This window comes from Cryobacterium sp. TMT1-2-1, assembly GCF_004403955.1.
Taxonomy (GTDB): Bacteria; Actinomycetota; Actinomycetes; order Actinomycetales; family Microbacteriaceae; genus Cryobacterium; species Cryobacterium psychrotolerans.
The window spans coordinates 56,484-113,478 of the sequence record NZ_SOHC01000030.1; the positions used below are offsets into that span (position 1 = coordinate 56,484).

A 56,995-nucleotide genomic window follows, 5' to 3' on the forward strand; every position below is an offset into this window, starting at 1 on the left:
CCGTGGACGTCGGGGGCACGACCGGGGTCTCGTTCCCCTGGGTGAAGAGGGCGATCAGCGTTCCGGTGAGCACGATCGCGAGCAGGGCGATCAGGGCGATCAGCGGCCAGGTCCAGGGGCTGCGCTTGTTCTTCTTCGTCGCGGCCTCGGCGGCGGCCGCCTCGGCGCGCGTCCCGGGCGCCGAGGCAGTCGGGAGCACGGTCGTGGCCTGGTCATACCCGGCGCCGGGCATCAGCATTGTTGCGGAGGTCGGGGTGATCCCGGCCATGACCGCGGGCACGGATGCCGCTGCGGCCGCGACATCCCCTCGGCGCAGCGCCGTCGCGGCGCGGGCCAGGTGCGCGGCGGAGGCCGGGCGGTCGGCGGGGTTCTTGGCCAGGCAGGAAATGACGAGGTTGCGCACCGGCTCGGAGACCGTGGTCGGCAGGTCGGGCGCGGTTTCGTTGATCTGCGCCATGGCGATGGCCACCTGGGACTCGCCCGTGAACGGGCGTCGGCCGGCCAGGCTTTCATACGCCACGATGCCGAGCGAGTAGATGTCCGTGGTGGGCGAGGCGGACTTGCCGCTGGCCTGCTCCGGCGAGAGGTACTGCACGGTGCCCATGACCTGGCCGGTCGCGGTGAGCGGAACCTGGTCGGCGATGCGGGCGATTCCGAAGTCGGTGATCTTGACGCGGCCGTCGGGGGTGATCAGCAGGTTGCCCGGCTTGATGTCGCGGTGGACCAGCCCGGCTGCGTGCGCGGCGTGCAGCGCTGCTGCCGTCTGCGCGACGATGTCGAGCACCTTGTCGGTCGACAGCACATGCTCGCGCTCGAGGATGGTGGAGAGTGCCTCACCGGGCACGAGCTCCATGACCAGGAAGGCGCTGCCTTCTTCTTCTCCGTAGTCGAAGACGTTGGCGATGCCCTCGTGGTTCACCAGGGCGGCGTGGCGGGCCTCAGCGCGGAAACGCTCGAGGAATCCCGGGTCGCCGAGGTATTCGTCCTTGAGGATCTTGATGGCGACCGTGCGGCCGATGACGAGGTCGGTGGATTGCCACACCTCGCCCATGCCGCCAATGGCGATCCTGGACTGCAGCTCGTATCGTCCCCCGAAGGTGAGCCCTGCTGTGGGTCTCATTTATCCAACACCGCCTCTAGTACCTCTTGTGCAACCGGTGCGGCAAGAAGATTGCCGTACCCCTCCTGGCCGAGCCCCCCGCCGTCCTCAATCAGGACAGTGATGGCAAACTGCGGGTCCTGCGCGGGTGCAAATCCAGTGAACCACAGGGTGTACGGCAGATCCTTTCCGTTCTGTGCGGTTCCCGTCTTTCCGGCCACGTCAACCCCGTCTATTCTTGCATTGCTCGCGGCGCCGTCCTTGACTCCGTTGACCATCATTTGGGTCATGGTCGCGGCCGTTTCGGGGCTGATCACCGTGGCCATCTCCTTCGCCTGGAAACTCTCCAGCGGGCTGAGGTTCGGGGCGAGGATCTCGTCGACGAGATTGGGTTCCATGGCGATGCCGCCGTTGGCGATGGTGGCGGACACGATGGCCATCTGCATCGGCGTCGCGCGCACGTCGTACTGGCCGAAGGCGGAGAGGGCGGTCTGCGCCTTGTCGAGGTCTCTCGGGTAGACGCTCTCCGCGACGGACAGCGGGACACCATACGTGGAGTTGAAGCCGAACTTCTCGGCCTGCTCGCGAATCGCCGCGTCCCCCAGCTGCAGTCCCAGCTCGGCGAACGGGATGTTGCAGGAGAGCCGCAGCGCCGTGGCCAGGGTGACGGTGGCGCCGCCGCCGCAGGTGCCCCGGCTCGAGTTCGTGACCACGGCCGTGGAGCCGGGCAGGGTGAGCGTGGCGGGGTTGGGGAACGTGCTTTCGGGGGTGAACTCGCCGGACTCGAGCGCCGCGGCCGTCACGACCAGCTTGAACACGGAACCCGGAGGGTTGAGGTCGCCGCGGATCGCCCGGTTGATCAGGGGGTCGTCGGGGTTGTCGAGCAGTGCCTGGTAGGCGTCGGTGACCTTCTTGTTGTCGTGCACGGTGAGCGTGTTGGGGTCGTAGCCGGGCTTCGAGACCATGGCGAGGATGCGACCGGTCTTCGGTTCGGTCACGATCACGGCGCCCTTGAGATCGCCGAGTGCGTCCCAGGCGGCCTGCTGCGTCACCGGGTCGATCGTGGTGCCCACGGCCGCCCCGCGGGGCTTCTGCCCGGTGATGATCGAGCTGAGCTTGTCGAAGAACTGCGAGTTCGACGTTCCGGTGAGTTCCGCGTTGAGGGCGTGCTCCAGGCCCGTGGGGGCGCCGTTGATCGGGATGAACCCGGTCACCGGCGCGTACAGCGGACCGTTGCTGTACGTGCGCAGGAACTTGTAGTCGTCGTCGGCCGGCACCGACTCGGCGATCGGCTTGCCGTCGGCGAGGATGGCGCCGCGTTCGACCTGGAAGCTGTCATAGAGGGTGCGGGTGTTGCGGGCATCCGCGGCCAGGTTGTCCGCCTGGAACGCCTGCACCACCGTGGTCGACGTGAGGAGTGCGACGAACATGAGCAGCACGACCATGCTCACGCGCTTGAGTTCTCGATTCATCAGACCACCAGCCTGGGTTGGTTGCGCACCGTGTCGGACAGGCGGAGCAGGAGCGCCGCGATGATCCAGTTGGCGACGAGGGAGGATCCGCCGGCGGCCAGGAACGGGGTCGTCAGGCCGGTGAGCGGGATGATGCGGGTGACGCCGCCGATGACGATGAAGCACTGCAGGGCGACGACGAAGGCGAGGCCGACGCCGAGCAGCTTGCCGAAGTCGTCCTGGCCGGCGAAGCCGATACGGAATCCGCGGGCGACGAAAAGCAGGTACAGGGCGAGGATCGCGAAGATGCCGGCCAGTCCGAGCTCTTCGCCGAGGCTGGCGATGATGTAGTCGCTCTGGGGCACCGGGGTGATGTCGGGGCGACCCTGGCCGAGACCGGTGCCGATGAGGCCGCCCTTGGCGAGGCCGAACAGACCCTGCACGAGCTGGTAGCTGCCGCCGGGCGCATTGTAGACATCCGGGTTCATCGCATCGAGCCAGTTGGTGAAGCGGCCGTTGACGTAGCTGAGGGTCTGGCTTGCGATGACCGCACCGCCGATGAACAGGCCCATGCCGAGGACCACCCAGCTGAGGCGTGCGGTGGCGAGGTAGAGCATGACCAGGAAGAGGCCGAAGTAGAGCAGCGCAGTACCGAGGTCGTGCTGGAAGATGATGACCGACATCGACAGTGCCCAGAGCACGAGGATCGGGCCGAGGTCCCGCAGCCGGGGGAAGTGCATGCCGAGGAATCGCTTACCGACCATGGAGAGGCTGTCGCGGTTTCGTACGAGGTAGCCGGCGAAGAAGATGGCGAGGGCGATTTTGGCTATTTCGCCCGGCTGGAAGGTGGCGAAGGAGCCGATGCCGATCCAGACGCGGGCGCCGCTGACCTCCCGGCCGAGGCCGGGCACGAGCGGCAGCAGCAGCAGGATCACGGCGGCGAACCCGGCGATGTAGGTGTATTTGAAGAGCACCCGGTGGTTGCGGATCACCAGGAGGACCACGATCGCCATGGCGATGGCCAGCGCACTCCAGATGGTCTGCCGCACCGAGGCACTGCCGATGCCGCCTTCGTTGTTGGCCACGTCGATGCGGTAGATCATGGCGATGCCGATGCCATTGAGCAGGGTGACGATCGGGAGGATGAACGGGTCGGCCTCGCTCGCGACGATGCGCAGCACGATGTGCAGGGCGAAGACCAGGACGGACAGGCCGGCGCCGAACAGCACGAGCGTGGTGTCGATGCGGCCGAGCGCGCCGAGCTGCACGAGCACCACGGCGGCGGCGTTGATCGCGCAGGCGATGGCGAGCAGGAAGAGCTCGAGGTTGCGCAGCTTCTGCGGAAGGTGCAGGCGCTTGAAGACGCCCGTCCGCGGTTGCGCCCGGCGCGCAGACGTGTCCGCCGCGCCCGCCGGATTACTTGTTGCTGGCATTTTGGAGCCGTTCGACGATGAGTTTCGCGTCTTCCAGGGAGGACGCGCTGATGGTTTCCTCGACCTGATCCCGGTCATAGACCCGGAGTTCGGAGATTTCGAGGTTGGTGTCTTCGTAGACGCTCGAGAGCTGGATCGGTCCGAGGTCCTGGTTGACGCCGCGATAGATCGCCACGGTGCTGCCCTCGACGCCGACGAAATACCGGGTTTGGGTCCACTGGTAGCCGAGAAGGGCCGCTCCGGCGATCGCGAGAACGAGCAGGATGATCGCGGTCAGCCAGGTGAGCTTGCGCCGGCGGGCGCGCCGTTCGTCTTCTTCGATCAGTTCGGACAGGTAATCCTGCGAGTCCGGTTCGAAGTGGGTCTCGCGCACGGGGTGCAGCCGCAGGGCCGGCAGCCGCAGCGCCCGGTTCCTGGCCGGTTCCTCACCGAAGGCGAGCTGCCCGGCCGCCGAGCCCACCAGCAGCGGGGCGCCGTCGCGCTCGTCCTCTGGCCCGATGTCGACAATGACGATCGTGACGTTGTCGGGGGCGCCGCCCTCGAGGGTTTCCTTCACCAGGCGGTCGGCGACGGTCTGGGCATCCGCGCCGGTGGACAGGGCGGCGGTGATCGACGCGTGGGACACGACACCGGTCAGCCCGTCGGAGCAGAGCAACCAGCGGTCGCCGGTTCGCGTGGCGAGGATGGAGGTGTCGACCTCCGGCGCGGACTCGACGTCGCCGAGCACCCGCATCAGCACCGAGCGGCGCGGATGCACCATGGCCTCCTGCTCGGTGATGCGGCCGCTGTCGACCAGGCGCTGCACGAACGTGTGGTCGATGGTGATCTGCGACAGTTCGCCGTCACGCAGCAGGTAGATGCGGGAATCGCCGATGTGCGCGATCGCGACCTGGTCGTCGAGCACGACCAGGGCGCTGACGGTCGTGCCCATCCCGGTGAGTTCGGCGTGCTCGAACACCGATTCAGCGATCTGTGAATTAGCCGCGATCAGCGCCGCCTGCAGTGCGAATTCCGCCTCCGCCGCGGATTGGTAGGGCTGGTCGGCTTCCATGACGCGTTTCGTCGCGATCGCGGAGGCGACGTCGCCGCCGGCGTGACCGCCCATGCCGTCGGCGACGATGAAGAGCGCGCTGCCTGCGTAGCCGGAGTCCTGGTTGTTGGACCGGATCTTGCCAACATGGGACGCGGCTGCGCTGTGGCTAACTGTCGCCATGCACTTACCGCCGAAGCTCGAAGCTGGTGGCACCAATCTTGACTGCGGTGTTCAGGGGAACGGGGGTGGGCACCGCGATCCGGCTCCCAGCCAGGAAGGTGCCATTGGTCGAGTCGAGGTCCTGGATCATCCAGTCGTCATGCCACAGCATCAGCCTGGCGTGGTGGGTGGAGGTGTAGTCGTCCCGGATGACGAGGCTGGAGTCGCTGGAGCGCCCGATCGTGATCGGCTCGGCGCCGAGCGGGAACTCGGTGCCCGCCTTCGGTCCGGAGGTGATGACCAGGCGGGAGGCGCTCTGCGCGGTCGCCTTCTCGGTTCCGCCGCTGCCGGGCGACACAACGGGCCGGGAGACGGCCTCGGTGGGCGCGCTCGCGGATGCGGCGAAGACCGGGGACGGCGCGGGGGTCGCTGCCGCGGCATCCGACGCCATCTTGCGCACCCGCTGGCCGAACAGGTCGCTGCGGAGCGCGTAGACGATGCCGAAGATGAAGAGCCAGAGCAGCAGCAGGAAGCCCAGGCGCAGCACGAGCAGGGTGAGTTCGCTGACGCTCATTTGCCGGGCCCCCAGAAGCCGGCGGCCTGGTCGGCCGCCCCGGCCTGCGCGACGACGCGGAAGACAATGCGGGTGCGCCCAATGGTGACGACCGAGTCGGGTTCGAGGGCGGCCGTTGTGACCCGCTCGCCGTTGAGCTGCGAACCGTTGGTGGAATCGAGGTCGTGCACCTTGGCCCGTGAACCGTCCCACAGGATTTCGACGTGGCGGCGCGAGGTGCCGCTGTCGTCGACGGTGATGTCGGCGTCGCTGCCGCGGCCGATGACGGTGCGGGGCTTGACGATCGGGTGGCGCTTGCCGTTGATCTCGAGCACCGGCGTCCAGGCCACCTTGCCCGTGAGGTTGGTGGAGTCGATCTGCACCATGCCTTCGCTCAGGCTGGGGTCTTCGGCGAGGGTGATCTCCACCGCGCCGGCGAACTGGTAGCGCTGCTCGCGGGCGTGCTGCTCCACCAACTGGGTGAGTTCGTCGATCAGCGTTCGGCCGAGCCCGGTCATCCGCGAGAAGTCGGCCCGCGCCAGGCGCACCGTGAAGCGGTTGGGCGCGAGGATGCGGTCGCGCGAAACGACGGCCGCCTGGGTGTCGAGCTCGCGCCGAAGCGCCGAGGTGATCTCCACCGGCTGCACGCCCGACTTGAAGGTCTTCGCGAAAGCGCCGTTGACGGCACGTTCCAAGCCCTTTTCAAAATTGTCCAGTATGCCCACAGGTCTCCCGATCCGATCCGTTTGGCTATGAGCATGTTACTTGGCTCACTTGTTAACTCGCCGAAACGGCGGTTGAGCGCACGAAAGGTCATCATATGGGCGCGGTCGATGCCGCGCCTAACTCCCGGGCGCCCCGGGCGCCCCGCGCCGCGCCGCCGGGAAGGACACGAATCACCGCGCAACGCGCCCCGCTTATCGACCCTGGGCGCGCCCGACGGGGGCTCGAATGGCGAAGGGGCAGCTGAAAGTGCTAGCATTTCCAAGTTCGCGCGAGTGGCGGAATTGGCAGACGCGCTGGCTTCAGGTGCCAGTGTTCGAAAGGACGTGGGGGTTCAAGTCCCCCCTCGCGCACACAGGGTTTGGTGCAGAACAAGAGGTTTTTGTTTGCAAAACCCAGGCGGACAAGAAAGGCCCCCGAGAAATCGGGGGCCTTTCGTCGTTTGCCGGGTGTCCCGCTTACCTATCTGTTAGGCGGGTGCGTCGGCGACGCTCGACAATTCGGGCGTCTTGCGCAGGAGCCGAGCCAGTAGGGCCTTCAGCTCGGTGACCTCATCGGTGGTGAGGTCGCTGAGAATGATTTCCTCCCCCTTGAGCGAGATGGGCTTCATCAGGTCGTGCATCTCCGCGCCCGCGCGCGTCAGGTACAGCGGCCGTGAACCGCGGGGGCCTGCCGCGGGGACAATCAACTCCCGTTTGATCAGCGTGTTTGTGGCCTTGGACACAACGGCCTTGTTCATTCCAACGAAGTCCGCGATCTCCGTCGATGCGGCCCCGGGCCGGATCGCGAGGGCGGAGATCACGCGCCAGTCATTCGTTCCGAGGTTGAACTCGCGCCGCAGCAGCAATGATTCACGCCAGACCAGGGCGTTCGAGACAAGAGCGAGCAGACGCGGAGTGAAGCTCTCGCTATCGATGACATCGCTCAACGGCTCCAGGATGGTCACGTCCTCCGTCGGCGCGGGCGATACCCCGGCGACCGGGCTGGGCCCTGTGCGCGTGGTTTTGTGGTTGGGGACGTTCTTCATGTCGATGGGCCGATCACGAGGGGTCCGGACAGTGGGCCGTGGCCGACAGGCTCGATTGAATCAGCCGAGCGCGCCGGCCACAGCCCTCCATCAGTGCGCCTGCGCGGCGAGTGCTGCTGCGTCTATCGTGGCGATGGCACGGGTGTCCTGGAAGGCTCGAATGCCCTCGATTCCTTGTTCCCGTCCGAAACCGGACTGCTTCATACCGCCGAACGGAGCGCGGAGGTCGAGGCGGGTGGCGCCGTGGTCGTTGACCCAGACGTATCCGCAGGCCAGTTGCGAGCCGACGCGGCTTGCCGATTCGGGACTCGCCGTCCAGACGGAACCGCCGAGCCCGGCCCACGTGTCGTTCGCGGAGGCGACAGCGTCGGCTTCCGTCGTGAACGGGATGATCGGGATGACGGGGCCGAACTGTTCCAGAGTCACGACACGCAGCATCGGATCGGGGTTGATCACCAGGGCGGGGCGGACGAAGTTGCCGCCGGCGAGGTCACCGGTGGGAAGCTGCCCGAACTCGCGCACCTCGGCACCCGAGTCCTTGGCGTCCTGGATGATTTCGTCGACGAAGGCCTTCTGTACGGGAGAGTGCAGCGGACCCATGGTCGTGTCGGCATCCAGGCCATAGCCGAGCTGCACCTTCTCCAGGCGGGCCGTCAGACCCTGGACGAGTTCGTCGAGGCGGGAGGAGTGCACGTAGACGCGCTTTGCGTTCATGCAGATCTGCCCGGTCGTATCGAAGATCGCCGCGTACAGGCGGTCGAGGTGGGTGTCATCCAGGATGGCATCTTCGAGGAAGATCGCGGCGTCATTCCCGCCCAGCTCGAGCGTCAAACGGGTGAGCGACTTGGAAGCCATCTCCATGATTCGCTTCCCGCCATTGACGCTGCCGGTGAAGCACACCTTCGCGATGTCGGGGCTGTCGATCAACCCGGCCATGTTCTGGTCCAATCCGGTGACTATGTTCAGCACACCGGCGGGGAGCTTCTCCGCAATCCGCTGCACCACGCGCGTCGTCGCCAGGGGTGCCGAGGGCGGCGGCTTCACGATCGCCGTGTTTCCCGCCAGCAACGCGTGTGGCAGCGCCGCGCCGAGGATGGCGATCGGCCAGTTGAAGGGCACGATCACGCTGACCACACCGAGTGCCTGGTACGTCACCTCGGTGGACACCGGGATTCCCGGAACCACGGGGAGGGTCTTCCCGGTGTCGACTTCCCCGGCGAGCATCAATGCCAGGTTCCACCGGATCTCAAACACCAGCGAATCGATCCAGCCTTCAAAACGGACTTTCCCGTTTTCCCGCGACAGCACCGCGGCATCTGCATCACGCTCATCGGCGATCCCGGCAATCGCCTCGGCCATGATGGCGGCGCGCTCCACGGCCGACATCGCCGACCATGCGGGGAATGCGGCTTTTGCCGCCGCCACCGCATCCGCGACATCCGCGGTGGTGGCAGCTGCCGCATACCCAACCACCTGACCGGCTTTGGCCGGATCTGCGACCTCGAGCACATCCACCGTGTCGCGCTGGACGCCCCCGATGAACAGACCGGTACGAACGGTCCCTATTGTTTCAGCCATAAGTCAAAGCAACTCTCTGTGTCTTGATAATCGCTTGCAGACTTCGTAGTCCGCAGTCGAGAGTCAGCATAGTTCAATCTTGTTTACTTATAAACAAGATCGTCTTAGTGGTTCGATTCGGAAGTTCGAGAATCTGGACCAGGTCGCAAACGAGAGTCGATGAAAACGCCGGAACGGCGGCGAAGCGGCAATCAATGTCATCAATGAGGAGGCATGTGATGGGCCAGACGACCCTTCAAATGGGCGAAAAACCGCACACCGTCGAGGAGCTGGCACCGCTCGTTCCTGCCCGCATTCATCGGAGCCGCCCCGTACCAGAAAGCCAAAGAGCGCGGCGTCAAGCTCATCGGCGCGACCGCGCACTACGTCACCAGAGACCTCGACGAAGGCCCCATCATCGAACAGGACGTCGTGCGCGTCTCCCACGCCGCAACCGCTGCCGATCTCGCACGGTATCGAGCCGACGTCGAACGGCAGGTGCTCGCGCGAGCAGTCGCCTGGCACTGCGACGACCGTGGTGCGCTCGGGCAACACCACCGTGGTGTTCTGACGGCGCCCGCGAATTCGGGCAGGCATTCTCTCCGTGCGGTAGTTTTGATCTCATGACCGTCAACCCGCCATTCCGTGCAGACATCGTCGGCAGTTTCCTCCGGTCTCCGTCGCTCAAGGATGCGCGAACACGACACGAGGCCGGCTCACTGAGCGACGCCGGGCTGCGCGAGGTGGAGGACGCAGAGATCGTGCGGGTCGTGGCGCGGCAGGCCGACGCCGGCCTCAAGCTCGCCACCGACGGGGAGTTCCGCCGGTCGTGGTGGCACTTCGATTTCTTCGACGGCCTGCAGGGTGTCGAGATCGTTGAGCTCGACCACGGCATCCAGTTCCAGGGCGTCCAGACGCGCTCACGCGGCGTGCGGGTCACTGGGCCAATCAGGTTCCCGGCCGACCACCCCATGATCGAGCACTACCGTTTCCTGCAGTCCACGACCGCTGTCCTGCCGAAGATGACCATCCCCGCACCGACAGTCCTGCACTTCCGGCTGGAAAGTGGCGCTGTGAACCCCGCGGCCTACGACGACGCCGAGGACACCTTCGACGATCTGGCCCGCGCCTACCGCGATGCGATCGCCGCGTTCTACGATGCCGGATGCCGCTACCTCCAGTTCGACGACACCGCGTGGGCGTACCTGTGCTCCGATGTCGAGATCGCGAAGGCGGCGGAGCGCGGCATCCGCACAGACGGACTGGCCGAGCGCTACGCCCTTCTGATCAACGCCTCGCTCGCGGGCAAGCCCGACGACATGACGGTGACGACGCATGTCTGCCGCGGCAACTTCCGCTCGACGTGGATCTCGTCGGGCGGGTACGAACCGGTCGCTGAGCAGTTGCTCTCGGTGTGCAACTACGACGGCTATTTTCTCGAGTACGACAGCGAGCGCGCCGGTACCTTCGCCCCGCTGCGCCATCTGCCCGCGGGGGACAAGGTCGTGGTGCTCGGGCTGGTGACGACCAAGAGCGGCGAGCTGGAAGACCGCGAGCTCCTGAAGCGACGCATCGCGGAGGCGGCGACGTTCGTGCCGCTGGAGCAGCTCGCGCTCAGTCCGCAATGCGGCTTCGCCTCAACAGAGGACGGCAACGACCTGAGTGAGGAACAGCAGTGGGCGAAGGTCCGCGAGGTCGTCGAGGTCGCGGCGGACGTGTGGCACTGACATCCGGGCCGGCCGCTTGTCGCTCTGCGAGAGTGATCACATGACTCAGGCCATCAAAGTTGCTGCAATCGGTCTGGGCGAGGCAGGATCGCTCATCGCGGGAGGCCTCCGCGACGCAGGGCTCGATGTGGTCGGCTTTGACCTCGCTCCGACAAGACGGCGCGCAACTGCGAAGCCGGTATCACCCTTGCCGCCACGTTGATCTGAATCAACACAGACTTATTCAACACGGCCTAGCGGGGCCGCAGCGGGAAGCACTTCGGGCGGCTCAGCCGGCGACGGCAGGTGAGGGGCTGGCGTAGATTTGGGATGCGGACTTTGCGGAGGATGGGTGCACGTGGTGGAGGATCGATTGCGAGGCGACCGGGAGCAGCCCGCGGGGGAACCCAGCGAACTGGTGGTGCTGGTCGCCGAGGACGGAACGCCGATCGGCACCGCCGACAAGGCATTCGTGCACGGCCTCGACACCCCGCTCCACCTGGCTTTCTCCTGCCACGTCTTCGACCGGGACGGGCGCATCCTCGTGACGAGGCGGGCCCTGACCAAGAAGGCCTGGCCCGGCGTCTGGACGAACTCATTCTGCGGTCATCCGGGCCCCGGTGAGGCGCTGGCGGATGCCGTGGTGCGGCGGGCCGAACACGAACTCGGCATCGAGATCGACACGCTTTCCCCGGCGCTGCCCGACTTCCGTTATCGCGCGGTGGACGCCTCGGGAATCGTGGAGAACGAGATCTGCCCGGTCTACACGGCGACCACGGCCTCGGACATCGCTCCCCACGCCGACGAGGTGATGGAGTGGCGATGGGCGGAGCGACCGCAGCTGATCACGGCCGTGAACGCCACCCCGTGGGCGTTCAGCCCCTGGCTGACACTCCAGCTTCCGCTGCTCTACCCGAACGGTTAGCCCGCCGGAGCTAGCGGATCTCGGTGAGATACGTCGTGTAGCCGGCCCCGCGCATGGCGGCGATGATCGGTTCCGTGCCGCCGGGTTCCGCAACGGCGATCATGGCGCCTCCGCCGCCCCCGCCGGTCAGTTTCGCCCCGAGCGCGCCCGCCCGCCGGGCGATCGCGACGAGTTCCTCGAGCTCCGGACTGGACACCTGCAGGGCATTGAGCAGGCCCTGGTTGATGTTCATCAGCTCGCCCAGGTCGGCGATGTCCCCGCGTCGGAGCGCGTCGACTCCGGCCAGGACGAGCCCGTCGATCTGGGCGAAGATCTGGTCGTAGCGCCGCGGGTTCCGCTGCCAGGCTCTCCGCACCAGACCCACGGTCTGCGACGTGAGCGCACTCACACCGGAGAGTCCGATGATGATCGGAATCGGCTGCGGTGTGACGATGTCGCTGATCTCGGGGCGGCCGTCATCCGTTTTGCGGAACAGGATCGGCCTGCCGAAGGTGGCGACGGTGTTGTCGATGCCCGACGGCGTGCCGTGCACGATCTGCTCGCATTCGAAGGCGAGGCGCGACACCGCGGCGTCGCTGATCCGGATGTCGAACGACGCGGCGACCGCGCGGATCACGGCCACAGCGAAGGCGGCGGAGGCGCCCAGGCCGCTCGCCCGGGGCAGGTCCGAGAAGACGTCGACGCGCATCCCCGCCGCGGGTACGCCGAGGCGCTCGGTGATCAGCGCCGCGACCCGGTGTGAGATGTTCTCCCGGATCGGTTCGCGAACGGACCCATCGACATCCCAGTCGGAGATGACCGGTTCGCTCGCCGACGATCCCCTGGTGACCTCCGCCCGGACGGACAGCCCGATCGGCGCGGCAATCGCGTGGTGACCGTAGACGACCGAATGCTCGCCCAGCAGGATGATCTTGCCGTACCCGAGGTGGGCGCCCGGGGCGGGCACCGCGGCCACGGGGGGAACAACCGCCCGGGGCGCACCCGCCGCGGGCGCGCCGCCCTCCACGGTCTCGCCCAGGGCCTCCATGATCTGGCGGGCCTTCCAGACCTTGATCTCCCCGTCGGCGATGAGTCTCTCGACGACCTCGTCAAACCGGGCTCCGCTCGCTCCGGCGGCGGCCGCGACGGCACGAGCGTGCAGCCGCATGTGCCCCCGCTGGATGCCGGTGGTGGACAGCGCCTTGAGCGCGGCCAGGTTCTGGGCCAGGCCGACGGCAGCCATCACCTCGGCCAGTTCCCGGGCGGAGGAGACGTCGAGGATCGTGCGGGCCAGCCGCACGGCCGGGTTCGATTCGACCTGCCCGCCGACCGTGCCGACCTTCAACGGGATGGTCAGCTCGCCGACCAGGTTGCCGTCTTCGTCCGTGCGCCAGTCGGTGAGCGGCGCGTAACGTATGCCGCGCGCGGCATACGCGTGGGCGGCGGCCTCGATTGCGCGCCAGTCGTTTCCGGTCGCGATCGCGACGGCGTCGATGCCGTTCATGATGCCCTTGTTGTGCGTGGTCGCCCGGTAGGGATCCATCGCGGCGAATTCGTTCGCCAGCACGATTCCGTCCCGCACCCGTTCGCCCGAGAACTCGCCGGTCTCCAGCAGCCCGGGGGGAATCACGGCGCGGGCACGCACCAGCGCCCGGTCGGTGAGGTTCGAGAGGATGCGAAGGAAGACCCGCCCCTGGCTGATCTCCTCGATCAGCGGCGCGATGCGCTCGCACATCGAGTTGACGAGATTGGCGCCCATCGCGTCCCGGGTGTCCACCATGAGGTGCACGACCAGCAGCTCGCCGTTGTACGCCGTCGTCCCGCGGAGGAATACCTCAACGTCCCGGGCGCCTCCGCCGCGCGCCAGCATGTTCGGATGCCCGCTGTTGGCCAGCCGCAGGATCTCCGGTGTCTGCGCGAGCACGGCCAGCCGCGCGCGTTCGGGCTCGGGGACATCCACCACCTGGACCTGGCCGATGAGCAGGGGCTCATCCGCGACGCTGGAGAAACCGCCGGCCTGCCGAACCAGCTTCGCCGTGGAGCTCACCGCCGCGATGATCGACGGTTCCTCGACCACCATCGGCACGAGGTAGTCGCGTTCGTTGACCTGGAAGTTGAGGCCGAGGCCCATGGGCAGGGAGAACACGCCGATGACGTTCTCGATCAGCCGGTCCGCGGCGCCCACATCGAGGGCGGCGGTTCCGCCCCGCAGTGCCGCGAAGTGGGCGTTATCCAGTACCCCGCGTTCGTGCAGGAGCTTCAGCCGGTCCTCGACCGACCACTGGTAGAACCCGGGGATGCGGGACCGGCTCATGATCTGGAACCTCCGTGGACGCCGGCGGTGAAGAAGCCGAGCGGGACGACCGCGGCCCCGGCGCCGGCGAGGGCTGCGGCCAGCCGTTCGGCGGGCTCCCCGCTGTGGCTGAAGGCGAGGCCGACGTCGCCGCCGCCGGCCCCCGAGGTCTTGAAGACACCGCCTTCTCGCCGCGCCACCGCGTGCAGCTCGTGGTGGCGCTCGCTGACGATGCCCGCCCGGGCATGGGTGTCGAGCACGGTGAGCGCCGAGAAATAGTCGCCGGCCAGGCGCAGGAATGCGTCCGGATCGCCGAGCGACGCCTCGGCGCGCTCGGCCAGGCCGGCCAGGCGGGCGATATCCGCCCGGTACCGGGCGGGATCCTCTGCGGCATAGTCGGCCACGCGGCCCACCAGCCGGGTGGTCAGGGCGCCCTCGCCGGTAACCACGGCCAGGACGCTCAGCTCCTCCGGCCACCGGAGAGGCACGGGAACGGCGCCGCGGGAATACCGGATCAGCCCGCCGTACACGCTCGCCGCGACATCCCCGCCGCTGCCGACGCCGCCTTGCGCGCGCCGATGAGCCTGCTCGGCCAGGCGGAACAGCGCCTCCCGGTCGAGGTCGAGGTCGAGCGCGGTGGCCAGTGCGGCGGTCAGAGCGACGGCAACGGCGGCGCTCGAGCCCAGCCCCAGTTTGTGGCCGCCCCGCGAGAGCGCGCCGCTGTCCATCGTGATCGCGAGCGGCCGGGCCGGGCGAGGAGCGCGGGCCAGGACGGCCTCACGCACCGCGTCGAACACCCGAAGCTTCGAGCGCCCGGCGGCATCGAGGCCCGCCGGCAGGCCGCCGTCGCCGCCGAGGGCGAGGTTCACGATGCCCAGGTTCGGCGCGCTCACCTGCCAGGAGCCGGATTCCGAGTCGCCGATCGTCACCCGGGCGCGGCGGTCCACGGCCGCCAGGAGCGCCGGGGCCCCGTCAAGAACGGCGTACTCGCCGAGCAGGAAGAGCTTGCCGGGCGCGGACGTACTGATGGCCGCCATGCTCACTCCAGCCGGTGCGCGCCCGGGCCGAGTGCGCTCATCCGCACCTCGTGCACCCCGGGGACGAGTGCCAGCGCGCCCCGGACGGCCGCGGAGTCGGCCGGGAGGCAGAGCACCTTCACCTGCGGTCCGGCGTCGATCGTGAAGTAGGCCGGCACGCCGTCGGCGCGCAGCCCGCGCACGACGTGCATGGCGGCGACGGTGGCGGCATTCCAATAGATGAGGGCGGGCCGGGTGGACAGCATCAGCGCGTGCAACTTGAGGCAGTTGTACTCGGACAACTCGCCGAGCCGGGCGAAGTCCCGGGCTGCGATGGCGGCCCGCATCTCGGCGAGATCGTCGGCGGCGGAGTCCTGCCAGGCTTGGTAGAACGGCGACGTGGTCGCGCTTTCACCCATTCCGATTGTGGAATTGATCGACTTCTCGCCGCGCTCGGTGATGGCCACGGCGACCGACAACGGCCAATCGGCCGGCTCGAGCAGTTGTTCCGCGTACGCGTCCGACCCATCGGCGGCGACGCCGGCGTGCATCTCGGCGAATCCCCCGAAGATGGACCGGGCCGCCGACCCGGAGCCGTGGCGCGCCAGGATCGACAGTTCCCGGTCGGCCAGCGTGAGGCCGCTTGCGCCGGCCGCGGCCACAGCAAGGGCGGCGAAGCCGGATGCCGACGAGGCCAGGCCGGCTCCGGTCGGGAAGTTGTTCGTCGACGAGACGACGGCGTACCGGTCGGTGGCGGCCCGCCGGCGCACCAGGTCGAGCACGCGGCTGACCCGCGTGGCGTCGCTGCGGGATCCGTCCAGCCAGAACTCATCGCCGGAGAGATCGGGGCGAAACGTCACCCTCGTATCGGTGTACAGCGCAGCCAGGGTGACCGAGATCGAACCAACGGCAGGAGTGTTCAGCGCGGCGTCTCGCTTGCCCCAGTATTTGACCAGGGCAATGTTGCTGTGCGCGCGGGCCACGGCGGTGGCGCCACCGCCGAGGGGTTGATCCACAGTGATGCTCCGATCGGATTCCCTTGATTTTAGCCGGTGGCTCGCCGCCGCCGGTGTCGCCGTCGAAATGGATTGTGGTCCACACTTCGCAAACCGATCGCTGAATAATGGAGGGGAGCGCTCGCGACCCGACGCGGACGCGAACCACCCGAAACGTGAAGTGGAAACAGTTGACGCCTGGAATTAGTGGAATCTCCCTGTACGTCCCGCCGTACCGGGTACGGCTGGACGCCTGGTGCGAGTGGAACGGCCAGCCCTGGGACAAGATCCGGGACGTGGTCGGTCGCAGTTTCCGGATGCGCGGCCCCGGGCAGAGCATCTACACGCTCGCGGCCAACGCGGTCTGGCGGCTGATCCGGGACTACGACATCGACCCGGCCGGCATCGGCCTTCTGGCCCTCGGTACCGAATCCAGCAGCGACAACTCCGCCGGGGCGGTCATCATCAAGGGCATGGTCAACGAGGCCCTCCGGGCCAACGGGATGCCGGAGCTGGCGCGCGACTGCGAAGTGCCCGAATTCAAGCACGCCTGCCTCGGCGGCGTGTACGGGATCAAGGCGGCCGTGCGCTACCTGGCCGCCGACGGCGCGGGTCGCCGGGCGATCGTCGTCTGCGCCGATATCGCCGAATACGCCCGCGGGGGCACCGGCGAGCCCACCCAGGGTGCCGGAGCCGTCGCCCTGCTCCTGGAAGGCGAGGCCCGCCTGCTGGAGGTTGACCTGGCCGGCGCGGGCAGCGATTCCGCCTACCGCGTGGCCGATTTCCGCAAACCGTTCGCGCGTTTTCGCGACCAGCCGCCGCGCGAGGACGGCCGGGTCCAGGACCTTCCGGTGTTCAACGGGCGCTACTCCACCAGCTGCTACATCGACGCCACCCATCACGCCGTGACGGCCATGCTGCGGAAGCGCCCCGGTCGCAGCCTCGACTACTTCCGCGAGGTCGACGCGGTCTTCATGCACCGTCCGTACCACCAGATGCCCGCGACCGGGTGGGTGATGGCCTGGCTGTTCGCGCTCGCGGACGACGAGGAGTCGGGCCAGGGTGAGCTGCGCGCCCACTGCGCCGACGCCGGCATCGATGCGGAGCTCCTGATCGCCGAGCTCCGGGACCCCGCACCGGTCCTCGGCGGCGCGTCGGACCCCGCCGGCTTCCTGGGCGACGCCTTCCCGCTGAGCCGGCGTCTGCGGAAGCACCTGAGGACCACCGCGATCTGGGGAACCCTGGTGGACGACAAGCTCGGCCTCGGCTCCGAAGCCATGCGTGACCTCGGCAACCTGTACACGGCGGCACTCCCGGCGTGGCTCGCCTCCGGTCTGCGGGAGGCGAGGGCCGACGGGCTCGAACTCGCCGGCCAGGAGTGGCTCGCCCTCGGGTATGGCAGCGGCGACGCGGCGGAGGCCCTGCCGATGCGAGTCGTTCCGGGCTGGCAGGCCGCGGCGGCCCGGATCAACTTCGAGAGCGCCCTGGCCGCCCCGGTCGACCTGACCGAGGCGCAATACATCGCCGTGCATGACGGACACCGCTCCGACCTCGTCGCTGTGCTCTCCGGCGACGAGTTCGTGGTCGACCGGCTGGGAACATCGACCGGGCCGGACTTCCACGACGAGGGCATCGAGTACTACCGCTATGTCGAACCCGACCCCCGGGCCGGATCACGGCGCTAGGGTCTAAGCATGAAACGCATAACCTACGCGGGCGGGTCGCTCATCACCGGCAGCGCGGTCGCCGAGGCGCTTCTCACGTTCGCGACCGGCGTCGCCGGCGACGCCGGCAGCGTGGCAGTGGAGATCCCCGTGCTCGAGTCGGACGGCACAACGACCACGCACACTCTTCTTCTCGGCCCCGGCACCCAAATCGACGTGTCGGACGCCGATCCCCTCTCGGCGGAAGACGAGGAGGCCCGGCTCTTCCCGGTGCCCGACCTGCCGCAGATCGGGATCGTGGCCGTGTCGAAGCCGTCGCTCCAGGCCGAGAAGGATGCCGCCGCCTTCAACCGCGAGGTGGCCAACATCGAGAGTGGCCTCAACGAGGAGGAAGCCCGTGGGTAAGTTCATTTACGGAACGCCGTCGATCACCGTCGACTTCGACGATCGCGTGCTTGCGCACCTCAAGGTCGTCATCGTGGCCAAGCTGCGCCGAGGCGAGAGTTTCACCTTCTCCTGGGACAACTCGGCCGCGTCGGGGAGCGGACACAGTTCCATCTGGCTGCACCCGGCCATCCCGCTGCAGTTCGAGTTCTTCGGCGGCAAGGAACCCAGCCTGAACCGGGCCTGGCTGGAGGAACTCGTGCAGCTCTCGAACACGCCGGCGGGGCTTCGAATCACTCCCGAACCCATCGAGCCGGAAGGCGCTTCGCGCAAGCCGTAGTCAGGTCGCTCGGGGGAAAGTGAGCAGGAATCACCGTTCTCTCAGGGTCGGCGCGTAACCTCGATGAATATGCGCTTGGCGTCATGGAGACCTGCCGGTCGCATTGAAGGACCTCTTCCCCGTCAGTTCGCTCAGTTTTCCGGCCCCAGTCCCGGCTGAAACTGACTTCTGTTCGGCGCGAGGGTCCTCGGCCACCTGACCTGACCTGATCGCGTTCGCGCGCGCCTGTCGCGACACGAGAGATGACGCCCATGCCTACAATTTTGATGCCGAACCATGCCCGCACGCCGGGCGCCCCGACGCTGGGTGCCCATGAGTAGCGGGATCCCGGCGACACTGCGCCAGGGCGCTGCCGGCACCGCCGCCATGGTTCTCAGCGCGCTCCTCACCGTGAGCGTGTCCCTGCCGGCACATGCCGTGAATCCCGACTCGGTCGACGTGCTCGGGACTGCGTCCCCCGCGACCCGGGTCGGAGCCCAGACCCTGTCGGTCAGCAACGCGTCGACCGTCACGATCGTGCGCGACGGGTTCACCACCAAGGCCGCGCCGCCGAAGCCCAAGCCCGCGGTTGCCGCGGCCGCCTCGGCTGCCACCAGCGGGGCCGCAGTCCGCTGGCCGTTCCCCGGCAACGTCCCGATCGCGGGAGGTTACGGCCCCCGCGAAGCCCCCTGCTCCGGCTGCTCCACGTTCCACAAGGGACTGGACATGAATCCCGGCGCCGGCACGCCGATCCACGCGGTCGCCGCCGGCACCGTGCGCTTCGCCATCGCCTATGACAACGGCGGCCTCGGCGTGCACGTCATCCTCGACCACAAGGTGGACGGCCGGCTCGTGAGCAGCCTGTACGGCCACATGCAGGAGGGCAGCCTCGCCGTCAGCCAGGGACAGTCCGTCGCTGTCGGGCAGACGCTCGGCCAGGTCGGCACCACCGGCCAGAGCACGGGTCCGCACCTGCACTTCGAGATCCTCCTCGACGGCACCACGCCCACCGACCCGTATTCCTGGCTGGTCCAGCGGGCCGGCCAGCCCTAGCGCCTCAGGCGGCCGGTTCGCCCGGGGCCGGGGCGGCCATCCGCGCGGCGAGGTACGGCGCGGTCCTGCTGGTCGGATGCTCCGCGACGGTCGCGGGGGCGCCGGCGACGATGATGCGCCCGCCCGCGTCCCCGCCGGCAGGGCCGAGGTCGATGACCCAGTCCGCGGCCGCCACGACGTCCATCTCGTGTTCGACGACGACGACGGTGTTGCCCGCCTCGACCAGCCGGCCCAGCTGGGTCAGCAGCAGTTCGACATCCGCCGGATGCAGCCCGGTCGTCGGCTCGTCGAGCAGGTAGAGCGTGTGCCCGCGGGACGCCCGCTGCAGTTCGGTGGCGAGCTTGATCCGCTGCGCCTCGCCGCCGGAGAGCTCCGTGGCCGGCTGGCCCAGCCGCAGGTAGCCGAGCCCCACTTCCTCGAGGGTGGCCAGGCTTCGGGCGGCAGGGGCCACGTCGGCGAGGAACGCGGTCGCGGCGGTGACCGTGAGCCCGAGCACCTCTGCGACGGTCTTGCCCCGGTATGTGACCTCGAGCGTTTCGGCGTTGTAGCGCGAGCCGAGGCAGGCCGGGCAGGGCGCGTAGCTGCCCGGCAGGAACAGGAGCTCGACGGCGACGAAACCCTCACCCAGGCAGGTTTCGCAGCGACCGCCGGCGACGTTGAACGAGAACCGGCCGGCGCCGTAGCCGCGGGCGCGGGCGGTCTCGGTGGCCGCGAAGGCCGCCCGAACGGCGTCGAACAGGCCCGTGTAGGTGGCCAGGTTCGAGCGCGGCGTGCGACCGATGGGTTTCTGGTCCACCCGCACCAACCGGTCGAACGCGCCGTGGCCGGTGACCTCGTCGATCCTCGGCCGGTCACCGCCGTCGCCGTCCGCGTCGGAGCCCGGCTCCGCGGCATCCGTGTCGTCGGGCGCGGAGCGCAGTCGGCTGCCGACCGCGTCGGCGAGCACCTGGCTGACCAGCGTGGACTTGCCCGACCCCGAGACGCCGGTCACGGCGGTGAGCACCCCGATCGGGATGTCCGCGTCGAGGCCCTGGAGGTTGTGCCGGGTGATCCCGCGCAGGCGCAGCCAATCCCGCGGCTCCCGGAGGGCGCGGGCCGGAGCCGACGGGGAGTCGCCGGGGAAGAGGAACCGGCGGGTCACCGACGCGGTCACCTCGGCCAGGCCGGCCGCCGGACCGCTGTAGAGCACCGCGCCGCCGCCCTCGCCCGCGTGGGGCCCGACGTCGACGACCCAGTCGGCCCGCCGGACGACATCCATATTGTGCTCGACGACGAAGACGGAGTTTCCGGCGCTCCTCAGCTGTTCGAGAACGAGCAGCAGGGGCTCGGCGTCGGCGGGGTGCAGGCCGGCCGAGGGCTCATCCAGCACATAGATGACGCCGAAGAGTCCGGAGCGCAGCTGGGTGGCGATGCGCAGGCGCTGCATTTCGCCCGGCGACAGGGTGGGGGTGGCTCGGCCGAGGCTGAGGTAGCCCAGCCCCAGCTCGACCAGCACCTCGACCCGGCGAAGCAGATCCCGGGTGAGCGTCACCGCGACCTCGGTCAGCTCGCCGGATGACGCCGAACTGCTCGCAGCGGAGGCCTCTTTCAGCTCGGCGGTGGGGCGGATGACGTCGGCCAGCGCCGTGAGCGGCAGTGCGTTCACCTCCGCGATGGTGCGCCCGGCGAAGGTGACCGCGAGGGCCTCGGGCCTCAGGCCGCTGCCTCCGCAGAGGGGGCAGGGTCCGGTTTCGACGAACCGGAGCACGCGCTGCCGCATCGTCTGGCTCTTCGAATCGGCCAGCGTGTGCAGGACGTAGCTCTTCGCGCTCCAGAACCTGCCCTGGTACGGCTTGGCCACCCGGTCCCGCTGCGGGGTGATCTGCACGACGGGCTGCTCGTCGGTGAAGAGGATCCAGTCCCGCGCCTCGCGGGGCAGGTCGCGCCAGGCCGTGTCCACGTCGTAGCCGAGGGCGATCAGGATGTCCCGCAGGTTCTTGCCCTGCCAGGCGCCCGGCCAGGCCGCGATGGCTCCGTCGCGAACGCTCAGGCTCGGGTCGGGCACGAGCGAGGACTCGCTGACGGTGTGCATGGTGCCGAGGCCGTGGCAATCCGGGCAGGCGCCCATCGCGGTGTTGGGCGAGAAGGAGTCGGATTCCAGCCGCCCGGCGGCATCCGGGGGATAGGTGCCGGCGCGGGAATAGAGCATCCGCAGGGAGTTGGAGAGGGTGGTGAGCGTGCCGACGGTGGAGCGCGAACTCGGTGTGCCCCGACGCTGCTGGAGGGCGACCGCGGGCGGAAGGCCGGTGATCTCGTCGACCTGGGGGGTGTGGCCCTGCTGGATGAGCCGGCGGGCGTAGGGGGCCACGGACTCGAAGAAACGCCGCTGGGCCTCGGCGAAGATGGTCCCGAACGCCAGGGAGGACTTGCCGGAGCCGGAGACTCCCGTGAAGGCGACGATCGCGTCGCGGGGCACGTCGAGGTCGACGCCCCGCAGGTTGTTCTCACGGGCGCCGCGCACCCGCACGAATCCTCCGCCGCGGATCGGTTCGTCCTGGGCCGGGCCGGCATCGGGCAATGGTGAGCGCATCCGGCCGACTCTAGCCGAGCTCCCTGCGCGCTGCCAGGGCCCCGGGCCGGCTCAGAGCCGGGCGAGCCGCTCGATGTCCTCGAGGAACTCCGCGGCGACCTGCGACGAGACCGTCGTGCGGGTGGCATCGATGGCCGAGAGGTAGTGCCCGGTGCCGGGGCCTTCCGGCGGGGAGTTCTCGCCGCCGAAGAGCGCCTGTTCCAGCGCCTCCTGGGAGGCCCTCCGGGCGGCGTATTCAATGTCGGCCGGCGAGAATCCGGCGCTGGCGGCCACGAGCGCGCCCAGGTCGACGGTGTCCGCCACGGTCGGCGGGACGTAGCGCTCCCAGATGGCCTGGCGGGCGGCCTCGTCCGGCAGGCCGATCGGGATCACATAGTCGAACCGCCCGTGCCGCAGGAACGCCGAGTCGAGGGCCCGGATGAAGTTCGTGGCGCAGACCAGGATCCGGCCGGACTGCTCCCGGAAGGCGGGGATGATCTTGAGCAGCTCGTTGGTGACGCCCTGCAGCGCCGAGGGCGGCTCGCCCCCGCGCTGGGCCGCGATCTCTTCGACCTCGTCGATGAAGACGACCACGTGCTCGAGCTCGGAGATCTTCCGGAACGTCTCCCGGAGCGCCCCGGCCAGGCCCAGTGGATCGGCGGCGAGCCGGGACGGGAAGACCTCGACGAACGGCCACTCCAGGCGCGAGGCGATCGCCTTGGCGAACGTCGTCTTGCCGGTGCCGGGTGGTCCGAAGAGCACCACGGCCTTCGGGGGGACGACGCCGTACTGCTCGGCCATGTCCGGCTTGGCCAGCGGCATCACCAGGCGCCGCTCGAGCAGCTCCTTCTCCCTCGCCATCCCGCCGACGGCCGCCCAGAGGTCCCGCGGCAGCACGCGCCCGCCCAGCTCGCTGAGCGACTTCAGCTCCTCCCGCTGCACCGGGATGTGCCGCTCGAAGTAGCGGAGGTTCTTCTTGACCTCGAAGCCGCGATTGAGGAACGCGTCGACCCGGGTCGGCGTTTCCGGCATCAGCGCGGACAACTTCGTCAGGCCGGCCGGGGCCATCCGTCGCTCGAGGGCCGCCAGGAGGGCGGTGCCGATGCCCTGGCTTTGCCAGGACTCGGTGGTGGCCAGGAAGACGATCCAGCCCTGGGCGTGCGCCGCGCGGCCCACGGCCGCACCGATGACCTGGTCGCCGTGCACCGCGACGACGGCGTGGTCCTTCTGGCAGGACGCCAGCACCTCGGAGAGCCCGTAGACCGGCTCCGCCCTGGAGGCCTTGATTTCCTCCCACAGGCCCAGGATGCCGTCGAGGTCGTCCGCGTGGAAGTCCCGGATCCGCCAACTCGTCATGAGTGCTCCCTTGCTAGGGGAACAAATCTAGGGCACCGGGGGCCGAGGCGTCCGGGAGATGTCGCTAGTGGTCGGCGGCGCCCATCTTTCCGGCGAGCCGGGTGTGCATGGCGGTGCTGGATTCGTTGAGGCCCTCGATCACGGCGCGTTTGCCGTGGCGCTCGTACTTGTTCGTGATGGCGTCGAGGGCGGCGACCGTTGATGCGTCCCAGATGTGGGAGTTCGACATGTCGATCACGACGCGCTCCGGGTCGTCCGCGTACTCGAACTGGGTCGTGAGGTCGTTGCTCGAGGCGAAGAAGAGCTCACCGGTGACGGTGTAATACGCCGTCGGGACCGGCTCGTCGGTGGCGACGACACGGTCCACGTTCACGATGTGGGCGACGCGGCGGGCGAAGGCGACCATCGCCACGATCACACCCACGATCACGCCGAGGGCCAGGTTGTGGCTGACGACGACGACCGCGACCGTGGCGACCATGACCGTGGTCTCGCTCCGGGGCATCCGTTTGAGCGTGGCCGGACGGATGCTGTGCCAGTCGAAGGTGAGCATGGCGACGATGATCATCACGGCGACCAGGGCTGCCATCGGCATGATGGCGACCATGTCGCCGAGCACGACGACGAGGATGAGCAGGAAGATGCCGGCGAGGAAGGTGGAGATGCGGGTGCGGGCGCCGGAGGCCTTGACGTTGATCATGGTCTGGCCGATCATCGCGCAGCCGCCCATGCCGCCGAACAGGCCCGACAGCATGTTGGCGACGCCCTGGCCCCAGGTTTCGCGGGTCTTGTTGGAGTGGGTGTCGGTGACCTCGTCGACGAGCTTGGCCGTCATCAGTGATTCGAGGATGCCCACCATCGCCATCGCCAGCGCGAACGGGGCGATGATCGTGAAGGTTTCCCCGCTCAGCGGCACGTTGGGGATGAACAGTTCCGGCAGGCTCCTGGGCAGCTCGCCCTGGTCGCCGACGGTCGGCACGTTGATCGCGAGGGTGACGGTGGCGATCGTGAGCACGACGATCGCGACCAGCGGGGCCGGCACCACCCGGGTCACACGCGGCATGACCACCATGATGATGATGCCGATCGCGACCAGTGGATAGACCATGAACGGCACGTCGAGCAGATGCGGCAACTGCGCGAGGAAGATCAGGATCGCCAGCGAATTGACGAACCCGACCATGACGCTGCGCGGGATGAAGCGCATGAGCTTCGCGACCCCGACGACGCCGAGGACGACCTGGAAGATGCCGGCCAGGATGACGGTGGCGATGAAGTAGTCCATGCCGTAGTCGCGTGCCACTGGGGCGATCACGAGCGCGACGGCCCCGGTTGCCGCGGTGATCATGGCCGGACGGCCGCCGAGGAAGGCGATGGACACCGCCATCACGAAGGAGGAGAACAAGCCCACGCGCGGGTCGACGCCGGCGATGATCGAGAACGAGATCGCCTCGGGGATGAGCGCCATGGCCACGACGAGTCCGGCGAGCACCTCGCGGGTGAGGATGCGCGGGGTGCGGAGCGCCGTCAGGACGGACGGTTCCGCGGCGTAGCGGCTCGGCGCGGCGGACTTCTGGGCGATGGCCATGCGTGGCTCCGGGGAGGGCTCGGGGCTCCGGGCACGGAGCGAGGGTGGAATGCGCTGAACACTACCCTAACGTTAGGGTAGTGTGTTACTCAGCGATGAAGAGGGGGTGCGGAATGACGGGAAACACGGCGCCGGACGCGCCCACGGGCACGGTGGCAATGACGATGCACATCGGCGAACTCGCCGAGAAGACCGGACTGTCGCTGCGCACCATCCGTCACTATGACGAGATCGGTCTCCTCAAGGCTTCCGGTCGCACCCACGGCGGGTTCCGCCTCTACTCCCAGGACGACCTCTCCCGGCTGAACCTCATCCGACGGATGAAGCCGCTCAGCTTCACCCTCGACGAGATGATCGAACTGCTGCGGGTGATCGGCACCCTGCAAAACGGCGCCGCCGGCACTGACAATGCCGATGTCCGCCTGGAACTGGAAGAATTCATCGGGCAGGCCGTCTCGCGGCGGGAGAAGCTCCAGGAGCAGCTCCACATGGCCGACGAGTTCCTCGAACTTTTGCGTCACCAATAGCAATCCACCCCGGCCCGACCGGCGAACGCCGACCGGGCCGCCCCAGACATGCACGACGGATCGCCCGCTCCCGTGGGCACCGACTATCGAGACCCGCTCAGACGCGCGGTCTCACATTTGAGAAATGAGATCCATGAGTAACCACGAACTCGACCTGTCCACGCCGCCGCCCCTGCCGAAGCGCGGCCTCCGCGTCATCGCGCTCGGAGGACTGGGCGAAATCGGTCGCAACATGACCGTGTTCGAGCACAAGGGCAAGCTCCTCATCGTCGACTGCGGCGTGCTCTTCCCCGAAGAGAACCAGCCCGGCATCAACGTGATCCTGCCTGACTTCTCGGCCATCCGGGACCGCCTCCAGGACATCGAAGCGATCGTGCTCACGCACGGGCACGAAGACCACATCGGCGGCGTGCCGTACCTGCTGCGTGAGCGGTCGGACATCCCCGTCATCGGATCCGAGCTCACCCTCGCCTTCCTCAGCGCCAAGCTGCAGGAGCACCGCATCACGCCGCGCCTGGTGCAGGTCGAGGAAGGCCAGCGCCGCAGCGCCGGACCGTTCGACCTCGAGTTCCTGGCCGTGAACCACTCCATCCCCGACGGACTCGCGATCGCGATCCGCACCGAGGCCGGCCTCGTGCTGCACACCGGCGACTTCAAGATGGACCAGTTCCCGCTCGACAAGCGCCTCACCGACCTCCCCGGATTCGCCCGGCTCGGTGAAGAGGGCGTCGACCTGTTCCTGACCGACTCGACCAACGCCGAGGTTCCCGGTTTCACGGTGACCGAGGAAGAGATCCGACCCGCCATCGACGCGGTGTTCCGAACCGCCCCGCGCCGCATCATCGTCTCGAGCTTCGCCAGCCACGTGCACCGCATCCAGCAGGTCATCGACGCCGCGGTCCGCAGCAACCGCAAGGTCGCGTTCGTCGGCCGCTCGATGGTGCGCAACATGGGCATCGCCGGCGACCTGGGCTTCCTCAACATCCCGAAGGGCCTCATCGTGGACATGAAGGCGCTCGAACGGATGAAGGACGACAAGGTCGTGCTCATCTGCACCGGCTCGCAGGGCGAGCCCATGGCCGCGCTGTCCCGCATGGCCAACCGCGAGCACGTGATCAAGATCGGCGAGGGCGACACGGTACTGCTGGCCAGTTCGCTGATCCCCGGCAACGAGAACGCGATTTACCGCGTGATCAACGGACTGACCCGCTGGGGCGCCAACGTGGTGCACAAGGGCAACGCCCGGGTGCACGTGTCCGGCCACGCCAGCGCCGGCGAACTCGTCTACTGCTACAACCTCGTGAAGCCGACCAACGTCATGCCGGTGCACGGTGAATGGCGCCACCTCAAGGCCAACGCGGACCTCGCCATCCGCACCGGCGTCGACGCCGACCGTGTGCTGATCGTGGAAGACGGCGTTGTCGTGGACCTGATCGACGGCAAGGCCCGGATCACCGGCCGCGTGCCGGTCGAGCTCGTCTTCGTCGACGGCATGACCGTCGGCGGCGAGGACGCGCAGAAGGTCTCGCAGGAGGCCATGGCGCACCGGGTGAAGCTCGCCGAAGAGGGCGCGATCACCATCCTCGGCATCCTCAACACGAAGACCGGGCTGCTGGCCGAGCCGGTGGAGTTCATCTCCCGCGGTTTCGTGCACGACGCCGAGTGGGTTCGCGGCGCGACCAAGGCGATCGACGACGCGATGCGGGTCGCCAACAAGATCAAGATCGTCGATGGCCCGGCACTCGAGCACATCTTCAGCGACAGCGTGACCCGGTGGATGCAGCGCAAGTACCGCCGCCACCCCGTCATCACCTCGATCGTCGTCGACGCCTAACCCACGCGGCGAAACAAACGGCGAGGCCCCCACGGGGGCCTCGCCGTTTGTCGCTTAACCCATCCGCCGAACTGTGAGTTTGGCACCTTCCCGGGCCCCACGAAGGTGCCAAACTCACGGTTCGGCGAAGAGGATGGCGGGGTTGAGCGGAGGTTAGGGAGTCGGGGCGCCGGCGGCGAGGTCTTCCAGGAGGATCTCCGGGTGGTCCCGCTCGGTGTTGCGCAGGCGCCAGGGCGTGCTGAAGAGGGCGAGCAGGGTGCCGTCGGTGCGCATCAGCACCTCGACCTGCCGGTCGTGGCCGAGGATGAGGGCGCTTTCCTTGTCGGTGCGGCGGGCCAGCTGGTAAGGCAGGGCCTCCATCCGGATGGCCGCGCCGAAGTCGTGGGTCATCCGCTCTTCGACGACCTCGAACTGCATCGGGCCGACCGCGCCGAGCACGGGAGCCTGGTCGCCGCGGAGCTCCGAGCGCATGACCTGGATGACGCCCTCGTGGTCCAGCTGGTCGATACCGCGGCGGAACTGCTTGTGCTTGCTCGTGTCCGCGGGGCGCACGACCCGGAAATGCTCGGGGGCGAAGATCGGCAGCGGCGGGAAGGTGACGGCATCGCCCTCGAAGATGGTGTCGCCGACGCGGAGCGCGGAGGCGTTGACCAGTCCGACGATGTCGCCGGGCCAGGCCTCGTCGGCCACCTCGCGTTCCTTGCCGAACAGGTGCTGCGCGTATTTCGTCGCGAACGGCCGGCCGGAGGCGGCGTGGGTGACGATCATGCCACGGCGGAACTGTCCGGAGCAGACCCGAACGAACGCGACGTAATCGCGGTGCGACGAGTTCATGCCGGACTGCACCTTGAAGACGAAGCCGGAGAACTCCGAGCTCACCGCCCGGTGGCCGCCGCCGGCATCCTCCCTGGCCTCGGCGGCCGGGGCGAAGTCGACGAGCGTGTCGAGGATGTGCTGCACGCCGAAGTTGAGCACGGCCGCGGAGAAGAGCACCGGGGTCGTTTCGCCGGCCAGGAACCGGGCCTGGTCGTGGTTCTGGTCTTCCTCGGCCAGCAGCTCGGATTCCTCGGCGGCGGCGACCCAGGCATCGCCCTCTTCGGTGGCCGCGACGGCGGCGCTGATCCGCTCGGAGTCCGCCGTGGTCGCGCCGCCCGCGGTGCGGGTGAAGCGGATGAACTCGTCGGTGGAGCGTTCGATCACGCCTCGGAAGTCGCCGGCGATGCCGACGGGCCAGGTCAGCGGGGTGGGCACCAGGCCGGTGCGGGTGCGGATCTCGTCCATCAGGTCGAGCGCGGCGGATCCGGGCCGGTCCCACTTGTTGATCACCGTGATCACCGGGATGCCGCGCTGCTTGCAGACGGCGAAGAGTTTCATGGTCTGCACCTCGAGGCCCTTGCTCGCGTCCACGAGCATGACCGCGGCGTCGACGGCCGAGAGCACGCGGAAGGTGTCCTCGGAGAAGTCGGCGTGGCCGGGGGTGTCGACCAGGTTGATCACGCTGTTGCGGTACTCGAACTGGATGGCCGCGGAGGTGATCGAGATGCCTCTGGCCTGTTCCATGGCCATCCAGTCCGACACGGTTCCGCGTCGGCCGGCCTTGCCGTGGGTCGCGCCTGCGCTGGTGATCGCGCGGGCGTGCAGCAACAGCGCCTCGGTGAGCGTTGACTTGCCGGCGTCGGGGTGGGAGATCACGGCGAAGGTGCGCCGGCGGGTGGCTTCCGCCTGCACCTGGGGGTTCTGTGCCTCCGGGTTGTGCGCCGGGGAGCTCTGCACCTGTGGCTTGGAGACGTCAGTGAGCTGAGTCATGGATTCTCCTTCCGCGGGATTCCAGACTTACCACTCTACCCTAACGTGAGGGTAGGTTCTGATGCCCGGCCGGCCCCCGGCCCCGGCCCCGCCCCGGCTCAGCCGGGTGAGATCAGCGAGGGGGCTCCGCGCCACCCTGCCCGCACTCCCTCGCCTCACCGACGACCTGCCGGGTCCCGCCGCGCCGAAGCTCGACGACCCGGCGCGCGGATGCCGGCGGCGGTCACGGTCGCGACCGTGGCGGAGCCGGTGGCCACGCGCACGAGGGCGGCCACGATTCAGGCCAGCACGAGCACGGAGACGCTGCTGCCGTTGACGGCGTCGGCGATGACGGTTCCGATCCCGGTGTCGATGAGAACCTGCTTGGACCCTCCGCCGGCGCCCACGATGAGCAGGATACCCGCGATGGGCGGCAAGGAATCGGCGAGGGACGTGGAGACGGCGTTGCGGTCGATGCCGCCGCCGCGGCCAAAAGCGAGCATCGCGTAGGAGCGAGTTTGGCCACAGCCGCCGGCCTGGCCGCGACCCTCCAGGGCTCGCGCCGTTTTCGGGTTGAGTCGCGGAGAAAGTACCTTCGTCGGCCCGCGGAAGGTACTTTCTCCGCAACTCAACGACTGACGGGCCGCGGGTCCGGCGGGCCCCAGCGCGCTGCCGGGGCCTCCCGCGCGGCCCGATCCGACGCGCCGGGATTCCTTGACATCGGTTCTCTTAACCGGTTTAGTTGAGGAGGCTGAACCGGTTCAGGGACGCGGGTCCGAGTGATTTGCCCGCGCGGAGGCCGGCAATGATGCCCGAACCAGGAGAGACAAATGACGTACAAAGATGTTCGCTCACGATCACTGACGAGGCCGGTGGCGCTCGTCGCCGCGGTGTCGATGCTGCTGCTGGGAGCTGGAACGGCCACCGCCGCGCTCGCCGCACCGGTGGCATCCGTTGTTCCCGGCGCCGTTCAGTCGGCGCCGGCGCTGACCAACCTGAACCACCTGAACTTCCTGCTCGACACCGTTCCGCTGGCCGAGGCCCCGGGCCACACGACGTACCAGCTCGACACCAGGCCCACGGCGCAGGCCCCGTGGACGTATGCCGACAAGAAGCCCGACGGCAGCTACGGTCGCGTCGGAGGCGGATCGCTCGACCCCGCGACCGGCTACTGGAGCCAGGGCGCCTACAACGCGGACGACATCGCCCGCACGGCCGTGGTCTACCTGCGCCACTGGCAGCAGACCGGCGACGCCGGCAGTCGCGAGCACGCCTTCGAGACCCTGCGCTCGCTGACGTACCTGCAGACCGCGTCCGGCCCCAACGCCGGCAACGTGATTCTCTGGCAGCAGGCCGACGGCACGCTGACCCCCAGCGCCACGCCGAAAGAGCTGCCGGATCCGAGCGACTCCGCGGAGTCGTACTGGGTGGCCCGCACCGTCTGGGCACTCGGCGAGGGCTACGCGGCCTTCAAGGATGCCGATCCGGACTTCGCCGCCTTCCTCCAGGATCGCCTCCACCTGTCCCTCGACGCGCTGAACCGGCAGTCGCTCGGCAAGTACGGCACCTTCGATGTGGCCGACGGCGTGCAGGTTCCGGCCTGGCTCATCGCCGGCGGGGCCGATGCCTCCGCCGAGGCCGTGCTCGGGCTTGCCGCCTACTCCCAGGTCGAACCCGGCGACGACCTCGCCACCACCGCACTCACCCAGCTGACCGAGGGCGTCGCCGGGATGTCGTCCGGCTCCGTGAACCAGTGGCCGTACGGCGCGATGCTGCCGTGGAACAAGTCGCAGACGCTCTGGCACGCCTGGGGCGGGATGGCCCCGGCCGCCGTCGCCACGGCCGCCGACGTGCTCGGCCGCAGCGACCTGCTGACCGCGGCCATCAAGGATGCCGCCCAGTTCACGCCGCAACTGCTCGCCGCCGGCGGACCGGACAACGCCTGGACGCCCACGCCGGGCGAGGCGCAGATCGCCTATGGCGTCGACTCGAGGCTGCAGGGGCTGGTGGCGACCGCGAAGGCCGCGAAGGCCCCCGGACTCCTCGACGTGGCAGCGATCACGGCCGGCTGGTACTTCGGTGCGAACCGCAGCGGTGCCCCGGCCTACGACCCGACCACCGGAACCACGGTCGACGGGATCGAATACGACGGCCGGGTGAACCACAACTCGGGTGCCGAATCGACCATCCACGCGCTGCTCTCCATGCTCGTGCTGGACGCGAACCCGGCGCTGAAGACGAAGGCGCTGGGCATCGACGAGACCGTCGCCACGAAGGGACTGAGCGTGGTCGAGGCCGAATCCGGAGCCGTCAGCGGCGCCGGATCCGTTGTGACGCCCCCGTCCGCCTGGACGGGCGAGGCCAACTGGTCGAAGGGCGCGTACGTGGCGCTCGGCGCCGGCGGCTCAGTGAGCATCCCCGTTCCCGCCGCCGACCAGGCTCGCAACGTCTACCCGATCGTGAACCAGGCCGTGGCACCCGCCGGGGCCACGCGCTGGGCCGCCGGCACGACCGCCCTGGGCAGCACGCCCAACGGCGGCGCGGGTGACCAGGGCATCACGGATGCCCCGGGCAAGCTGTTCCCGTTCGCACTGGGCCGCACCCTGCCGGCCGGCGCCACCAGCGTCGTCGGCACGAGCAACGGCGACGCATCGCTCGACGCGCTGTTGATCCAGCCGCTGGTCTCGACCGTGTCCGTTTCCGGGCCGGCCGGGGACTCGACCCTCTACGTCAGCGCGGCCACCGTGTCGAGCCTGCGCACGGTCGTGGTGCCGAAAGGCTACAAGCTCGTTCAGCGGGCCTACGACTCCAGCGGCCGACTCGTCCCGACCCGGGGCGACACGATCACCAGCGCCGGACGAGTTACGATCGCCGCCGGCGGCTTCACCGTGGCGACGCTCGTGCGTAAGTAGGCGGTCCGGCAGGTCCTGCAGGTCCGGCAGGTCCGGCAGGTCCGGCAGATCCTGAGGCCGTCGCCCCGCCCGGGGCGGCGGCCTCTCTGCGCTGGCCTCTCTGCGCTGGCCTCTCTGCGCTGGCCCCTCGCGGCGCTGAGTTGCGGACAAAGTACCTTCCCGGGCGCACGGAAGGTACTTTGTCCGCATCTCAATCGGCGGGCTGGCGCTTCAGGACTGGATCCGGGGCCGGGCAGAGGCGACGAGGATGGTGTCGAGGGCGACGCGGGGGGCGGCATCCGTGCCGTGCGCTTCATCCGGCCCCTCGGGATCCGTGGCGAGGTCGCGGGGGACCGTCTCGCAGCGCAGCACGTCCAGGTCGCCGGCCGACGAGCTCAGGATTTCGGGGGTGTACAGGATGTCCGGGTTGCCCGGCCCGGGCGCCCCCGTTCCCAGGTTCAACCGGTCGTGCCCGACGACGAGCAGGTGCCCGCCGGGAGCGATCCAGCCCGCGGCCCGGGCGAGGACGCGCCGGATGTCCGCCTCCGGCAGGTGCAGGTACATCACCGTGACGAGGTCGAAGCGATCCTCGGGGGCCCAGCTGACGGCATCCGCGACCAGCCAGGTCACCTCGGCTCCTGCGTCGTCGGCGTGCGTCCGGGCGAGGCCGATTGCCTCGGCCGAGAAGTCGACGCCGGTCACGCTCCAGCCCTGCGTCGCCAGCCAGATCGCGGTGCGGCCGTCACCCGTCGCCAGGTCGAGCGCCCGGCCCGGCGCCCAGCCGGACACCGTGTCGAGGACGATCCCGGGCGGCAGCGCCGACCAGAGCCGGGTCCCAGCGCCCCTGCCCGCCTCGCGGTAGCGTGCGTCCCACGCGCTCGCGCCCATTGCGCTCGATTCGGCTGCGCTCGCGCCCGTCGCACTCGATTCAACTGCGCTCGGATTCCGGGTGTCCGCGGCCATGGCGTGTCCTTCCGCTCGTCTCATCCCAGTATCCCCGCCCGCCCCGCGCCCCCGCGCGGTTGAGATGCGGAAAAAGTACCCTCATTGTTGAAACGAAGGTACTTTTTCCGCAACTGAGGTGGGAGGTGGGAGGTGGGAGGTGCGAGGTGCGGCGCGCCAGGCGGCGCGCCAGGCGGGGCGCTAGCCCAGCAACAGCTTGGCCAGCTGGTCGACCGAGTACACGGTCGCGGTGGCCGCGGCAGCTTCGGCCGGGGAACCGTAGCCCCACTCGACCATGATCGTGGGGACGCCGTTCGCGGCGGCACCCTCGGCGTCGTAGCTGCGATCGCCGACCATGACCGGCGCGGTGATGCTCGCCCCGGACGCCTCGAGGCGGCGCAGGGCCTCGGCGACGATGTCGGCCTTGGCGCTGCGGGTCTCGCTCTCGGAGGCGCCGACCACAACGGTGAAGTACTTGTCGAGGCCGAAGTGTTCGAGGATATCGATCGCACTGCGCTCGGGCTTGCTGGTGGCCAGGGCGAGCGGGATGCCCATGGCGTAGATCCGCTCGAGCAGGCCGGCGATACCGGGGTAGACGGCGGTGTCGAGCGACGACGCGCCCTTGTAGTCCGCGCGGTAGACGGCGAGGGCCTCGGTCGCTTCGTCCGGCGTCATCCCGGCGTATTCGCGGAATGCGGCCAGCATGGGCGGCCCAACGTAGGCGAGGAGTGCGGCGTCGGAGGGGACGGGGCGGCCCAGCGCGGCGAAGGTGCGGGCGAGGGAGCTGGTGATGGCCGGGGCGGAATCGGTGATCGTTCCGTCGAGGTCGAAGAGGATGGCGCTCCAGGTGCGCGTCAATGTCGGATTCACGCGTCAATCCTAGGCGTGCACGGATGGGACTGTGCACACCATGCACCGAACGGGCCCCGGTCCGGGGCCGTTCTCGGGGGAGAAAGGGGAAGTGAACGGGACTTTAGAAGAGGCGGGACTGGGTGTCGTCGAGCCCGCGCATCGCGTCGTAATCCAGCAGCAGGCACCGGATGCCCCGATCCTCGGCGAGCATGCGCGCCTGCGGTTTGATCTCCTGGGCGGCGAAGACCCCGGCCACGGGGGCCAGGTGCGGGTCGCGGTTCATCAGCTCGAGGTAGCGGGTGAGCTGCTCCACGCCGTCGATGTCACCGCGCCGCTTGAGCTCGACCGCGACCGAGCCGCCCGCGGCATCCCGGGCCAGGATGTCGACCGGGCCGATGGCGGTCATGTACTCGCGGCGCACGAGGGTGTGACCGTCGCCGAGGAGGTGGATGTGCTCGGCCAGCAGCTTCTGCAGGTGGGCCTCGACGCCGTCCTTGATCAGGCCGGGGTCGATGCCGAGCTCATGCGCCGAGTCGTGCAGCACCTCGTAGATGCTGACGATGAGCTGGTCGTCGGTCTTGCCGTGGGTGACCGTCCAGAGGGCGGTGACGCCGGCATCCGTCTGGTACTCGTCGGGCTCGGATTCGGACAGGCTGCACGGCGGGCTCATCCAGTTGAGCGGCTTGTACGAGCCGCCGTCGGAGTGCACGAGGATGCTGCCGTCCGATTTGAGCATGAGCAGGCGGGTGGCCAGCGGCAGGTGCGCGCTGAGTCTCCCGGCGTAATCGACGGAGCATTTGGCTATCACAAGGCGCACCCGTCGAGCCTAATCGCGCCGCGGGGCCCGTTCTCCCGAAACACTTCCGAATTCGACGGAGATTCCGGATGCCGCCGCCCGCCTGCCCCGTGACCGGCCCGTTTCCCGTGAAACTCCCGTCGAATTCGTGCCTCGGGTTCGCGCTCAGCGCGCTTCGGGCCTGCTCGACTCCCGCGCGGCTGGCGCCACGATGCCGGCCAGCACCATGAGCGCGAGGATCACGTAGAGGGCGTTCAGGATGCCGACCGCCTCGCCGAGCAGGCCGAGAACCGGCGGGCCGACGAGGAATGCGAAGTAGCCGATCATGGCGACCGCGCTCACCCGGGCCGCCGCGCTCTTCGACCCGTCGGCGGCGGCCGACATGCCAACCGGAAAGCCGAGGGAGGCGCCGAGCCCCCAGAGAGCCGCCCCGACGAAGACGAGCCAACCGGTCGGCGCGAGGATGAAGACGAGCAGGCCGACGATTCCCAGTGCGGCGCAGGCGCGCAGCACCGGCACGCGTCCAAAGCGGTCGAGCACCGGCCCGCCGAGCACGCGGCCGAGAGTCATCGCGGTCACGAACACGCCGAAGACGATCGCGGCCGCTGAGTTGCTGAAGCCGTGCCCATCGACGGCGGCGATCGCCAGCCAGTCGTTCGCGGAGCCCTCGGCGAACGTCATCCCGAAAACGATCACCCCGATCAGGAGCACCGTCGAGTCCTTCCAGACCGCCAGGTTCTCGCGCAGGCGCGCCCGCCACGGCACCGCCACACCGGTCGGGTGGGGCAGCACGGCGTCGTCGCCGAGGTCGGCGCGCGTGGGGATGAAGCGCACGGCTGCGACCGTGGTGGCGAGCACGAGCAGCGCCGTCCCGGACAGGTGCCAGAAGACCGACAGGCCCACGAACGATGCGCCGCTTCCGACAAGCGCGCCCACAACCGTGCCGAGGCTGAAGCAGGCGTGCATCAGCGGCATGAGCGTCTTGCCGATCTCCCGTTCGGCCGCCGCGCCCTCGACGTTCATCATGACGTCGACGGATCCCATCCCGAGGCCCACGAGTGCGAGGGCGATGAACACGAACGGCGCGGACGGAAGCAGGCTCGAACCCACTCCGACCAGGGCGAGGCCGGCGGCCGTGACCGACATGCCCAGCAGCATCGCCCGGCGGGCGCCGAAGCGTGCGAGCAGCCAGGCTGCGACCAGGAGGCCGAGGACCGAGCCGCCCGACAGCCCGAAGATCACGAGGCCCACCTGCGCGGTATCGAGCTGGAGGCCGTCGCGGATCACGGGGACCCGGGAGAACCAGGTGGCGAGGCTGAGACCGCTGACGAAGAACAGGACGAAGACCGCGTTGCGCCAGCCGAGCAGGACGCGGCCGTCCGTTGGCACGGCGGGCCTGGGTGCGTTGGCTCCGGACGCGTTGGCGGGCTGGGTCACTGGGGGTCCTGATGCTGGAGAACGAGCCGATTCGATCGAAGCGACCTGACCAAACTAACCGACGCCGGCAGACGGATGCGCGCCGACGACCATCCAGCGGACGGTGCGGGCGCGAAGGCCGAGGGTGACCGCGCGGGCGCCGAGGTAGCCGAACGCGAACGCGGCCATGAGCAGCGCGAGGCCGGCGGACCCCGGGGGCGCCCACAGCACGGCGACGGCCAGCGGCACGAACGCGGCGAGGTTCGCCAGGCCGGTCAGGGCGAGGTAGCGCGCGTCCCCGGCGCCGATGAGCACGCCGTCGAGCACGAACACGATCCCGCCGAGCGGAACGGATGCCCCGAGCACGATCAGCGTCGGGGGCAGGAGGTCGGTGACATCCGTCGCCCCGGTGAAGAGGTCGCCGAGCACGCCGGATAACGCGATCACGAGCAGGCCGAGCGCGGCCCCGCTGAGCACGCCCCACTCGAGGCACCGGCGGAGCACCGCGCGCACGCCGGCCAGGTCGCCGGCGCCGAGGCCGCGCCCGACGAGCGCCTGGGCCGCGATCGCGAGGGCGTCGAGGGCGAAGGCGAGCGTCGCGAACAGCGTCATCGCGATCTGGAAGGCCGCGAGCTCCGGGGAGCCGAGCCGCGCCGCCACGAACACCGCGAGGAGCATGGCCGCGCGCAGGCTGACCGTGCGCAGGAACAGCCAGCCGCCGGATGCCGCGCCCAGCAGCATCCCGGCCCGGTGCGGGCGGAGCCGCGCGCCGCCCAGCCTCGCCTGCCGCACGATGACAACGAGGTATACCGCCACCATGCCCCACTGGGCGATGACCGTGCCGATCGCGGAGCCGGCGATCCCGAGGCCGAGGCCGTAGATGAACAACAGGTTGAGCACGATGTTCGCGGCGAAGCCGAGGCCGGCCACCCAGAGCGGGGTGCGGGTGTCCTGCAGGCCGCGGAGCAGGCCGGTCGCGGCGAAGACGAGCAGCATCGCGGGCAGGCCGAGCATCGAGATGGCGAGGTAGGTCGCGGCGGCCGCGGTGACGGCCGGCTCTGCGCCGAAGGCGCCGACCAGCACCGGCGTGGCGAACCAGCCGGCCACGGCCAGCACGACACCCAGGCCCAGGGCGAGCCAGAGCCCGTCGATTCCGACGGAGACCGCCCGGCGCCGATCGCCCGCGCCCAGCCACCGGGCCACGGCCGGCGTCGTGCTGTAGGCGAGGAAGACCATCAGCCCGATGATCGTCTGCAGCACCGCGCTGGCCAGGCCGAGGCCGGCCAGGGGTGTCGTGCCGAGGTGGCCGACCATGGCGGCGTCGGCGAGCAGGAACAGCGGTTCGGCGATGAGCGCGCCGACGGCGGGCACGGCGAGACGGAGGATCTCGCGGTCCACGGGCTGGCGGCGGAACAGGGTGATAGTGATTCTCACGACTTTAGTTCAGCGGGTAGTCAGGCCCGGGCACCAGTCGAAGGAAAGCCAGGCCAGCCCTGGCCCCGACGGGCTGCGCGCCCTCTCGCCGTTCACCCACACCCCCGCCCTCGGCACCGTCGACGTCGACTGGACCGGCGCCTGGTGGATGCTCGCCCTCGCCGCCCTCCTGGCCGCCCTCTCCCTCGCCGCCATCCGGCGCCGCGACCTGGCCCTCTGACCCCCGCCCATCCCGCCCCCCAATCCCCCCGTCCATCCCGCCGAACTGTGAGTTTGGCACCTTCCCGGGGCCCGCGAAGGTGCCGAACTCACAGTTCGGCGGGGGAGGGACCGAATAGGCTGGGGCGCATGACTGACCAGGGGCTCGCATCCGGAATCGACACTTCAGAACTCGACCCGGGCATCCGCCCGCAGGACGATCTGTTCCGACACGTGAACGGCAAATGGATCGCCCGCAGCGAGATTCCGGCCGACAAGGCCCGGTGGGGGTCGTTCTACCTCCTCGCCGAGGAGTCCGAGAAGTCCGTGCGGGAGATCATCCTCGAGGCCCAGTCCGCCCCGGAAGGCACCGAGGAACGCAAGTTCGGCGACCTGTACGCCAGCTTCCTCGACGAGGATCGCGTGGAGAAGCTGGGCGCGACGCCGCTTCAGGCCGACCTCGCCACGGTCGACGCCGTCACCTCGATTCCGATCCTGCTCGGCACGCTCGGCCGGCTCGAGCGCAAGGGCGTCGCCGGCGCTTTCCACCTCTACGTCGACAACGATCCGGGCAACCCCGAGCGCTACCTCGTCTTCGTCGAGCAGGGCGGCATCGGCCTGCCCGACGAGTCCTACTACCGCGAGGAGAAGTTCGCCTCCGTCCGCGACGCCTACCTGACCCTCCAAGCGCGGATGTTCGGACTCGCCGGCATCAGCGACGCCGAGACCCGTGCCAAGCGCGTCTTCGACCTCGAGACCGAGCTCGCCCGCCACCACTGGGACAACGTGAAGTCCCGGGACAGCGAGCTCGCCTACAACCTCAAGACCTGGGGGCAGGTGTCCGCGCTCGCCGCGGGGGCCGACCTCCACCTCTGGCTCGAGGGGCTCGACGCCCCCGAGGCCGCCTTTGAGGAGCTCGTCGTGCGCCAGCCCAGCTTCGTGAGCGGGCTCGCCGAGATGCTCACCGAGGACAGGCTCGACGACTGGCGGGACTGGCTGCGCTGGCAGGTCATCCGTTCGAGCGCCGCGTACCTCTCGAGCGATTTCGTCGCCGCCAACTTCGAGTTCTACGGGCGCACCCTCAGCGGCACCCCGCAGATCCGCGACCGCTGGAAGCGCGGCGTCTCGCTCGTCGAGGGCGCGCTCGGCGAGGCCGTCGGCCGCATCTACGTGGAGCGGCACTTCAAGCCCAGCGCCAAGGCCGGCATGGACGTGCTCGTCGGCCACCTCGTCGAGGCCTACCGGCAGAGCATCACCGGGCTCGAATGGATGACCGACGAGACGCGCACCCGCGCTCTCGAGAAGCTCGACAAGTTCACGCCCAAGATCGGCTACCCGGTGAAGTGGCGCGACTACTCGACCCTGACGATCGACGCCGGCGACCTCATCGCGAACGTGCGGGCGGCCAGCGAGTTCGAGTTCCACCGGGAACTCGGCAAGATCGGCAACCCGCTCGACCGTGACGAGTGGTTCATGACGCCGCAGACGATCAACGCGTACTACAACCCGGGTTTCAACGAGATCGTCTTCCCGGCCGCCATCCTGCAGTTCCCCTTCTTCGACGAGGCCCGCGATTCGGCCGCCAACTACGGGGCCATCGGCGCCGTCATCGGGCACGAGATCGGCCACGGCTTCGACGACCAGGGCTCCAAGTACGACGGCGACGGGCTGCTGATCGACTGGTGGACCGAGGCAGACAAGGCCGCGTTCCAGGAGCGCACCAGGTCGCTGATCGAGCAGTTCAACGCCCTCGCCCCGAAGCAGGTGCCCGAGCACCACGTCAACGGAGCCCTGACCATCGGCGAAAACATCGGCGACCTGGGCGGCCTGTCGATCGCCTGGAAGGCCTACCTCCTGTCGCTGGCCGGCCAGGAGCCGCCGGTGATCGACGGGATGACCGGTGCCCGGCGCTTCTTCCTCTCCTGGGCGCAGGCGTGGCAGATGAAGGGTCGCGACGAGGAAGTCATCCGCCTGCTGGCGATCGACCCGCACTCGCCCAACGAGTTCCGCTGCAACCAGATCGTCAGCAACATCGACGAGTTCTACGAGGCGTTCGGGGTCACCGAGGCGGATGCGCTCTGGCTCGACCCGGAGAAGCGCGTCACCATCTGGTGAGGCCGGCCGGGTGAGGTCCCCCGCCGGCCTGTGACATAGGGTGATCGCGGGGTATTCTTGCCCGCACCGAGAGAAAGCGCGCGCGAATTGTCCAAGCCGATCCAGGATGCAGAGCGACGCTCCAGGCACTCCGCCGAGCGCAAAGGCAAGCACAAGGGTCCGGAGACGCACGAGAACTTCGCCCGGGGCTTCCAGGCCCTCGGCGAACTGGCGATGGACGGCGTGCAGGTGTCCGCGCGCGCGACCGACCTGACGACCGGCCGGGTGCTGTTCTCGGTCGACGACCACGTCGAAATGCCGACGGCGGGCATCGGCAAGATCCTCCTCCTGATCGAGGTGGCCGCGCGCCTCCGCGACGCCGACTTCGGCGTCTACACGATCCTCGATCGCACCGCCGCGGACGCGGTGAGCGGCCCCGGAATCTGGCAGCACCTGCAGGCGCCCTCGCTGCCGGTCGCGGACCTCGCCGCCCTCGTCGGCGCCACGAGCGACAACCTGGCCACGAACGTGCTCATCCGCGCCGTCGGACTCGACGCGGTGCGGGCGCGCACCGAGCAGCTCGGCCTCTCCCGCACGGCCCTGCTCGACCTCGTCCGCGACCAGCGCGGCCCGGACGATGCCCCACAGCTCTCGGTCGGCAGCGCGAAGGAACTCACCTGGCTGCTCACGGCGCTCGCCCGCGGCGAGATCGTCGACGCCGAGGCCAGTGAACGCGTCATCGGCTGGCTGTCCCTGAACACCGACCTGTCGATGGTGGCCAGTGCGTTCGGGCTCGACCCGCTGTCGCACCGGGACGGCGACCACGGCATCCTGCTGGTCAACAAGACGGGCACGGATGCCGGCGTGCGCAGCGAGGTCGGCATCCTCCGCGGCCCGCGGGCCGGCGTGACCTACGCAGTGTCGATGTCGTTTGCCGACACGAAGCTCTCCGCCCGCCTCTCCGTGCTCGACGGCATGCGGGCCATCGGCCTCGACCTGCTCGAATACGTGCACTGACCCTCGCGCCACCTCCCGTCACCTCCCGCGAAACCGCAGTTGTGCGCGTTCTGAGGGCGTTTTAGCGCGCACAACTGCAGTTTCGCGGGGGTTGAGGGTGAGAGCATGGGGGCATGGGGGCATGGGGGCATGGCGGCGACGGCGATCGAACGAATCCAGGCGGATGACACGGCCCGCGAGATCTTCGAGATCCTCCAGGGCGCCCTGGCCCAGCTCGGCGGACACGAGATCGAGGAGAAGCAGGGCTCCCTGCACGTGACGAACGGTCGCGCGTTCCTCGCAATCCACCCGCGATCGGGCGCCGTGCTGCTGAACCTCGTGACGTCCGAACCGATCGTGAGCGAGCGCATCCGTAAGACCGAGCAGGTCTCAAAGAACCGCTGGCACAACGAGATCGTGATCCGCACGACGGCGGAGGTCGACGCCGAGCTCGCGGGCTGGCTGCGGCAGGCCTACGCGCTGACGACCTGAGGTCGCTCGCCGGTCGGCCGCTCAGCGGGTCAGCGGGCGCGGCCGGTCAGCCCGCGTACGCGTCCTCGGCGGCGTACGGGAACCAGCCGCCTGCGCCGTAGCGCGTGACGATGGACGGGAAGAGCTGCTGCCAGGACTCGCCGCGGCGCTCGGCCGCGGCGACGGCATCCGTCACCCAGCGGATGTCGTCGGCCAGGCCCTCCGCATAGCTCACGACCGGCGCGTAGCCGAGCTGCTCGCGGGCGGCGGCCATGCTGAGCACGATCGGGTTCGCCAGGCCCCAGGGACTCGATCCGAGTCCGTCCCGAGGCGGACCGGCGAAACAGAGGATCTCGGCCTCGTGCCCCATCGCATCGAACACCGCCCGGCCGATCTCTGCCACGGTGAGCGCCTCGTCGTCGACGGCGTTGAGCACGCGGCGGCCCGGCTGCTCGGCGCACCGGGACACGAGCTCGGCGATGTTCGCGGTGGCCGACGTGGCGAACCGGCTGGCGCCGTCGTAGGCGTGCACCACGCGGCGGCGGCCGTCGAGCACCCGCTTGATGAAGAACCACTCCCGCAGCGCCGGGCTGTTCGGCCCGTGGATCGCGCCCGGCCGGAGGATGCTGACCGGCAGGTCGGCGGCGGCCAGCAGCCGGCGCTCCATCGCCGCCTTCAGCGGCGAATAGCTCTGCTCGGCATTGTCCACGGTCGGGTCGGCCTCGGTGAGCGGCACCGGGAAGTCCGGGAAGACCTCGTCGGTCGCCACGTCGAGGTAGGAACCGTTCCGGCCGAGGTAGACGGATCCGGTGGAGATGACGACGAGGGAGCCGACGTCGCCGGCCAGCCCGGCGAGCTGGTCGGCGTGGCCGGTGTCGTAGGCAACCGTGTCGAGCACGAGGTCGTTGCCGCGGGCGGCTGCGTGCAGCGCGGCCGTGTCGGCGCGGTCGAACCGGATGCTCCGAACATCCGCCGAAAGCGCGGGTGAGTGCTGCCCGCGATGGGCGACCGTCACAGCCCAGTCGGAGGTCGCCAGCCGGGCCGCGGCCGCCAGGCCGATCTGCCCGGTTCCGCCGATGATGAGTGCCGTCTTCGTCATCCGGCCACCATACGGGCTGTAGCGGTCAGAGGCTGTAGCGGTGCCGGATGTGGTTGCGGTCGGCGCCGGCCTGCCAGAACTCCACCTCCGTCGGCCGCAGGGCATACAGCTGCCAGCTCGGATTGGCCGACTCGTCGGCCGCGGGGCGTTCGGCCCAGTCGGCGGCGGATGCCTCGGCCGACAGCAGGGCCACGGTTCCGCTCACCCGCACCTGCCGGCCGAGCCGCGACCAGTAGAAGTTCATGGCGGCCCGAGGGTTGGCGGCCAGTTCCCGGCCCTTCCGCGAGGTGGTCGCCGTGGCGAAGTGCCAGCCCTCGTCGTCGATGTTCTTCAGGATGAGCATCCGGGAGGACAGGTTGCCCTCGGCATCCGCGGTGGCCAGGCTGAAGGCGTGCGGTTGCGGCACGCCGGCGGCCAGGGCCTCGTGCAGCCACTGCACGAACAGGGCGGCCGGGCCGGCCGGCGCACTCGCCGGGTCGAAAGCCGGAAGGTCCGCGGGGAAATCCGGCAGGGCGCGAAGCATGCGACGGAGGGACTCGCTCATGGACCGAGCCTAATCCGAGGTCCGCGACTCACGGCCCTGGCCGCACTCGCCTGCGGCTAATTCAGGAGAAACCGGGACCGGGCAAACGCGCGCCCCGTCTTTCAGCGGCCTCAGTCGGCCACATCACGGATTCTCCTGAGTTAGCCTCCGGACTCCCGGACTCCCGGACTCCCGGGCTCCCGGACTCCCGGCCGGCCGACCTCCCGACCTCCCGACCGGCCGGCCGACCGCGCACGGCGGGGACGCCCTCAGCAGCAGCGGTTCTGCGGGTTCTTCTGCTGCCGGTCGGTCTGGTCGCGCCAGAACTGGCGCTCTGTCATCACGGGCTCTCCGATGCCGCAGGTTCCGGCCTCCGCCCCGCCGTGGGTCGCCGCGTGGTGCGCGACGTACTTGTCGTAGGCGTCCTCGCCGAGCACGCCCCGGACGAACCAGGCGATTCCCCTGGCGCCGGTGCGTACCGCGGCGAGGACATCCCTCATCGGCCGGACCGGGCTGCCCTCGGCGGAAGAGCCGCCTTCAGCTCAGCGGCCTGTGCGTCCCACTGGACCTCGAGCTCCTTCTCGGCTGCGGTCGGCACGAACGCGGCCGGGCCGAAGATCCGGGACTGCACGGCCGGATCCTCGTCGGTCGTGCTCGAGCCCGAGCGGTACGCCTTCCAGGTGGCGACGATCGCGGTGGCGATGACGATGATGGCGAGTGTGACGAAGAGGATCGAGAGCAGCCCCTGCACCATCGTGTTGCGCACGACGGCCTCCATAGCCTGCACCGTCGGGGCGGCGCCGAAGCTGGTCTCCCCGGCCGCGAGGGCGTCCGAGAACGCCTTGTTCTGCGCGAAGTAGCCCACGTTCGGGACGGTCGAGAAGATCTTCAGGAACGACGCATAGATGGTCACGACGGCGGCGAACGAGAGGGGCAGGGCCACGATCCACAGGTAGCGGAAGTTGCCGCGCTTGGCGATGATGGCCATCGAGACGGCCAGCGCGATCGCAGCCAGCAGCTGGTTGGCGATGCCGAACAGCGGGAAGAGCGTGTTGATCCCGCCCAGCGGGTCGGTCACGCCCATCAGCAGCACGGCGCCCCACGCCCCCACCATGACCGCGGTGGCGAGCCAGGCGCCCACGCGCCAGGAGGTGTCCTTGAACTTCGGGAAGAAGTTGCCCAGGCTGTCCTGCATCATGAACCGGGCGACCCGGGTGCCGGCGTCGACGGCGGTGAGGATGAACAGCGCCTCGAACATGATGGCGAAGTGGTACCAGAACGCCATCATCCCGGTGCCGCCGGCCACCTGCTGCATGATGTGCGCCAGCCCGACGGAGAGGGTCGGCGCCCCACCGGTGCGGGAGACGATCGATTCCTCGCCGACATTCTTCGCCGTCTGCGTGAGCATGTCGGGGGTCAGGTTGACGCCGGTCAGGCCCAGGCTGTTGACGAAGGCGACGGCGCCCTCGACCGTACCGCCGGTGAGGGCGACGGGGGAGTTCATGGCGAAGTAGATCCCGCGGTCGATCGACAGCGCGGCGACGAGAGCCATGATCGCAACGAAGGACTCCATCAGCATGCCGCCGTAGCCGATGAACCGGGTCTGGCGCTCCTTCTGGACGAGCTTGGGCGTGGTGCCGGATGCGATCAGCGCGTGGAATCCGGACAGCGCGCCGCAGGCGATCGTGACGAAGAGGAACGGGAAGAGCGAACCGCTGACCACGGGACCGCCGGCCGCCGCGAACTCACTGACCGCGGGAACGTTGATCTCCGGCCGCACGATGACGATCGCGACGGCCAGCATCAGGATCGTGCCGATCTTCATGAAGGTGGAGAGGTAGTCCCGCGGGGCCAGCAGCAGCCAGACCGGCAGGATCGCGGCGATGAAGCCGTAGATGATGATGCCCCAGGCGATCGTGACCTTGTCGAGAAGGAAGAAGGCCGAACCCCATTCGGTGCCGGCGATCATCCCGCCGCCGATGATGGCGGCGATCAGCAGCACGAAACCGATGATCGAGACCTCGGTCACCTTGCCCGGCCGGAAGAAACGCAGGTAGACGCCCATCAGCAGGGCGATCGGGATGGTCATCGAGACCGAGAAGACGCCCCAGGGGCTCTCCGCCAGCGCGTTGACGACGACGAGGGCGAGGATGGCCACGATGATGACCATGATCACGAGGGTCGCGACGAGGGCGGCGGTGCCGCCGATGACGCCGAGCTCGTCCCTGGCCATCTGGCCGAGGGAGCGGCCGCCGCGGCGCATGGAGAAGAACAGGATCAGGTAGTCCTGCACTGCTCCGGCGAGGATGACGCCGACGATGATCCAGATCGTGCCGGGCAGGTAGCCCATCTGGGCGGCCAGGACCGGGCCGACGAGCGGGCCGGCGCCGGCGATGGCGGCGAAGTGGTGCCCGAAGAGCACCCGACGGTCGGTGACGGCGTAGTCCTTGCCGTCGGCCTTGTATTCGGCCGGGGTCGCCCGGCGGTCGTCGGGCCGCAGCAGGTGCTTCTCGATGAAGCGGGAGTAGAAGCGGTAGGCGATCAGGTAGGTGGCGACGGCCGCGAAGACGAACCAGGCCGCGTTGACGGTCTCGCCGCGAACCACGGCGAGCATGACCCAGCTGACGGCGCCGACGAGGGAAATACCTGCCCAGAGTGCAATTTTCGCGGGAGTCCAGTTGCGGCGCTCGGCCTCGAGGACGCTCTCCTCCACGGCCACGGGCAGTCGATCCGGGACCAGTTGCAGACCGGTGGAATCCTCGTTCGCATCCTTCGATGATCTCGGCGTCGTGCTCATTTTCGCTCCCTCGAGAACCCGCGGCTGGCTGCGGACTTCCTCGGCAACGCTAGCAGCAGGGCGTTCGGGCGCCGGACGAGCGCCTAAAATGGGGCTTTCCCTCCTTTTCCTTCCCGACCATTGGAGCCACCGTGGCCGCACTCTCCCGTCTTGATTCCGTCATCGCCCTCGCCCGCCACCGCGGGTTCGTCTTCCAGGCCGGTGAAATCTACGGCGGATCCCGGTCCGCCTGGGACTACGGACCGCTCGGGGTTGAGCTCAAGGAGAACATCAAGAGGCAGTGGTGGCGCACCATGGTCACCGGGCGCGAGGACGTCGTCGGGCTCGATTCATCCGTCATCCTGCCCAAGCAGGTCTGGGAGGCATCCGGCCACGTCGAGGTCTTCAGCGACCCGCTGGTCGAGTGCACCAGCTGCCACAAGCGCTTCCGCGCCGACCACCTCGAGGAGGAATTCGAGGAGAGGAAGGGCCGCGCCGCCGAGGGAGGACTCGACGGCATCCCCTGCCCGAACTGCGGCAACCGCAACACCTGGACCGAGCCGCGTGCCTTCTCCGGCCTGCTCAAGACCTACCTCGGCCCGGTCGACGACGAATCCGGGCTGCACTACCTGCGCCCGGAGACCGCGCAGGGCATCTTCGTGAACTTCGCCAACGTGCTGCAGGCGGCGCGGATGAAGCCGCCGTTCGGGATCGGCCAGACCGGCAAGAGCTTCCGCAACGAGATCACGCCCGGAAACTTCATTTTCCGCACCCGCGAGTTCGAGCAGATGGAGATGGAATTCTTCGTCGAGCCCGGCACGGACGAGGAATGGCACCAGTACTGGATCGACACGCGGCTGGCCTGGTACACCGGTCTCGGCATCAATCCCGAGAACCTGCGCCTCTTCGAGCACCCGCAGGAGAAGCTCTCCCACTACTCCAAGCGCACCGTGGACATCGAGTACCGTTTCGGTTTCACCGGCAGCGAGTTCGGCGAGCTCGAGGGTGTGGCGAACCGCACCGACTTCGACCTGAAGACGCACGCGGCGGCATCCGGCAAGGACCTCTCGTACTTCGACCAGACGAAGAACGAGCGTTGGGTTCCCTTCGTGATCGAGCCGGCCGCCGGGCTGACCCGCTCGCTGATGGCGTTCCTCGTGGACGCGTACCACGAGGAGGAAGTGCCCAACGCGAAGGGCGGCGTGGACAAGCGCACCGTGCTCAAGCTCGACCCGCGCCTCGCTCCGGTCAAGGTCGCCGTGCTGCCGCTGTCGCGCAACGAGGCCCTCTCGCCGATGGCCAAGACCCTTGCGGCCCGGCTGCGCGAGTCCTGGAACGTGGACTTCGACGACGCCGGCGCGATCGGACGCCGCTACCGCCGGCAGGACGAGATCGGCACCCCGTACTGCGTCACGGTCGACTTCGACTCGCTCGAGGACCAGGCCGTCACCGTGCGCGACCGCGACACCATGGCGCAGGAGCGCATCCCGCTCGACAAGCTCGACGCCTACCTCGCCGAGCGCCTCCGCGGCGCTTAGCAGGACCCGCTCGACCCTGAACCCCGCGCCTCGTCCGCGGCGTTGAGCCCTTCCGTGGTGGCGAACTCAGGAGAATCCGTAGTTCGGTGGGCTGCCGCCGCGGAATGGCGCGGCCGATCCGCGTGGCCGTGCGGTTTCTCCTGAGTTCGCCACCACAACTGCCCACAACTGCCACAACCGCGGGCCGGAACCGCGGCGACGGCGGTGAAGCGGAGGAGTCAGGAGCGGGCGGGGCGGGACACTTCGATCAGGGTGACGCCCGCGGCGGGGGTCGCGGCCGACATCGCGGCCAGGGCGGCGGGGGCCTCGTCGAGGGTGATTCTCGTGCTGATCAGGTCTTGCGGTCGCAACCGGCCGGAGGCGACGAGCGCGAGAAGCTCGGAGTAGTCGTGGGCAGGCATCCCGTGGCTGCCGAGCACGGTGAGTTCCCGCGCGATGACGAGGCCCAGAGGAACCTGAGGGTCTGTGGCCAGCAGCCCGATCTGCACGTGCCGTCCGCGGATGGCGAGCGAACGGATGGCGATGCCCACGGTGTTCTCCCGGCCGAGGGCCTCGACCGTGACCTCCGCGCCGTCGGGGGCGAGCGCGCGGATGCGCGCGACGACCTCGACGTCGGAGAGTCCGGCGGAGTTGACGGTGTGCGCGGCTCCCACCCGCGACGCTGCGTCGAGAGCCGCGGCGCTGATGTCGACGGCGATCACGACCGCGCCGAGGGCCCGGCCGATCATCACGGCGGAGAGTCCCACCCCGCCGCAGCCGACGACCACGAGCGTCTCGCCGGCGGCCAGCCGGGCCTGGTGCACGAGCCCGCGGTAGGAGGTCGCGAACCGGCAGCCGAGCAGGGCGGCCGCGCCGGCATCCAGGTCGCCCGGCAGGGCAACGAGGTTGACGTCGGCGTTGTGCAGCGCGACCAGCTCGGCGTACGAGCCCCAGTGGGTGAACCCCGGCTGGGTCTGGTTCCGGCAGACCTGGCCCTGGCCGCTCGCGCACTCGGGGCAGTCGCCGCACGCGCAGACGAAGGGCACCGTCACCCGCTGGCCGACCGAGAAGCGGCGCACATCGGGGCCGACCGCCTCGATCACCCCGACCAGTTCGTGCCCGGGGACATGCGGCAGGGCGATGTCGGAATCGTGCCCCATCCAGCCGTGCCAGTCGCTGCGGCACAGGCCCGTCGCCTCGACGCGCACGATGACGCCCGCCGGGCTCGGCACCGGGTCCGGCACCTCGCGCACCTCGGGCAGGGTGCCGAATTCTTCGAAGTAGACCGCTCGCATCCGCCCATGCTCGCAGACGGCGCCCCGTGCCGAAAATCCCCGTTCCTGCCGAGAGTCGCCGGTGCAACGGCCATTCTCGGCAGAAACGGCGAGTCTCGGCGACGAGCAGGCGCAGCTAGCGCGCGTCACCCCACTCGCGATCCAGGATCGCGAACACGGCGAGGTCGCTCCACTCACCCTTGAAGATCTCGTTCTCGACCAAGATCCCCTCCAGCCGCATGCCCAGCCGCCGGCACAGCGCCACGGATGGCGTATTCCTGGGGTCGACCTCGGCGAAGACCCGATGGGCACCGATCTCGGTGAAAACGAACTCGAGCACGGCCCGGGCCGCCTCGGTTGCGTAGCCCCGGCCGTGGAGGATCGGGTGGAACACCCAGCCGATCGACACCTGGGCGTTCACGGCGCTCTGGAGGAAGATGCTCAGGTCGCCGATCACCGGGCCGGGCTCCCCGTCCGGGCCCGGCAGCTCCGCCGCGAGGATGATCGCGTCCTTGTCGTTGGCCAGGCGAGTGAAACCGGCCCGCTTCAGGGTGTGCTCGCGGGATTCCTCCCGGTCGCGCAGCGGCCACGGCAGGTAGCGCACCGCCTCCGGCAGGGACTGGTAGGAGAAGACGTCGTCGGCGTCGGCTTCGGTCAGCGGGCGCAGCAGCAGGCGGTCGGTGCGGATCGCATGCGCGTCGACGGGCAGTGTGGCGCCGACGGACCTGGTCACGAGGCCGCGGTGCCCGCGTCCGGGGCGGAGTCCGGCGTGGCCTCCTGGCCGGCCTGCGCCGTTCCCGCGGCCGGCAGGGAGACCTGGATGCCGAACAGGGCGTCGAGGCCGGTCAGGAACGACTCCTGCTCCCCGGCACGGGCGAGGGAGCGCGATCGCACCATCGGCGTGTGCAACAGCACCCCGGCAAGGTGTCGAAGCGCCGCTTCGGTCTGCTCGCTCGCATCGCCGCGGCCGCGCGCCCGCCCGATTTCGGCGTCGAGGATGTCGAAGACGTAGCTGCGCAGCGCCACGACAGCCGGGGCCAGGCTCTGCTCCTCGGTGACGGCCGTGAACTTCCGGGCGGCCCTGGTCACGAGTTGTCGTGCCTCGCTGGTGCTGTTCAGCTCTTCGAGCGGGGCATGGATGCGGATGGTCTCGAGGTCGAGGAGTTCGATGCCGGGTACGAGGCTGACGTCAGGGTCGACGTTGCGGGGCAGCCCGAGGTCGATGATGAGCTGGCGCGGAGCGTCGATCGCGGCAGCCGGCCGGTCGGCGTCCCCGACGGCATCCGCAGCGGCATCCGCAGCGGCGACCCCGGCGGCATCGGCCGGGCTCACGAGGAGAGTGACGCCGTCCTGCAGGGCCTCACGTTCGGCCAGGAGCGCCCGTCCGGCGCCGAGAAGGGCGGCATCGATCACGTGGTGGTCGACGGTCGTGCAGGTGAGGATGAGGTCGCACTCGGCCGCTTCGCGGGCGAACGCGAGTTCGGGGACGGCGTCGATGCCGTGCGACCTGGCGAACTTCAGGGCCCGGCCGGACGGCGAGTAGACCCGAACGTTCTCGGCTCCGAGGTCGCGCAAAGCGGCGAGCGAGGCGCCGGCGTAGCGTCCGGTTCCGACCAGAAGCACCCGGGTCTCTGCCCAGTCGCTCACTCGGCTTTCGGCCAGCTCGAGGGCGAGGCGCACGAGAGAGCGCCCGGCCGCGCCGATGCCGGTGCGGTTCTTGACACCGCGGGAGGTCTGCGAAGCGCGCTGGAACAGGCGCTCCAGCTCACCGCTGGTGGTGCCGTGCGCGCGAGCCTGCTCGAGGGCGCGACGCACCTGCCCGGCAATCTCCCCCTCGCCGACGACGACGGATTCAAGGCCGCTGGTCACGGCGAACAGGTGCTCGGCGACGCCGTTGCCGTGCACGAGGTCGAGGGTGTCGCGGAGCGTGTCTGCGGCCACGCCGGTGCTGGCGCTGATCGCCTCGATGGCGGCGGAGACGGCCGGCAGTGGGGAGACCCCGAACGGCTCATCGAGGTCGAGGTAGGCCTCGAACCGGTTGCAGGTGGCGACGATGACGGCTCCGCTGAGGGAGGTGTGGCGCTCGAGCATCCGGTCCGCGGAGGCGCTGGCGCCGACGGACAATTTCTCCAGCACATCGAAGCTGGAGTTCTTGTGACTCGCGGACAGACAAATCAGCACGTCCTCGATTCTACGTCGGGTCGCCGAACCCCCCGAATCGTTACGTCGATGGATGTTTGACAGAATCGAAGGTGTGAACCTCGACGCGCAGCATCCCCTCTCCTCCGGCCAGACCGCCGACTCCCGCCTCATCCGCGCCTACCAGGGCACCCGGCCCGATGTGACCCCGGTCTGGTTCATGCGCCAGGCGGGCCGTTCGCTGCCCGAATACCGCGAACTTCGCGTCGGCACGCGGATGCTCGATGTCTGCCTCGACCCGGAGCTGGCCAGCGAAATCACGCTGCAGCCGGTGCGCCGCCACGGCGTCGACGCGGGGATCTTCTTCAGCGACATCGTCGTCCCGCTCAAGCTCGTCGGCGTCGACGTCGAGATCGTGGCCGGCAAGGGCCCGGTCCTCGGCACGGCGACGCGCACGGCGAAGGATGTCGCGGCGCTCACCTCCCTCGACCCGGCCATCCTCGACGACGCCCTGGCACCGATCTCCGAGGCGGTCGCCCGCACGGTCGCCGAGCTCGGCGGCACCCCGCTGATCGGTTTCGCCGGGGCGCCGTTCACCCTCGCCGCCTACCTCGTCGAGGGGGGGCCGTCGAAGGATCACATCCACGCCCGCACGCTCATGCACGCGGACCCCGAGGCCTGGGCGGCGCTGATGGACTGGACGGCCGAGGTGACCGGCCGGTTCCTCCGCGCCCAGGTGCTCGCCGGAGCCAGCGCCGCGCAGCTGTTCGACTCCTGGGCCGGCGCGCTGTCGCGAGAGGACTACGCGGCCTACGTCGCCCCCGCCTCTGCGCAGGCGATCTCGCACGTGCGCGACCTCACCTACATCGAGCGCACGCCGGACGCAGCCGCCGACCCGACCGAGATCCGTCGCAACGTGCCCGTCGTGCACTTCGGCGTGGGCACCGGCGAGCTGCTCAAGGAGATGCACGGCATCGGTGCTGACGTCGTCGGCGTCGACTACCGGATCCCGCTGGACGAGGCTAACCGCCGGCTCGGCGGCGTCGTTCCGATCCAGGGCAACGTCGACCCCGCGCTCCTCGCAGCGCCGTGGCCAGTGCTCGAGGCTCACCTGCGCGACGTGCTCGAGCGCGGTCGCCTGGCGCCGGCGCACGTGCTCAACCTCGGCCACGGCGTCCCGCCGGAAACCGACCCGGACGTGCTGACCCGGATCGTGGGCTTCGTGCACGAGCACAGCGCAGCATCCGCCTGACCGACATGAGCGAAGCGGAAGGCGCCGGCCTGCGGGACGTCCTGGTCATCGGCGGGGGAGTGGCCGCCCTGGTCGCGGCCCGGGCCTGCGCGCACGTCGGGCTGCGCGTGACCGTGCTCGAGGCAACGGATGCCGTCGGCGGCGCGGTCGCCGGCCACGAGGTTGCCGGGATGACCCTCGACAGCGGTGCCGAAAGCTTCGCCGTGCGGCGGAACACGGTGGCCGAGTTCATCGACGGGCTGGGACTGTCCGGCGAGGTCATCGCCCCGAACCCGGCCGGCGCCTGGCTCCACCTGCCCGCGAACGGCTCGGCACCCGGGTCGGTCAGCGTGCCGCTGCCCCGGGCCGGCGTGCTCGGCATCCCCGGCTCCCCGCTGGCCGACGACGTGCGCCGGGTGATCGGCTGGGGCGGCGCCTGGCGCGCCTACCTCGACCGGCTCATGCCCGTGCTGAAGATCGGCCGCGAGCACAGCCTCGGCGAGCTCGTGGAGAAACGGATGGGCCGACGCGTGCTCGACCGGCTCGTCGAGCCCGTGGCGGGCGGGGTCTATTCGGCCTCCGCCGCCGACCTCGAGGTCGATCTGGTCGCCCCCGGCCTGAATGCGGCGCTCACCACCGCCGGCTCGCTCTCCGGGGCCGTGACCGCGATGCGCGCCGCGGCGCCGGCCGGCTCGGCCATCGGGGGGCTTCGCGGCGGGATGTCGCGGCTCGTCGACGCGTTGCTCGCCGACCTCGACCACTACGGAGTCGACGTGCGCACCGGCTCGCCGGTCACCGCCCTCGCACGCACCGGCGGCGCGGTCGGAAGCGAGAAAGGAAGCGAGGCGGGAAGCGAGCAGGAGCCGACCTGGACGGTGACGCTGGCCGCCCCCGCCGCTCCGGCCGCCGAAGGGGCCGCCGCCGCTCTCCTCGGCGCTGCCACTGCCACCGGATCGACCCTGGAGGGCCGCTTCGTGATCATCGCGACCCCCGGCGCGCAGGCCCTCCGCCTGCTCGCCGGCGTCACGCCCGAAGCCTTGGCGCTCGCCGAACTCGACTGGCCGCGTCCGGCCGCCGTCGAGCTTGCGACGATCGTCATCGACGCCCCGGCCCTCGACGAGCACCCTCGCGGCACCGGCGTGCTCGTGGGGGCGGGTACCCCCGGTGTCACGGCGAAGGCGCTGACCCACGTCAGCGCGAAGTGGGCCTGGGTGGCCGAGGCCGCCGGCCCCGGACGGCACGTCCTGAGGTTGTCCTACGGCCGGGCCGGGCAGGAGAGCCCCGTCGCCCACCTCTCCGACGACGACCTCAGGGACCTCGCCGTGCGCGACGCCTCGGCGCTGCTGGGCGTCGACCTCGACCCCGCCGCGGTGCGGGGGTTCGCCCGAACCGTTTGGGGTGACGCCCTCTCACCCGCGACCATCGGCGCAGCCGGCCGTGTGCGCCGGGTGCGCGAGACCCTCGAGGCGATCCCGGGGATCGACATCACCGGCGCCTGGCTGGCCGGGACGGGCCTGGCCTCCGTGATCCCGGATGCCCTCGCCGCGTCCTCCCGGGTGCGGCACGCCGCGCTCGGTCTCTGATCCACCGCGGCCGGGCTGGACAACCGGGCTACGCTGGTGCACACGTGAAAGTCGACGAATGGAGTGACAATGCGGGGAAAGCTTCTGTTCATCACCGGCGGACTGGTCGGATACGTGCTGGGCGCGCGTGCTGGGCGCCAGCGCTATGAGCAGATCGCCGCGTCGGCGAAGGATCTGTGGAACGCCAAGCCGGTGCAGCGCCGCGTGACCGAGGTCCGCGATTTCGCCCTCGAGGCCGTCGGCGACGTGCCGTCGGTGCTCTTCGAGGCCGGCAAGAAGGTCTTCACGCAGGTCCAGGACAAGGCCCAGGAGAAGTCCGCCAAGTCCGCCAAGTCCGCGAGGTCCGCCAAGTCCGCCAAGTCCGCCAGATCCGCCGGGGCTCAGCCGGCGCCGTCCGAGTCGGCCTCCGCCGCCCGCACCGCCGCGGCGGTCAAGGTGGCCGAGGCGGGCGCAACAACGGACGCAACAGCGGGCCCCACGACGGGCGCCAAGTCCCGTCCGGCCAAGCCGGCAGCCAAGCCGGCTACGAAGCCGTCCGAGCCGTCCGCCAACTAGCCGCCACCGGCGGGGGAGGGACTTCCATGAGCACCAGTGGATTCAACCCGAAGACGAAAAAATCAGTGTTCGTGCTGCTCGGAGAGCTGCCCGGAGAGATCAGCAGCCTGGTCAGGGCGGAACTCAACGCCTTCAAGGCCGAGATGGCCGGCAAGGCCAGGAACGTCGGCATCGGGCTTGGACTCTTCGCCGTCGCGGGCGTCTTCGCCTTCTTCGCGACCGGCGTGCTCATCGCGCTCGCGGTGATCGCGCTGGCCCTCGTCCTGCCGCTGTGGCTGGCCACGCTGATCGTGGGCTTCGGGCTGCTGTTGATCGCGGTGGTCCTTGTCCTGATCGGCGTGAACCGGGTCAAGAAGGGCACGCAGAGCGACCCGGAGGGCGTGACCGCGAGCATCCGAGCCGACGTCGATGCGTTGAAGGGAGTGGGCGACTATGAGCACTGAGCCGACAGCGAGGCCGACAGCGAGGCCGACAGCGAGGCCGACAGCGAGGCCGACAGCGAGGCCGACAGCGAGGCCGTCCACGAGCACCGCACCGAAGGTTGTCCCCGGAAACGCCACGCCCCCGGCCCACGGCAAGACCGAGTTGCGCGCCGAGGCCGTGCGCGCCCGCGCCGAGTTGGCGTCCACGCTCGACGCCCTCGAGTACAAGCTCAACCTGCCTAAGCGGGCGCACAGAGCCCAGGCGCGGATGGCGCAGCGCCTCCGCCAGCTGGGCGAAGACAACCCGGCCGCGCTGCTGGGCCTTGCCGCTGCAGCCGCCGCTGTGGCCGGCGCCGTGGTCTGGATCGGGGCCAGGTCGGTCCTCAAGCGCTGAGCTGCTTTTGGCTCTGGCCGCAAAGCGGTAGAGACTAGTGGTTATGACTCACCCGGCTGCCGGAGAGGCAGTAGACACGACCCAGCCCGCCACCCACACCGAGAGCGATGCCCCCGTGGCATCACCGCAGGGGTTCACCCTGTTCACGGTGCTGCGGAAGGATCCGCGCAACCCCGACGACCTCGACGGTCATGACGTTCCGCGTGCCGTGAACGAACTCGACGACGTCGTGGCGCTCGTCGAAGCCGAGGGCGTGACCGTGCGCGGGTTCTACGACGTGTCGGGCCTTCGAGCCGACGCGGACCTGATGATGTGGACCCACGCCGCCGAAGCGGAGTCCCTGCAGTGGGCCAACCGGGAACTGCGCCGCAGCCGCCTGCTCAAGAGCCTGCTCCCCACCTGGAACGCCATGGGCGTTCACCGCGACGCCGAGTTCAACAAGAGCCACGTGCCCGGATTCCTGCGGGGGGTCGAGCCCAAGGGCTGGCTCACCGTCTATCCGTTCGTGCGCAGCTACGAGTGGTACCTCCTGCCGGAGGCCGAGCGCAGCAAGATGCTCGCCGACCACGGGCGCAAGGGCGCTGCGTTCCGCGGCGCCATCGCCAACACCGTCTCCTCCTTCGCTCTCGGAGACTACGAGTGGCTGCTGCCGATCGAATCCGACGAGCTCACCGAACTGGTGGACCTGATGCGGGAGCTGCGCAACACCGAGGCGCGCCGCCATGTCCGCGAGGAAGTCCCGTTCTACACGGGTCGGCGCATCACGACGGCCGAGCTCGTCGAGGTGCTGCAGTAGTGACCGCTTACGACGCCATTGTGCTCGCCGGTTTCGGCGGGCCGGAGGGCCAGGACGACGTCATCCCGTTCCTGCGCAACGTCACGCGCGGCCGCGGCATCCCGGAGGAACGCCTCGAAGAGGTGGCCAAACACTACCGCCACTTCGACGGCATCAGCCCGATCAACAGCCAGAACCGCGTGCTCAAGGCCTCGCTCGAGGCCGAGCTGGCACGCCGCGGGATCGACCTGCCGGTGCTCTGGGGCAACCGCAACTGGAACCCGTACCTGCGCGACGTGATCGCCGAGGCGCACGCCAACGGCCGGAACAGGCTGCTGGCCATCGCCACCAGCGCGTACAGCTCCTACTCCGGCTGCCGCCAGTACCGCGAAGACTTCGCGGAGGCCCTGGCCGTCACCGGGCTCGAGGGCACGGTGCACATCGACAAGGTGCGCCAGTTCTTCGACCACCCCGGTTTCGTCACACCGTTCATCACCGGCGTCCGCAAGGGCCTCGCGGATGTCGCCGCGGCCATTCCCGGCATCGACCTCGTCACCGAGGTCGAAGTGCTGTTCTCGACCCACTCGATCCCGATGACGGATGCCGCAAAGAGCGGGCCGGCCGAACGCGGCTTCGGGCCGGAAGGCGCCTACGCGGCGCAACACCTCGCCGTCGCGCACGCCGTGATGGCCGGGGCCTCCGTGGCCGAGCCCGTCGAGACCCCCTGGCAGCTCGTCTACCAGTCCCGCAGCGGGCCGCCGAGCATGCCGTGGCTGGAGCCCGACATCAACGACGCCATCGCGCTGCTGCCGGCCCGGGGCATCCGCGCCGTCGTGATCGTGCCGCTCGGTTTCGTGAGCGACCACATGGAGGTCATGTGGGACCTCGACAACGAGGCCACCGAGTCGGCCGCGGAACACGGGCTTTTCTCGGTTCGGGTGCCGACCCCCGGCGTTGATCCCGCGTTCGTGAGCGGCCTGATCGACCTCGTGCTCGAACGGCTGAATGACGCGCCGGTGGCCGAGCGGCCCGCGCTGACGGAGCTCGGTCCCTGGTACGACGTGTGCCGGCCGGGCTGCTGTGAGAACGTTCGGCTGGGCTTCAAGCCCGCCGTCGCGGGGATGGCACCGTGAACGCGGCGAACGCCGCACTCCGGGTCGGAACCCGCGGCAGCGCCCTCGCCCTGGCGCAGACCACGGCGATCGCGAACCGCATCGGGGCCCTGGCCGGCGCGCCCGTCGACATCATCCCGATCACCACGCACGGCGACACCAGCCGAGAATCCCTGTCGAGCCTCGGTGGAACCGGCGTCTTCGCCAGCGGCCTGCGGGAGTCGCTGCTCGCCGGAGACTGCGACCTGATCGTGCACTCGCTCAAGGACCTGCCCACCGGCGCGCACCCGGGCCTCGCCATCGGCGCCACGCCGAAGCGAGCGGATGCCCGCGACGTGCTCTGCGCCCGCGACGGCTTGACCCTCGCCACCCTGCCCGTGGGCGCCAGGGTCGGCACCGGCTCGCCGCGCCGCGCCGCGCAGCTTCGGTCGCTCCGGCCCGACCTCGAGGTCGTCGACATCCGCGGCAACGTGGACACCCGGCTTGCCCGGGTCGCCG

At 69.5% G+C, this 56,995-nt stretch carries 49 protein-coding genes, 1 tRNA gene and 2 pseudogenes (2 of these 52 only partly in view); 24 read left to right on the forward strand and 28 right to left on the reverse strand.

Annotated elements, in window-relative coordinates; translation table 11 throughout:
* The 6 genes in view from E3T33_RS05605 to E3T33_RS05630 are tightly spaced (at most 4 nt apart) and all read right to left on the reverse strand, a layout consistent with a single transcriptional unit that may run on beyond the window.
* Positions 1–1,120, reverse strand: the 5' portion of a protein-coding gene (locus tag E3T33_RS05605; protein ID WP_092322560.1) for a serine/threonine-protein kinase. Its footprint begins 581 nt before the window's first position; 1,120 of the gene's 1,701 nt are visible here — the first part of the coding sequence; its start codon is at positions 1,118–1,120; its stop codon lies off the left edge, out of view.
* Positions 1,117–2,571: a penicillin-binding protein 2 gene (locus E3T33_RS05610; RefSeq protein ID WP_092322558.1), complete on the reverse strand. Its 1,455-nt coding sequence runs from the start codon at positions 2,569–2,571 to the stop codon at positions 1,117–1,119. Before E3T33_RS05610 ends, E3T33_RS05605 begins: the two co-directional genes overlap by 4 nt.
* Positions 2,571–3,983: an FtsW/RodA/SpoVE family cell cycle protein gene (locus E3T33_RS05615; RefSeq protein WP_092322557.1), complete on the reverse strand. Its 1,413-nt coding sequence runs from the start codon at positions 3,981–3,983 to the stop codon at positions 2,571–2,573. The genes E3T33_RS05610 and E3T33_RS05615 overlap by 1 nt, the downstream gene beginning before the upstream one ends.
* The gene (locus E3T33_RS05620) at positions 3,967–5,196 is read right to left on the reverse strand and encodes a Stp1/IreP family PP2C-type Ser/Thr phosphatase (protein WP_092322555.1); all 1,230 of its coding nucleotides are present in this window, start codon (positions 5,194–5,196) and stop codon (positions 3,967–3,969) included. Before E3T33_RS05620 ends, E3T33_RS05615 begins: the two co-directional genes overlap by 17 nt.
* Positions 5,197–5,200: 4 nt before the next feature.
* Complete coding sequence (locus E3T33_RS05625; protein ID WP_092322554.1) at positions 5,201–5,749, reverse strand: FHA domain-containing protein; 549 nt, start codon at positions 5,747–5,749, stop codon at positions 5,201–5,203.
* Positions 5,746–6,453, reverse strand: coding sequence for a DUF3662 and FHA domain-containing protein (locus tag E3T33_RS05630; protein WP_092322552.1), 708 nt, complete (start codon positions 6,451–6,453; stop codon positions 5,746–5,748). The genes E3T33_RS05625 and E3T33_RS05630 overlap by 4 nt, the downstream gene beginning before the upstream one ends.
* Positions 6,454–6,720: 267 nt before the next feature.
* Here E3T33_RS05630 and E3T33_RS05635 point away from each other — a divergent pair.
* A tRNA-Leu gene (locus tag E3T33_RS05635) sits at positions 6,721–6,804 on the forward strand.
* Positions 6,805–6,920: 116 nt separating this feature from the next.
* Here E3T33_RS05635 and E3T33_RS05640 read toward each other — a convergent pair.
* Positions 6,921–7,478 carry a MarR family winged helix-turn-helix transcriptional regulator gene (locus E3T33_RS05640; RefSeq protein WP_134574932.1) on the reverse strand — a complete coding sequence of 186 codons (558 nt, stop codon included), beginning with the start codon at positions 7,476–7,478 and terminating at the stop codon, positions 6,921–6,923.
* A gap of 90 nt (positions 7,479–7,568) precedes the next feature.
* Positions 7,569–8,993, reverse strand: coding sequence for an aldehyde dehydrogenase family protein (locus tag E3T33_RS05645; RefSeq protein ID WP_241982835.1), 1,425 nt, complete (start codon positions 8,991–8,993; stop codon positions 7,569–7,571).
* 342 nt (positions 8,994–9,335) lie between these two features.
* Between E3T33_RS05645 and E3T33_RS05650 the strand changes: the two are divergent.
* The 3 genes and pseudogenes from E3T33_RS05650 to idi form a co-directional block, all read left to right on the forward strand.
* Positions 9,336–9,606 (forward strand): annotated as a pseudogene (locus E3T33_RS05650) (formyltransferase family protein); the annotation flags it as partial.
* Between the two features lie 52 nt (positions 9,607–9,658).
* On the forward strand, positions 9,659–10,762 hold the full coding sequence (locus E3T33_RS05655) for a 5-methyltetrahydropteroyltriglutamate--homocysteine S-methyltransferase (RefSeq protein ID WP_092322548.1): 1,104 nt from the start codon (positions 9,659–9,661) through the stop codon (positions 10,760–10,762).
* A 337-nt stretch (positions 10,763–11,099) separates the two neighbouring features.
* Positions 11,100–11,666: an isopentenyl-diphosphate Delta-isomerase gene (idi, locus tag E3T33_RS05660; protein WP_241982836.1), complete on the forward strand. Its 567-nt coding sequence runs from the start codon at positions 11,100–11,102 to the stop codon at positions 11,664–11,666.
* 10 nt (positions 11,667–11,676) lie between these two features.
* Here the strand turns inward: idi and E3T33_RS05665 are convergent, their stop codons facing one another.
* The 3 genes from E3T33_RS05665 to mvaD are packed head-to-tail and all read right to left on the reverse strand — an operon-like array spanning position 11,677 to position 15,970.
* A complete protein-coding gene (locus tag E3T33_RS05665) occupies positions 11,677–13,959 on the reverse strand; it encodes a hydroxymethylglutaryl-CoA reductase, degradative (RefSeq protein WP_134574933.1) in 2,283 nt (760 codons plus the stop codon).
* The gene (locus E3T33_RS05670; RefSeq protein WP_092322545.1) at positions 13,956–14,975 is read right to left on the reverse strand and encodes a hypothetical protein; all 1,020 of its coding nucleotides are present in this window, start codon (positions 14,973–14,975) and stop codon (positions 13,956–13,958) included. The genes E3T33_RS05665 and E3T33_RS05670 overlap by 4 nt, the downstream gene beginning before the upstream one ends.
* Positions 14,976–14,977: 2 nt before the next feature.
* Complete coding sequence (gene mvaD / locus E3T33_RS05675; RefSeq protein ID WP_092322544.1) at positions 14,978–15,970, reverse strand: diphosphomevalonate decarboxylase; 993 nt, start codon at positions 15,968–15,970, stop codon at positions 14,978–14,980.
* A 155-nt stretch (positions 15,971–16,125) separates the two neighbouring features.
* On the opposite strand from mvaD, the gene E3T33_RS05680 reads away from it, so the two are divergent.
* The 4 genes from E3T33_RS05680 to E3T33_RS05695 all read left to right on the forward strand — a co-directional run bounded on the left by E3T33_RS05680 (position 16,126) and on the right by E3T33_RS05695 (position 19,369).
* Positions 16,126–17,634 carry a hypothetical protein gene (locus E3T33_RS05680; protein WP_198417249.1) on the forward strand — a complete coding sequence of 503 codons (1,509 nt, stop codon included), beginning with the start codon at positions 16,126–16,128 and terminating at the stop codon, positions 17,632–17,634.
* A 9-nt stretch (positions 17,635–17,643) separates the two neighbouring features.
* The gene (locus tag E3T33_RS05685; protein WP_134574935.1) at positions 17,644–18,018 is read left to right on the forward strand and encodes a hypothetical protein; all 375 of its coding nucleotides are present in this window, start codon (positions 17,644–17,646) and stop codon (positions 18,016–18,018) included.
* A complete protein-coding gene (locus E3T33_RS05690) occupies positions 18,011–18,337 on the forward strand; it encodes an ATP-dependent DNA ligase (RefSeq protein ID WP_134574936.1) in 327 nt (108 codons plus the stop codon). Before E3T33_RS05685 ends, E3T33_RS05690 begins: the two co-directional genes overlap by 8 nt.
* A 312-nt stretch (positions 18,338–18,649) precedes the next feature.
* Positions 18,650–19,369: a M23 family metallopeptidase gene (locus tag E3T33_RS05695; RefSeq protein WP_166784410.1), complete on the forward strand. Its 720-nt coding sequence runs from the start codon at positions 18,650–18,652 to the stop codon at positions 19,367–19,369.
* A 4-nt stretch (positions 19,370–19,373) separates the two neighbouring features.
* Here E3T33_RS05695 and E3T33_RS05700 read toward each other — a convergent pair whose 3' ends face one another.
* The 3 genes from E3T33_RS05700 to E3T33_RS05710 all read right to left on the reverse strand — a co-directional run bounded on the left by E3T33_RS05700 (position 19,374) and on the right by E3T33_RS05710 (position 24,861).
* A complete protein-coding gene (locus E3T33_RS05700; RefSeq protein WP_134574938.1) occupies positions 19,374–21,938 on the reverse strand; it encodes an excinuclease ABC subunit UvrA in 2,565 nt (854 codons plus the stop codon).
* 51 nt (positions 21,939–21,989) lie between these two features.
* Positions 21,990–23,273 carry a GNAT family N-acetyltransferase gene (locus tag E3T33_RS05705; protein WP_134574939.1) on the reverse strand — a complete coding sequence of 428 codons (1,284 nt, stop codon included), beginning with the start codon at positions 23,271–23,273 and terminating at the stop codon, positions 21,990–21,992.
* Between the two features lie 64 nt (positions 23,274–23,337).
* Positions 23,338–24,861 (reverse strand): SulP family inorganic anion transporter, encoded by a 1,524-nt coding sequence (locus E3T33_RS05710; RefSeq protein ID WP_092322534.1) that lies wholly within the window; start codon positions 24,859–24,861, stop codon positions 23,338–23,340.
* 113 nt (positions 24,862–24,974) lie between these two features.
* On the opposite strand from E3T33_RS05710, the gene E3T33_RS05715 reads away from it, so the two are divergent.
* Positions 24,975–25,388 carry a MerR family transcriptional regulator gene (locus E3T33_RS05715; protein WP_241982837.1) on the forward strand — a complete coding sequence of 138 codons (414 nt, stop codon included), beginning with the start codon at positions 24,975–24,977 and terminating at the stop codon, positions 25,386–25,388.
* A gap of 124 nt (positions 25,389–25,512) precedes the next feature.
* Positions 25,513–27,222, forward strand: a complete 1,710-nt coding sequence (locus E3T33_RS05720) for a ribonuclease J (RefSeq protein ID WP_092322533.1) — start codon at positions 25,513–25,515, stop codon at positions 27,220–27,222.
* Positions 27,223–27,375: 153 nt separating this feature from the next.
* Here E3T33_RS05720 and E3T33_RS05725 read toward each other — a convergent pair whose 3' ends face one another.
* Both E3T33_RS05725 and E3T33_RS05730 read right to left on the reverse strand, forming a co-directional pair.
* The gene (locus tag E3T33_RS05725; RefSeq protein ID WP_092322531.1) at positions 27,376–29,028 is read right to left on the reverse strand and encodes a peptide chain release factor 3; all 1,653 of its coding nucleotides are present in this window, start codon (positions 29,026–29,028) and stop codon (positions 27,376–27,378) included.
* Between the two features lie 200 nt (positions 29,029–29,228).
* Positions 29,229–29,513 (reverse strand): annotated as a pseudogene (locus tag E3T33_RS05730) (gluconate transporter); the annotation flags it as partial.
* Positions 29,514–29,837: 324 nt separating this feature from the next.
* Here E3T33_RS05730 and E3T33_RS05735 point away from each other — a divergent pair.
* Entirely contained in the window at positions 29,838–31,919 is a 2,082-nt protein-coding gene (locus E3T33_RS05735; protein WP_092322528.1) for a hypothetical protein, read from the forward strand.
* 210 nt (positions 31,920–32,129) lie between these two features.
* Here E3T33_RS05735 and E3T33_RS05745 read toward each other — a convergent pair whose 3' ends face one another.
* The 5 genes from E3T33_RS05745 to E3T33_RS05765 all read right to left on the reverse strand — a co-directional run bounded on the left by E3T33_RS05745 (position 32,130) and on the right by E3T33_RS05765 (position 37,332).
* Complete coding sequence (locus tag E3T33_RS05745) at positions 32,130–32,861, reverse strand: class I SAM-dependent methyltransferase (protein WP_198417250.1); 732 nt, start codon at positions 32,859–32,861, stop codon at positions 32,130–32,132.
* Between the two features lie 180 nt (positions 32,862–33,041).
* A complete protein-coding gene (locus E3T33_RS05750) occupies positions 33,042–33,710 on the reverse strand; it encodes an HAD hydrolase-like protein (protein WP_134476275.1) in 669 nt (222 codons plus the stop codon).
* A 103-nt stretch (positions 33,711–33,813) separates the two neighbouring features.
* Entirely contained in the window at positions 33,814–34,509 is a 696-nt protein-coding gene (gene nucS, locus E3T33_RS05755) for an endonuclease NucS (RefSeq protein ID WP_092322525.1), read from the reverse strand.
* A gap of 144 nt (positions 34,510–34,653) precedes the next feature.
* Complete coding sequence (locus tag E3T33_RS05760) at positions 34,654–35,925, reverse strand: MFS transporter (RefSeq protein WP_241982838.1); 1,272 nt, start codon at positions 35,923–35,925, stop codon at positions 34,654–34,656.
* Between the two features lie 54 nt (positions 35,926–35,979).
* Positions 35,980–37,332: an MATE family efflux transporter gene (locus tag E3T33_RS05765; RefSeq protein WP_277870629.1), complete on the reverse strand. Its 1,353-nt coding sequence runs from the start codon at positions 37,330–37,332 to the stop codon at positions 35,980–35,982.
* Here E3T33_RS05765 and E3T33_RS05770 point away from each other — a divergent pair.
* The 4 genes from E3T33_RS05770 to E3T33_RS05785 all read left to right on the forward strand — a co-directional run bounded on the left by E3T33_RS05770 (position 37,328) and on the right by E3T33_RS05785 (position 41,118).
* A complete protein-coding gene (locus E3T33_RS05770; RefSeq protein WP_134574941.1) occupies positions 37,328–37,558 on the forward strand; it encodes a hypothetical protein in 231 nt (76 codons plus the stop codon). The two genes, E3T33_RS05765 and E3T33_RS05770, sit on opposite strands and share 5 nt — an antisense overlap.
* A 128-nt stretch (positions 37,559–37,686) precedes the next feature.
* Positions 37,687–39,651, forward strand: coding sequence for a M13-type metalloendopeptidase (locus E3T33_RS05775; protein ID WP_134574942.1), 1,965 nt, complete (start codon positions 37,687–37,689; stop codon positions 39,649–39,651).
* An 87-nt stretch (positions 39,652–39,738) separates the two neighbouring features.
* The gene (locus tag E3T33_RS05780) at positions 39,739–40,647 is read left to right on the forward strand and encodes a serine hydrolase (RefSeq protein WP_092322521.1); all 909 of its coding nucleotides are present in this window, start codon (positions 39,739–39,741) and stop codon (positions 40,645–40,647) included.
* A gap of 129 nt (positions 40,648–40,776) precedes the next feature.
* Complete coding sequence (locus E3T33_RS05785) at positions 40,777–41,118, forward strand: DUF5655 domain-containing protein (RefSeq protein ID WP_092322519.1); 342 nt, start codon at positions 40,777–40,779, stop codon at positions 41,116–41,118.
* 46 nt (positions 41,119–41,164) lie between these two features.
* Here the strand turns inward: E3T33_RS05785 and E3T33_RS05790 are convergent, their stop codons facing one another.
* The 4 genes from E3T33_RS05790 to E3T33_RS05805 form a co-directional block, all read right to left on the reverse strand.
* Positions 41,165–42,196 carry an NAD-dependent epimerase/dehydratase family protein gene (locus tag E3T33_RS05790; RefSeq protein ID WP_134574943.1) on the reverse strand — a complete coding sequence of 344 codons (1,032 nt, stop codon included), beginning with the start codon at positions 42,194–42,196 and terminating at the stop codon, positions 41,165–41,167.
* Between the two features lie 25 nt (positions 42,197–42,221).
* Entirely contained in the window at positions 42,222–42,740 is a 519-nt protein-coding gene (locus tag E3T33_RS05795; RefSeq protein ID WP_092322516.1) for a pyridoxamine 5'-phosphate oxidase family protein, read from the reverse strand.
* Positions 42,741–42,988: 248 nt separating this feature from the next.
* Positions 42,989–43,219, reverse strand: coding sequence for a YbdD/YjiX family protein (locus tag E3T33_RS05800; RefSeq protein ID WP_092322515.1), 231 nt, complete (start codon positions 43,217–43,219; stop codon positions 42,989–42,991).
* Complete coding sequence (locus E3T33_RS05805; RefSeq protein WP_092322513.1) at positions 43,216–45,516, reverse strand: carbon starvation CstA family protein; 2,301 nt, start codon at positions 45,514–45,516, stop codon at positions 43,216–43,218. Before E3T33_RS05805 ends, E3T33_RS05800 begins: the two co-directional genes overlap by 4 nt.
* Before the next feature lie 131 nt (positions 45,517–45,647).
* Between E3T33_RS05805 and E3T33_RS05810 the strand changes: the two genes are divergently transcribed.
* Positions 45,648–47,033 carry a glycine--tRNA ligase gene (locus E3T33_RS05810; RefSeq protein ID WP_092322512.1) on the forward strand — a complete coding sequence of 462 codons (1,386 nt, stop codon included), beginning with the start codon at positions 45,648–45,650 and terminating at the stop codon, positions 47,031–47,033.
* Between the two features lie 218 nt (positions 47,034–47,251).
* Here the strand turns inward: E3T33_RS05810 and E3T33_RS05815 are convergent, their stop codons facing one another.
* The 3 genes from E3T33_RS05815 to E3T33_RS05825 form a co-directional block, all read right to left on the reverse strand.
* Entirely contained in the window at positions 47,252–48,307 is a 1,056-nt protein-coding gene (locus E3T33_RS05815) for an alcohol dehydrogenase catalytic domain-containing protein (protein WP_134574944.1), read from the reverse strand.
* Positions 48,308–48,422: 115 nt separating this feature from the next.
* Positions 48,423–49,019, reverse strand: coding sequence for a GNAT family protein (locus E3T33_RS05820; RefSeq protein ID WP_092322509.1), 597 nt, complete (start codon positions 49,017–49,019; stop codon positions 48,423–48,425).
* On the reverse strand, positions 49,016–50,467 hold the full coding sequence (locus E3T33_RS05825) for a glutamyl-tRNA reductase (RefSeq protein WP_092322507.1): 1,452 nt from the start codon (positions 50,465–50,467) through the stop codon (positions 49,016–49,018). Before E3T33_RS05825 ends, E3T33_RS05820 begins: the two co-directional genes overlap by 4 nt.
* A gap of 52 nt (positions 50,468–50,519) precedes the next feature.
* Between E3T33_RS05825 and hemE the strand changes: the two genes are divergently transcribed.
* From hemE to hemC, 8 genes are all read left to right on the forward strand, one after another.
* Entirely contained in the window at positions 50,520–51,677 is a 1,158-nt protein-coding gene (gene hemE / locus E3T33_RS05830; protein ID WP_092322506.1) for a uroporphyrinogen decarboxylase, read from the forward strand.
* A 5-nt stretch (positions 51,678–51,682) separates the two neighbouring features.
* Positions 51,683–53,239 (forward strand): FAD-dependent oxidoreductase, encoded by a 1,557-nt coding sequence (locus E3T33_RS05835; RefSeq protein WP_092322504.1) that lies wholly within the window; start codon positions 51,683–51,685, stop codon positions 53,237–53,239.
* Between the two features lie 69 nt (positions 53,240–53,308).
* Positions 53,309–53,794, forward strand: coding sequence for a hypothetical protein (locus tag E3T33_RS05840; RefSeq protein WP_134574945.1), 486 nt, complete (start codon positions 53,309–53,311; stop codon positions 53,792–53,794).
* Positions 53,795–53,820: 26 nt separating this feature from the next.
* Entirely contained in the window at positions 53,821–54,237 is a 417-nt protein-coding gene (locus tag E3T33_RS05845; RefSeq protein ID WP_092322501.1) for a phage holin family protein, read from the forward strand.
* Positions 54,227–54,610 (forward strand): DUF3618 domain-containing protein, encoded by a 384-nt coding sequence (locus E3T33_RS15530; RefSeq protein WP_241982840.1) that lies wholly within the window; start codon positions 54,227–54,229, stop codon positions 54,608–54,610. Before E3T33_RS05845 ends, E3T33_RS15530 begins: the two co-directional genes overlap by 11 nt.
* A 43-nt stretch (positions 54,611–54,653) precedes the next feature.
* Positions 54,654–55,406 carry a hydrogen peroxide-dependent heme synthase gene (gene hemQ, locus E3T33_RS05855; protein ID WP_174775361.1) on the forward strand — a complete coding sequence of 251 codons (753 nt, stop codon included), beginning with the start codon at positions 54,654–54,656 and terminating at the stop codon, positions 55,404–55,406.
* Positions 55,406–56,518 carry a ferrochelatase gene (locus E3T33_RS05860; RefSeq protein WP_166804932.1) on the forward strand — a complete coding sequence of 371 codons (1,113 nt, stop codon included), beginning with the start codon at positions 55,406–55,408 and terminating at the stop codon, positions 56,516–56,518. The genes hemQ and E3T33_RS05860 overlap by 1 nt, the downstream gene beginning before the upstream one ends.
* Positions 56,515–56,995, forward strand: partial view of a hydroxymethylbilane synthase gene (gene hemC, locus E3T33_RS05865; protein WP_092322498.1) — the 5' end (the start) only. 485 nt of this gene lie beyond the right edge of the window; only the first 481 of its 966 coding nucleotides appear in the window; it begins with the start codon at positions 56,515–56,517; its stop codon lies off the right edge, out of view. The genes E3T33_RS05860 and hemC overlap by 4 nt, the downstream gene beginning before the upstream one ends.

Excerpts from the sequence above, each read along its gene's own strand:
- E3T33_RS05715 (WP_241982837.1), top strand. The coding sequence starts at position 24,975 with ATGACGGGAAACACGGCGCCGGACGCGCCCACGGGCACGGTGGCAATG.
- E3T33_RS05610 (WP_092322558.1), bottom strand. The coding sequence starts at position 2,571 with ATGAATCGAGAACTCAAGCGCGTGAGCATGGTCGTGCTGCTCATGTTC.
- E3T33_RS05700 (WP_134574938.1), bottom strand. The coding sequence starts at position 21,938 with ATGCGCTCACCATTGCCCGATGCCGGCCCGGCCCAGGACGAACCGATC.
- E3T33_RS05745 (WP_198417250.1), bottom strand. The coding sequence starts at position 32,861 with ATGGCCGCGGACACCCGGAATCCGAGCGCAGTTGAATCGAGTGCGACG.
- E3T33_RS05725 (WP_092322531.1), bottom strand. The coding sequence starts at position 29,028 with ATGACTCAGCTCACTGACGTCTCCAAGCCACAGGTGCAGAGCTCCCCG.
- hemE (WP_092322506.1), top strand. The coding sequence starts at position 50,520 with ATGTTTGACAGAATCGAAGGTGTGAACCTCGACGCGCAGCATCCCCTC.
- E3T33_RS05655 (WP_092322548.1), top strand. The coding sequence starts at position 9,659 with ATGACCGTCAACCCGCCATTCCGTGCAGACATCGTCGGCAGTTTCCTC.
- E3T33_RS05640 (WP_134574932.1), bottom strand. The coding sequence starts at position 7,478 with ATGAAGAACGTCCCCAACCACAAAACCACGCGCACAGGGCCCAGCCCG.
- E3T33_RS15530 (WP_241982840.1), top strand. The coding sequence starts at position 54,227 with ATGAGCACTGAGCCGACAGCGAGGCCGACAGCGAGGCCGACAGCGAGG.
- E3T33_RS05710 (WP_092322534.1), bottom strand. The coding sequence starts at position 24,861 with ATGGCCATCGCCCAGAAGTCCGCCGCGCCGAGCCGCTACGCCGCGGAA.
- E3T33_RS05800 (WP_092322515.1), bottom strand. The coding sequence starts at position 43,219 with ATGAGGGATGTCCTCGCCGCGGTACGCACCGGCGCCAGGGGAATCGCC.
- E3T33_RS05805 (WP_092322513.1), bottom strand. The coding sequence starts at position 45,516 with ATGAGCACGACGCCGAGATCATCGAAGGATGCGAACGAGGATTCCACC.
- E3T33_RS05845 (WP_092322501.1), top strand. The coding sequence starts at position 53,821 with ATGAGCACCAGTGGATTCAACCCGAAGACGAAAAAATCAGTGTTCGTG.
- E3T33_RS05735 (WP_092322528.1), top strand. The coding sequence starts at position 29,838 with ATGACGTACAAAGATGTTCGCTCACGATCACTGACGAGGCCGGTGGCG.
- E3T33_RS05685 (WP_134574935.1), top strand. The coding sequence starts at position 17,644 with ATGAAACGCATAACCTACGCGGGCGGGTCGCTCATCACCGGCAGCGCG.
- E3T33_RS05720 (WP_092322533.1), top strand. The coding sequence starts at position 25,513 with ATGAGATCCATGAGTAACCACGAACTCGACCTGTCCACGCCGCCGCCC.
- E3T33_RS05775 (WP_134574942.1), top strand. The coding sequence starts at position 37,687 with ATGACTGACCAGGGGCTCGCATCCGGAATCGACACTTCAGAACTCGAC.
- E3T33_RS05625 (WP_092322554.1), bottom strand. The coding sequence starts at position 5,749 with ATGAGCGTCAGCGAACTCACCCTGCTCGTGCTGCGCCTGGGCTTCCTG.
- E3T33_RS05840 (WP_134574945.1), top strand. The coding sequence starts at position 53,309 with ATGCGGGGAAAGCTTCTGTTCATCACCGGCGGACTGGTCGGATACGTG.
- E3T33_RS05665 (WP_134574933.1), bottom strand. The coding sequence starts at position 13,959 with ATGAGCCGGTCCCGCATCCCCGGGTTCTACCAGTGGTCGGTCGAGGAC.
- E3T33_RS05795 (WP_092322516.1), bottom strand. The coding sequence starts at position 42,740 with ATGAGCGAGTCCCTCCGTCGCATGCTTCGCGCCCTGCCGGATTTCCCC.
- E3T33_RS05615 (WP_092322557.1), bottom strand. The coding sequence starts at position 3,983 with ATGCCAGCAACAAGTAATCCGGCGGGCGCGGCGGACACGTCTGCGCGC.
- E3T33_RS05695 (WP_166784410.1), top strand. The coding sequence starts at position 18,650 with ATGAGTAGCGGGATCCCGGCGACACTGCGCCAGGGCGCTGCCGGCACC.
- E3T33_RS05815 (WP_134574944.1), bottom strand. The coding sequence starts at position 48,307 with ATGCGAGCGGTCTACTTCGAAGAATTCGGCACCCTGCCCGAGGTGCGC.
- E3T33_RS05790 (WP_134574943.1), bottom strand. The coding sequence starts at position 42,196 with ATGACGAAGACGGCACTCATCATCGGCGGAACCGGGCAGATCGGCCTG.
- hemQ (WP_174775361.1), top strand. The coding sequence starts at position 54,654 with ATGACTCACCCGGCTGCCGGAGAGGCAGTAGACACGACCCAGCCCGCC.
- E3T33_RS05620 (WP_092322555.1), bottom strand. The coding sequence starts at position 5,196 with ATGGCGACAGTTAGCCACAGCGCAGCCGCGTCCCATGTTGGCAAGATC.
- E3T33_RS05835 (WP_092322504.1), top strand. The coding sequence starts at position 51,683 with ATGAGCGAAGCGGAAGGCGCCGGCCTGCGGGACGTCCTGGTCATCGGC.
- E3T33_RS05670 (WP_092322545.1), bottom strand. The coding sequence starts at position 14,975 with ATGGCGGCCATCAGTACGTCCGCGCCCGGCAAGCTCTTCCTGCTCGGC.
- E3T33_RS05785 (WP_092322519.1), top strand. The coding sequence starts at position 40,777 with ATGGCGGCGACGGCGATCGAACGAATCCAGGCGGATGACACGGCCCGC.
- E3T33_RS05705 (WP_134574939.1), bottom strand. The coding sequence starts at position 23,273 with ATGACGAGTTGGCGGATCCGGGACTTCCACGCGGACGACCTCGACGGC.